Origin of the sequence: Azospirillum sp. TSH20 (genome assembly GCF_003115935.1) — a bacterium.
Taxonomy (GTDB): domain Bacteria; phylum Pseudomonadota; class Alphaproteobacteria; order Azospirillales; family Azospirillaceae; genus Azospirillum.
In genome coordinates this window covers 112,868-170,538 of sequence record NZ_LGQU01000001.1, presented here as the reverse complement: position 1 = coordinate 170,538, position 57,671 = coordinate 112,868, and the positions used below count along the sequence as shown (strand labels likewise).

Annotated in this window: 40 protein-coding genes and 3 pseudogenes (2 of these 43 running past the window's edge); 27 read left to right on the top strand and 16 right to left on the bottom strand. The window is 69.0% G+C overall.

Annotated elements, in window-relative coordinates:
- The 4 genes in view from TSH20_RS00790 to TSH20_RS00775 are tightly spaced (at most 17 nt apart) and all read left to right on the top strand, a layout consistent with a single transcriptional unit that may run on beyond the window.
- On the top strand, positions 1-288 hold the final stretch of the coding sequence (locus tag TSH20_RS00790; protein WP_109072917.1) for a branched-chain amino acid ABC transporter permease. Its footprint begins 708 nt before the window's first position; the window shows 288 of its 996 coding nt (coding positions 709-996); its start codon lies off the left edge, out of view; it ends in the stop codon at positions 286-288.
- Positions 288-1,040: an ABC transporter ATP-binding protein gene (locus TSH20_RS00785; RefSeq protein WP_109072916.1), complete on the top strand. Its 753-nt coding sequence runs from the start codon at positions 288-290 to the stop codon at positions 1,038-1,040. The genes TSH20_RS00790 and TSH20_RS00785 overlap by 1 nt, the downstream gene beginning before the upstream one ends.
- The gene (locus TSH20_RS00780) at positions 1,033-1,740 is read left to right on the top strand and encodes an ABC transporter ATP-binding protein (RefSeq protein ID WP_109072915.1); all 708 of its coding nucleotides are present in this window, start codon (positions 1,033-1,035) and stop codon (positions 1,738-1,740) included. The genes TSH20_RS00785 and TSH20_RS00780 overlap by 8 nt, the downstream gene beginning before the upstream one ends.
- Positions 1,741-1,757: 17 nt before the next feature.
- Positions 1,758-2,342 carry a hemerythrin domain-containing protein gene (locus tag TSH20_RS00775; RefSeq protein ID WP_109072914.1) on the top strand — a complete coding sequence of 195 codons (585 nt, stop codon included), beginning with the start codon at positions 1,758-1,760 and terminating at the stop codon, positions 2,340-2,342.
- Between the two features lie 1,253 nt (positions 2,343-3,595).
- Here TSH20_RS00775 and TSH20_RS00765 read toward each other — a convergent pair.
- Positions 3,596-3,859: a hypothetical protein gene (locus TSH20_RS00765; RefSeq protein ID WP_109072912.1), complete on the bottom strand. Its 264-nt coding sequence runs from the start codon at positions 3,857-3,859 to the stop codon at positions 3,596-3,598.
- Positions 3,860-4,677: 818 nt separating this feature from the next.
- On the opposite strand from TSH20_RS00765, the pseudogene TSH20_RS35520 reads away from it, so the two are divergent.
- Positions 4,678-4,797: pseudogene (locus TSH20_RS35520) on the top strand (IS5/IS1182 family transposase); the annotation flags it as partial.
- 32 nt (positions 4,798-4,829) lie between these two features.
- Here TSH20_RS35520 and TSH20_RS36070 read toward each other — a convergent pair.
- Positions 4,830-4,889: pseudogene (locus tag TSH20_RS36070) on the bottom strand (twin-arginine translocation signal domain-containing protein); the annotation flags it as partial.
- Between the two features lie 203 nt (positions 4,890-5,092).
- On the opposite strand from TSH20_RS36070, the gene TSH20_RS00750 reads away from it, so the two are divergent.
- From TSH20_RS00750 to TSH20_RS00725, 6 genes are all read left to right on the top strand, one after another.
- Complete coding sequence (locus TSH20_RS00750) at positions 5,093-5,821, top strand: RNA polymerase sigma factor (protein ID WP_109072910.1); 729 nt, start codon at positions 5,093-5,095, stop codon at positions 5,819-5,821.
- A gap of 43 nt (positions 5,822-5,864) precedes the next feature.
- Complete coding sequence (locus tag TSH20_RS00745) at positions 5,865-6,278, top strand: DUF5602 domain-containing protein (RefSeq protein WP_199232006.1); 414 nt, start codon at positions 5,865-5,867, stop codon at positions 6,276-6,278.
- A gap of 2 nt (positions 6,279-6,280) precedes the next feature.
- Complete coding sequence (locus TSH20_RS00740) at positions 6,281-6,793, top strand: plastocyanin/azurin family copper-binding protein (RefSeq protein WP_199232005.1); 513 nt, start codon at positions 6,281-6,283, stop codon at positions 6,791-6,793.
- A 267-nt stretch (positions 6,794-7,060) separates the two neighbouring features.
- A complete protein-coding gene (locus TSH20_RS00735; RefSeq protein ID WP_109072909.1) occupies positions 7,061-8,098 on the top strand; it encodes a putative 2-aminoethylphosphonate ABC transporter substrate-binding protein in 1,038 nt (345 codons plus the stop codon).
- Between the two features lie 86 nt (positions 8,099-8,184).
- Positions 8,185-9,270, top strand: coding sequence for a putative 2-aminoethylphosphonate ABC transporter ATP-binding protein (locus tag TSH20_RS00730; RefSeq protein WP_109072908.1), 1,086 nt, complete (start codon positions 8,185-8,187; stop codon positions 9,268-9,270).
- A complete protein-coding gene (locus TSH20_RS00725) occupies positions 9,267-11,003 on the top strand; it encodes a putative 2-aminoethylphosphonate ABC transporter permease subunit (protein WP_109072907.1) in 1,737 nt (578 codons plus the stop codon). Before TSH20_RS00730 ends, TSH20_RS00725 begins: the two co-directional genes overlap by 4 nt.
- On the opposite strand, the gene TSH20_RS00720 is transcribed toward TSH20_RS00725, so the two are convergent.
- On the bottom strand, positions 10,921-11,889 hold the full coding sequence (locus TSH20_RS00720; protein ID WP_109072906.1) for a LysR substrate-binding domain-containing protein: 969 nt from the start codon (positions 11,887-11,889) through the stop codon (positions 10,921-10,923). The two genes, TSH20_RS00725 and TSH20_RS00720, sit on opposite strands and share 83 nt — an antisense overlap.
- A 105-nt stretch (positions 11,890-11,994) precedes the next feature.
- Between TSH20_RS00720 and TSH20_RS00715 the strand changes: the two genes are divergently transcribed.
- From TSH20_RS00715 to TSH20_RS36065, 8 genes are all read left to right on the top strand, one after another.
- Entirely contained in the window at positions 11,995-13,113 is a 1,119-nt protein-coding gene (locus TSH20_RS00715) for a 2-aminoethylphosphonate--pyruvate transaminase (protein ID WP_109072905.1), read from the top strand.
- A gap of 29 nt (positions 13,114-13,142) precedes the next feature.
- Positions 13,143-13,973 carry a phosphonoacetaldehyde hydrolase gene (phnX, locus tag TSH20_RS00710; RefSeq protein WP_109072904.1) on the top strand — a complete coding sequence of 277 codons (831 nt, stop codon included), beginning with the start codon at positions 13,143-13,145 and terminating at the stop codon, positions 13,971-13,973.
- Positions 13,970-15,211, top strand: coding sequence for an FAD-binding oxidoreductase (locus TSH20_RS00705; RefSeq protein ID WP_109072903.1), 1,242 nt, complete (start codon positions 13,970-13,972; stop codon positions 15,209-15,211). The genes phnX and TSH20_RS00705 overlap by 4 nt, the downstream gene beginning before the upstream one ends.
- Positions 15,212-15,238: 27 nt before the next feature.
- Complete coding sequence (locus TSH20_RS00700) at positions 15,239-16,618, top strand: aspartate aminotransferase family protein (protein ID WP_109072902.1); 1,380 nt, start codon at positions 15,239-15,241, stop codon at positions 16,616-16,618.
- A gap of 647 nt (positions 16,619-17,265) precedes the next feature.
- On the top strand, positions 17,266-18,285 hold the full coding sequence (locus tag TSH20_RS00695) for a GlxA family transcriptional regulator (RefSeq protein WP_109072901.1): 1,020 nt from the start codon (positions 17,266-17,268) through the stop codon (positions 18,283-18,285).
- A 177-nt stretch (positions 18,286-18,462) separates the two neighbouring features.
- The gene (locus tag TSH20_RS00690) at positions 18,463-18,978 is read left to right on the top strand and encodes a dihydroneopterin aldolase (protein WP_109072900.1); all 516 of its coding nucleotides are present in this window, start codon (positions 18,463-18,465) and stop codon (positions 18,976-18,978) included.
- 4 nt (positions 18,979-18,982) lie between these two features.
- Complete coding sequence (locus TSH20_RS00685) at positions 18,983-19,684, top strand: uridylate kinase (RefSeq protein ID WP_247871386.1); 702 nt, start codon at positions 18,983-18,985, stop codon at positions 19,682-19,684.
- Positions 19,681-19,812, top strand: a complete 132-nt coding sequence (locus TSH20_RS36065; RefSeq protein WP_256379208.1) for a hypothetical protein — start codon at positions 19,681-19,683, stop codon at positions 19,810-19,812. The genes TSH20_RS00685 and TSH20_RS36065 overlap by 4 nt, the downstream gene beginning before the upstream one ends.
- A 119-nt stretch (positions 19,813-19,931) precedes the next feature.
- On the opposite strand, the gene TSH20_RS00675 is transcribed toward TSH20_RS36065, so the two are convergent.
- The 10 genes from TSH20_RS00675 to TSH20_RS00630 all read right to left on the bottom strand — a co-directional run bounded on the left by TSH20_RS00675 (position 19,932) and on the right by TSH20_RS00630 (position 33,465).
- Complete coding sequence (locus TSH20_RS00675) at positions 19,932-20,240, bottom strand: DUF3325 domain-containing protein (RefSeq protein ID WP_109072899.1); 309 nt, start codon at positions 20,238-20,240, stop codon at positions 19,932-19,934.
- Entirely contained in the window at positions 20,233-21,807 is a 1,575-nt protein-coding gene (locus tag TSH20_RS00670) for a PepSY-associated TM helix domain-containing protein (RefSeq protein ID WP_109072898.1), read from the bottom strand. The genes TSH20_RS00675 and TSH20_RS00670 overlap by 8 nt, the downstream gene beginning before the upstream one ends.
- Entirely contained in the window at positions 21,804-22,145 is a 342-nt protein-coding gene (locus TSH20_RS00665; RefSeq protein WP_109072897.1) for a hypothetical protein, read from the bottom strand. Before TSH20_RS00665 ends, TSH20_RS00670 begins: the two co-directional genes overlap by 4 nt.
- A complete protein-coding gene (locus TSH20_RS00660; RefSeq protein WP_158281931.1) occupies positions 22,142-24,364 on the bottom strand; it encodes a TonB-dependent siderophore receptor in 2,223 nt (740 codons plus the stop codon). The genes TSH20_RS00665 and TSH20_RS00660 overlap by 4 nt, the downstream gene beginning before the upstream one ends.
- A gap of 19 nt (positions 24,365-24,383) precedes the next feature.
- Positions 24,384-25,721 (bottom strand): lysine N(6)-hydroxylase/L-ornithine N(5)-oxygenase family protein, encoded by a 1,338-nt coding sequence (locus tag TSH20_RS00655; RefSeq protein ID WP_109072895.1) that lies wholly within the window; start codon positions 25,719-25,721, stop codon positions 24,384-24,386.
- Between the two features lie 3 nt (positions 25,722-25,724).
- Positions 25,725-26,813 (bottom strand): GNAT family N-acetyltransferase, encoded by a 1,089-nt coding sequence (locus TSH20_RS00650; RefSeq protein WP_109072894.1) that lies wholly within the window; start codon positions 26,811-26,813, stop codon positions 25,725-25,727.
- A 90-nt stretch (positions 26,814-26,903) separates the two neighbouring features.
- Positions 26,904-28,553: a cyclic peptide export ABC transporter gene (locus tag TSH20_RS00645; RefSeq protein WP_109072893.1), complete on the bottom strand. Its 1,650-nt coding sequence runs from the start codon at positions 28,551-28,553 to the stop codon at positions 26,904-26,906.
- The gene (locus TSH20_RS00640) at positions 28,550-31,729 is read right to left on the bottom strand and encodes a non-ribosomal peptide synthetase (RefSeq protein ID WP_158281930.1); all 3,180 of its coding nucleotides are present in this window, start codon (positions 31,727-31,729) and stop codon (positions 28,550-28,552) included. Before TSH20_RS00640 ends, TSH20_RS00645 begins: the two co-directional genes overlap by 4 nt.
- Before the next feature lie 33 nt (positions 31,730-31,762).
- Positions 31,763-33,211, bottom strand: coding sequence for a diaminobutyrate--2-oxoglutarate transaminase (locus TSH20_RS00635; protein ID WP_109072891.1), 1,449 nt, complete (start codon positions 33,209-33,211; stop codon positions 31,763-31,765).
- Positions 33,212-33,255: 44 nt separating this feature from the next.
- On the bottom strand, positions 33,256-33,465 hold the full coding sequence (locus TSH20_RS00630) for an MbtH family NRPS accessory protein (RefSeq protein ID WP_109072890.1): 210 nt from the start codon (positions 33,463-33,465) through the stop codon (positions 33,256-33,258).
- A gap of 351 nt (positions 33,466-33,816) precedes the next feature.
- Here TSH20_RS00630 and TSH20_RS00625 point away from each other — a divergent pair, with 351 nt between their 5' ends.
- From TSH20_RS00625 to TSH20_RS00590, 8 genes are all read left to right on the top strand, one after another.
- On the top strand, positions 33,817-34,848 hold the full coding sequence (locus tag TSH20_RS00625; RefSeq protein WP_109072889.1) for a TauD/TfdA family dioxygenase: 1,032 nt from the start codon (positions 33,817-33,819) through the stop codon (positions 34,846-34,848).
- A gap of 10 nt (positions 34,849-34,858) precedes the next feature.
- Positions 34,859-43,651, top strand: coding sequence for a non-ribosomal peptide synthetase (locus TSH20_RS00620; RefSeq protein ID WP_109072888.1), 8,793 nt, complete (start codon positions 34,859-34,861; stop codon positions 43,649-43,651).
- Positions 43,651-46,602 (top strand): amino acid adenylation domain-containing protein, encoded by a 2,952-nt coding sequence (locus tag TSH20_RS00615; RefSeq protein WP_109072887.1) that lies wholly within the window; start codon positions 43,651-43,653, stop codon positions 46,600-46,602. The genes TSH20_RS00620 and TSH20_RS00615 overlap by 1 nt, the downstream gene beginning before the upstream one ends.
- 37 nt (positions 46,603-46,639) lie before the next feature.
- The gene (locus TSH20_RS00610; protein ID WP_158281929.1) at positions 46,640-52,534 is read left to right on the top strand and encodes a non-ribosomal peptide synthetase; all 5,895 of its coding nucleotides are present in this window, start codon (positions 46,640-46,642) and stop codon (positions 52,532-52,534) included.
- Between the two features lie 111 nt (positions 52,535-52,645).
- Entirely contained in the window at positions 52,646-52,870 is a 225-nt protein-coding gene (locus tag TSH20_RS00605) for an AbrB/MazE/SpoVT family DNA-binding domain-containing protein (RefSeq protein ID WP_109072885.1), read from the top strand.
- 5 nt (positions 52,871-52,875) lie between these two features.
- A complete protein-coding gene (locus TSH20_RS00600; protein ID WP_109072884.1) occupies positions 52,876-53,304 on the top strand; it encodes a type II toxin-antitoxin system death-on-curing family toxin in 429 nt (142 codons plus the stop codon).
- Between the two features lie 153 nt (positions 53,305-53,457).
- Positions 53,458-53,694 carry an AbrB/MazE/SpoVT family DNA-binding domain-containing protein gene (locus tag TSH20_RS00595; RefSeq protein WP_109072883.1) on the top strand — a complete coding sequence of 79 codons (237 nt, stop codon included), beginning with the start codon at positions 53,458-53,460 and terminating at the stop codon, positions 53,692-53,694.
- A 6-nt stretch (positions 53,695-53,700) separates the two neighbouring features.
- The gene (locus tag TSH20_RS00590) at positions 53,701-54,108 is read left to right on the top strand and encodes a type II toxin-antitoxin system VapC family toxin (RefSeq protein WP_109072882.1); all 408 of its coding nucleotides are present in this window, start codon (positions 53,701-53,703) and stop codon (positions 54,106-54,108) included.
- Here the strand turns inward: TSH20_RS00590 and TSH20_RS00585 are convergent.
- From TSH20_RS00585 to TSH20_RS00575, 3 genes and pseudogenes are all read right to left on the bottom strand, one after another.
- Positions 54,086-54,307: pseudogene (locus TSH20_RS00585) on the bottom strand (EAL domain-containing protein); the annotation flags it as partial. The gene TSH20_RS00590 and the pseudogene TSH20_RS00585 overlap by 23 nt on opposite strands.
- A 213-nt stretch (positions 54,308-54,520) precedes the next feature.
- Entirely contained in the window at positions 54,521-57,031 is a 2,511-nt protein-coding gene (locus TSH20_RS00580; protein ID WP_109072881.1) for an ELWxxDGT repeat protein, read from the bottom strand.
- Between the two features lie 122 nt (positions 57,032-57,153).
- A protein-coding gene (locus TSH20_RS00575; protein ID WP_158281928.1) for a pre-peptidase C-terminal domain-containing protein crosses the window boundary here: on the bottom strand, positions 57,154-57,671 show its end. Its footprint extends 1,750 nt past the window's final position; 518 of the gene's 2,268 nt are visible here — the last part of the coding sequence; its start codon lies off the right edge, out of view; it ends in the stop codon at positions 57,154-57,156.

Here is a 57,671-nt window from a genome sequence, read left to right as displayed (position 1 = left end):
GCCCAGACGACGCAGTTCGTCGCCTTGGACGTCCTGTCCTTCAACCGGTCGGCCGAGCTGATGCTGATCCTGGTTCTCGGCGGGTCGGGATCGCTCTACGGCGCTGTGATCGGGGCCATCGTCTTCATGTCGGCCCACCATGTGCTGTCCGACATGAACCCGGAATACTGGCAGTTCTGGCTGGGCGCCCTTCTGGTGGTGGTCGTTCTCTTCGCGCGGGACGGGGTGATGGGTGGCTTGCGCCGGCTGAGCCATGCGGCCGGCGGCCTCCGGACGGGAGCACGGTGATGGATTACGCTCTGCAGACACGCAATCTCGCCAAGAATTTCGGCGGCTTCACCGCCACCAACCATGTCAGCCTGAATGTCGAGGCCGGCGCGCGCCACGCGCTGATCGGCCCGAACGGCGCCGGCAAGACCACGCTCATCAACCTGCTCACCGGCTTTCTGGAGCCGACGGCCGGCCATGTCATTCTTCAGGGCGAGGATGTGACACGGCTGGGCCAGCACCAGCGGGTCAAGCGCGGTCTGGCGCGGACCTTCCAGATCAACCGTCTGTTCGCCGACTTGACCGTACTGGAATCGGTGACCATGGCGGTCAACGAGCGGCTGGGGCTGGGTGCCCGCTTCTGGAAGCCGGTCGGTGCCCATGGCCAGGCAGTGGACGAGGCGGTGGCATTGCTGGACAGCCTGCGCCTGCTCGACGTCGCCCACGAGAAGACGCGCAGCCTTGCCTACGGCAAGCAGCGGCTGATCGAGATCGCGCTGGCGCTGGCGATGAAGCCGCGCGTCCTGCTGCTGGACGAGCCGGCGGCTGGCGTGCCGACCACCGAAAGCCGCGAACTGTTCGAATCCATCGCCGCCCTGCCGCGCGACGTGACCATTCTGCTGATCGAGCACGACATGGATCTCGTGTTCCGCTTCGCCGACCGAATCTCGGTCCTGGTCGGCGGCGCGCTGCTGACCCACGGCACGCCCGAGGTGATCGCCAACGATCCCAAGGTCCGCGAAGTCTATCTGGGGGAGGCGATCTGTGCCTGAGCTTCTGACGCTGGAGAATGTCTGGGCCGGCTATGGCGACGCCGTGGTGCTGGAGGACATCTCCCTGACGCTGGGGGAAGGCGACAGCCTGTCCCTTCTTGGCCGCAACGGCATGGGCAAGACGACGCTGCTCTCCACCCTGATGGGGGCGGCCCGGCACCGGTCCGGATCGATGCGCTTGGCCGGCCGTGACCTGACCCGGGTTCCGGCCCACGCCCGCGCCCATAGCGGGCTCGGCTGGGTGCCGCAGGAACGCGACATCTTTCCCTCCCTGACGGTGGAGGAGAACCTGACCGTTGTGGCGACCCACGGACCCTGGACCCTGCAGCGGGTCTACGAAATGTTCCCCCGCCTGAAGGAGCGTCGCGGCAATATGGGCAACCAGTTGTCAGGCGGCGAGCAACAGATGCTGGCGATGGGCCGTGCGCTGATGCTGAACCCCAAAATTCTGCTGCTGGACGAGCCAATGGAAGGGCTGGCGCCGCTGATCGTGCAGGAGTTGATGACGATCATCCAGCGCCTGACCGAGGACAGCGGCATGGCGATCATCCTGGTCGAGCAGCACGCCCGCCAGATCCTGCCGCTGACCCGACAGGCGCTGGTGCTGGAACGCGGCAAGGCCGTCTACCGCGGGGAGAGCGAAACTCTGCTCAACGACCGTGCGCTGCTGGACGGCTGGCTCGGCGTCGTGGCGCACTGACCAACAGGAAGACCGTCATGAAAGCGATTGACATCATCCACGCCGAACACCGCGCGCTCGGCGCCGTGCTCCAGGCGTTCGGCTTCATCCTCGACGAGGTGCGTGACGGCCGGCTGAAGCCCGATTTCGCGCTGCTGGAAGCGATGATCGAATACATCACCGAGGTCCCCGACAAGCTGCACCACCCCAAGGAGGACGACGTCCTGTTCGTCGTCCTGCGGGCGCGCATTCCGCAGGCGGGCGCGTTGATCGACAAGCTCCAGCACGACCATGTCGAGGGCAACCGGCACATCGCGGAACTGCGCGACGCGCTGCGCCGCTACCGGGAGGAGGGACCGGACGGCTTCCGGACGTTCGAGGGGACGGCCCGCGCCTATATTGCCAACAGCTGGGGCCATGTCGGGCTGGAGGAGCGCGAGCTTCTGCCGCTGGCCCGCAAGGGATTGAGTGAGGGGGAATGGGCCAACATCGACGCCGCATTTGAAGCCAACAAGGATCCCTGGTCCGGCCCGACCGGGGAGTTCCGCTCGCTGTTCACCCGCATCGTGTCGATGGTTCCCGCTCCCCACGGCCTTGGGCCGTCTGCAGGCTCCGACACATAAAATCGGGAAAATGGGTTTCGGCCGGCGGCAGCGTCATGGCAGGAAAGGGCAAGCCGGTGGGTGCTGCCTCCAGGACATGGAGCAGCACAAAGCCCGGCGCCTATCCCTCGGCCCTTACGGCGGTGTTCGGGGATGCCGTCGAGCACCGCACCTCAAAATTCAAGAACAACTATTTGGAGCAAGATCACCGGGTCGTGTCCCCTGCCCTGTCAGCGTTTCCGGTGCCACCGACGCGGACGTCCGAGCGCGACGACCGAGTTCCATACCCTTTGCCATTTTGGATCGAGCCGCCGCGTAGGCGGGGGCTGCCATCGAGGACTCCTGCGGCAGCCGCCATTTCCCCCTGTATTGGTCGAGAGATCGTGCTCGCGACCTAAGTGACGCTTCAGCATGCTGCTGCGCTTACCGCATTCCAGGCAGAAAATCGCCTTTGGGATTACCGACCGACGGAACGGAACCGCTGGCAACAGTCGTTTTTCCTCGGTCAGCGCCTGCTGTCCAGCCTGCGACAGCGCGGTGTGAACGGGCCGAATCAAGTCAGGGTAGAGAGAGGAGGGCGCCGGCTATCCACGCGGAGAGGACACGTTTATTTTCTTCGTAAAGGAGATGAGTTTTGCCAAGTCCATACTATCAATCATTGAATGCACTCCATCGATCCCACAGCATCAGGCGAAGGCACAGATCCTCGAGCATCGATTCAAGTCATCTGCGACGTCTGCTTAATTACTGATATATATCATAGCTCTACTAACACGCCAAGGGTGTTGATCAAAGAATGATAGGATAATTCCGTGATTTATTTGTAGAAAAGCATGTCGCGGAGTGACTATAATTCTGTTTACATGCGAGGGCTCTTCAACGATGACCGTTCACCGTCCACCAAGTCCGGCTTTTGATCCGTTCGCCCGTCCTGATGGGAGCTGCCTCGGCCGCCGTCCAGAGGAGGACGAACCACCTGAGCCTGCCAAAACAACCGGCCGCGGAACCCCGCCCACAGGTCCAGCCGAGCCAATGAAATCTGGACGGCCTGAAAGCGGATGATCGCTTGGGTCTAAAGGCCACCAGAACGACGGGAAACGAGCGGATGGCCGAGCCCCTTGTCGCTTTCATCGAGATCGCCTTCGTCTCAATCCTCGCACGGCGCCTCGAGCGGCTCGCTCCCCACGCCATCAGCGCATGTTGTCTACAAACACGCTCTTATCCTCGTGCCCGCCGCCCGCAGGGTCACGTTCACGCCTGAAAAGTTTTGCTGGCTAAGCGATCGGCAATTTTGCTCTCGACGTGATGAGCTGGTCGATGCTCTTCAGGAAGACCTGCAGGATGGGCGAGGGATTGTCCGCTCGATAGCCTGCGGCGATCTCGATCACAGGCGCGTTGCCGGTAAGCGGCCGGCTGACCAGCGAGCGCAGCAGCAAGGGATCCACATAGGCAGGCAGCAGCGTGACCCCACTGGTGGACGCCACCAGCGAGATCCCGGTGGCGATGCCGTCCTGCGCGTGGACCGGCGACACGACCACGCCGCGCTCACTTACAGCCCGCTGGTTTCGTTATTCTTCTTCGCTCGCTCCTTCTTCGCTTGATCGTGATGCCACTTGATGGCGAAGAACATGCCCGTGCCTAACACAATAATCTTGAATGGAAAGAAGACTAAGGGGAACCAATCATACATTTTGAACATCTCCAAGTTATGACACTATCTGTGGTCGGGGAACCTGACGGCAGTCAGGTCGAGCGCGGGTCTTTGTCTGCGGGAGCGGCCGCAAGCGGCTGGGTTGGCGCGGTCGTACCGAAACGGGCTTCCTCGGCCTTGTAGAAGTACTCGCGGGCCACCAGCCAACCCTTCAACGGCCGCAAGTGCAGGATACAGGTCAGCAACAGGATCGGCGCTTGAGTGGTCCAGACCACAGAGCTCGCAGTGGGAGCGCAGCTTTGGAAAGCCACTGACCAGATGACCCTGGCTGCAGCGTGGGCAGTGACCACGCAGGCCGGCGCTGAGAGGGGGAAGAGGCGGCGACTCCTGTTCGGATGACATCGCGTGTTCCTTCGGGAGGCAATGGCAAGCAATGCCTACATGCAATGCGCGATCGTATGCTCCGATGATGCCTGCAATGTCAACCTAAATGCATGCAATGTGCCGGCGGAATTCATACAATCATGGAAGACATGGCAGGTGCTTCGGCCAGAAGGTCGGCCACTTGCCGCAATGCCTCGCGCAGACCCTGGCGGTCCTTCGGAGCGCCGAGCGCGACACGGACAGCCTCCAGCGGCGTTGACACGGCAAAGGCATCGTCTGCAGTCACGGTTGTAGCCGCCCATTGTTCATCAAGAGTTGCCGGTGCCCGATCACCCCACCACCGCCCGCCGCGCCCGAACGGTGATGTTGCCGTCAGCACCACGCTTGAGCGGCGACCCCATACACCTGTTGGTCGACAGCACGGGGCTGAAGCTGTGCGGACCGGGCGGGGCGAAGAGGGCGGGCAGCTGTCTGGCAGCCATGGCTCCGGTCGCGGCGGTCGCCTTCAGTAAGGTTCGGCGGTCCAGCGGCATGATAAGGGGCCTCCAGTCGGCGGGGAGAGGCTGAGGCCCAACAATCATCGTGCGGTGTGGCCGCCCGTCCAGAAGGGGCGCCGGGCATCCGTCATCGCCTCACTTCCACACCCACCGCGCCTACGCCGAAACGATTACTCCTTCTGCGCGGGAACCTGACCCCCACATCCAGCATCAAAGCCACGAACACGAGGAGCGAGGGCATGGACCGGGCACGGCGGATCGGACAGGGTGTAGCGGTTTCCGACGCGGATCTCGCCGGGCGCATCCGGTTGGGTGACGCCGCCGCCTTTCGCATTCTGATGCAGCGGCACAACCAGACGCTCTTCCGCATGGCGCGCAGCGTGCTGCGCGACTCCACCGAGGCCGAGGACGCGGTGCAGGACGCCTGGATCCTTGCCTTCACCCACATCCACCAGTTCCGCGACGCCTCCAGCCTGTCCACTTGGCTGGGCCGCATCGTCCTCAACGAGGCGCTGCGGCGGCTGCGGCAGAGACGACCCATGATCGGATTGGACGGAGAGGACGGACCTGACGGTGCGCTCCCCGGCGCCAAGGTGATCCCCTTCCCGGGCGCCCAGCCGCCCCCCACGACCCCTGAGGAGGACGCCGCCCGCGCCGAGACGCGGCGTCTGCTTGAGCGCGCCATCGACGCGCTGCCGGATGCGTTCCGTACGGTCTTCATGCTGCGCGAGATTGAGCAGTTGAGCGTCGAGGAAACGGCATCCCGCCTCGGCATCCCGCCGGACACCGTCAAGACGCGCCTGCATCGGGCACGCGGCCTGCTCGGCCAAAGCCTGCGGCGGGAACTCTCACCCGATCTCGGCGGCGTGTTCCCGTTCGCCGGCGAGCGCTGCGCCCGCATCGCCGAACGGGTTCTCGACCGGCTCGGCCACAGCCTACGGCGGGACCCGCCGCCCGACCCGGACTGACCCGTGGTCCACGATCGGACCGAACCACCCAAGGGAGGACATCATGTTGATTCGCACCGTCCTGACCGCCAGCGCGCTCGCCCTGGCCGCCGTCCCCGTGCAGGCGCAGAGCGTGGAGAAGGCACCGCCTGGCGGCGCTTACAAGAAGGTCAGCGAATTGGTGAAGCTGCCCGACTTCCTCCCGGGCATGGGCACGCTCTACGTCGACCCGAAGACGCTTCCGGCCGGCCCCTTCCTGGCCTACGACCACGACGGCCGGCTCGCCAGCACGATCTACATGATCCCGATCGAGGACATACAGGGGCAGAAGAAGTTCGACAACCTGAAGACCGCCGGCGGGACCGTCGATCACGTCGACATGTACTACAACGCGGGCCATCCCGGCGTGGAAAAGCCGCACTACCACGTCGTCCTCTGGCACGTGTCCAAGGCCGACGAGGCACGCGTGGCGAAGTAATCATGATGCTGGTGCGACGCACGCTGCTGCGGGCCGGCGGCTGGGCCGCCGGACTCGCGCTGGTCGGGCTGCCGGTCACGACGCCCGCGGCATCGGTGGTGGAGATCCGCATGCGCGGCAATGCCGACGGCTCCAAGGTGTGGTTCGATCCGATCGGTGTGTTGGTGGAACCTGGGCAGACGCTGCGCTGGATCAACACGGATCCCGGCAATTCGCACACCAGCACCGCCTATCACCCGGCGAACGAAGGACACCCGCTGCGAATCCCCAAAGGAGCCGCGCCGTGGAACTCCGACTACCTGCTGCCGGAGCAGAGTTTCGAGCTGAGCCTCACCGCACCGGGTGTCTACGACTATTTCTGCGTCCCGCATGAGGAGGCCGGCATGGTCGGCCGCATCGTCGTCGGACGCCCACGGGGGAGCGTCTCCGACGCGACGCTGCCGGAGCCGGCGCGCCGTCTGGTCCCCGCGCCGGAGGAGATCATCCGCCGCAAGACCGTCCGCATTACCCCATGAGAAACGCCGCAGGGAGGACACGATGAAGACCAGTTCCGTTGCAAAGCTTGACGGTCGGCGCGGAGATCCGGCCGCCTTTGCAACGCGATCGCCGGTGAGGCGAGGACATTCCCACCCCGGAGTCACCAAAGCTTAACGGGAGTGAACGGGCGCTTGGGCGTAGAGAGGCTTCCTGTAACGGGGCGGCGTGCAACTGCCGCTCCCGCGGCAAACACGCCACTCCAGGACGTCTCTAAACTCCGCCCATTCGACCACGGGAGCTCCATCATGATCCGCCGCACCACTCTGCTTGGGACTTGTGCGATTGCGCTGCTGGCCGCCGTCGCATCCGCCGCTGAAGCCGGGGCAGCCACCCGCCTGACCGTCTACACCGCGCTGGAGAACGAACAGCTCGCCCCCTACAAGAAGGCGTTCGAGGCCGACAACCCCGGCATCGAGATCGAATGGGTGCGCGATTCCACCGGCGTCGTCACCGCCAAGCTGCTGGCCGAGAAGGACAATCCCAAGGCCGACGTGGTGTGGGGCCTCGCCGCCTCCAGCCTGATGATCCTGGATGCCCAGGGCATGCTGATGCCCTACCAGCCCAAGGGGGCCGAGGCGCTCAAGCCGAGCTTCCGCGACGCCAAGACCCCGCCGGCCTGGGTGGGGATGGATGCCTGGATGGCGGCGATCTGCTTCAACACGGTCGAGGCCGAGAAGAAGAAGTTGCCGAAGCCGACCTCCTGGGCCGACCTGCTGAAGCCGGAATACAAGGGCCAGATCGTCATGCCGAACCCGGCCTCCTCGGGCACCGGCTTCCTGGCTGTGTCCGGCTGGCTGCAGACCATGGGGGCGGACAAGGGCTGGTCCTACATGGACAAGCTGAACGACAACGTCGCGCTCTACACCCATTCGGGGTCCAAGCCCTGTAAGATGGCGGCGTCCGGCGAGTACCCGATCGGCATCTCCATCGAATACACCGGCGCCCAGCAGAAGACCAAGGGCGCGCCGATCGACGTGATCCTGGCCTCCGAAGGCGTGGGTTGGGAGATGGAGGCGACGGCCATCGTCAAGGGCACCCAAAAGGCCGAGGCCGCCAAGGCGCTCGCCGCCTGGGCGGCGAGCCGCAAGGCGAACGAGGAATATGTGAACTTCTATCAGGTCACCGCCCATCCCGGCGTGACCAAGGAAACGCCGAACTATCCAAAGAACGCGGAGGCGGCGATGATCAAGACCAACGACTTCGCCTGGGCCGCCGCCAACCGCGACCGCATCCTGGCGGATTGGGAAAAGCGCTACGGCGCCAAATCCGAAACGAAGAGCTGAGGCCAGGGAAAAACCTGGTCGAGCCGACGGGCGGGTGCCGCGGGTGCCCGCCCGTTCTTTTCGTTTTCCGCCGGGACAGTCCGCCAATGACCGCCGAGCCCCTTCTCCGCCTGGACTCCATCGTCAAGAATTTCGGGACCTTTACCGCGTTGAAGGGCGTATCGCTCGACATCCGGCGCGGTGAGTTCATCTGCTTCCTCGGGCCGTCCGGCTGTGGCAAGACCACGCTTTTGCGGGTGATCGCCGGGCTCGACCCGCAGAGCAGCGGAGCGGTGTGGCTGGGCGACCGCGACGTGTCGCGCCTGCCGCCGTCGGCGCGCGATTACGGCATCGTCTTCCAGTCCTATGCGCTGTTCCCGAACCTGACCGTGCACAGGAATGTCGCCTACGGCCTGAAGCTGGGCCGGGCCGCCGAACGGGCGCGGGTGGAAGAACTGCTGGCACTGGTCGGCCTGCCCGACGCCGGACCGAAATACCCGGCGCAGCTTTCGGGCGGCCAGCAGCAGCGGGTGGCGTTGGCCCGCGCGCTGGCGCCTTCCCCCGGCCTGCTTCTGCTGGACGAGCCGTTGTCGGCCTTGGACGCGCGGGTGCGGCTGCACCTGCGCCGCCAGATCCGCGAGCTGCACCGCCGGCTGGGCATCACCACCATCATGGTCACCCACGACCAGGAGGAGGCGCTGACCATGGCCGACCGCATCGTCGTGATGAACAACGGCGTGATCGAACAGGTCGGCGCGCCCGACGAGGTCTATCGCCGGCCGGCCAGCCCCTTCGTCGCCGATTTCGTCGGAGCGATGAACTTCTTGCCCGGCGTGCTGGAGGCGCCGGGGCGGGTGCGGCTGGGCGACCATGGTTTCGAGTGCGGCTTCCAGTGCGACGGCGACGATCTGGCGTCTGCAGCCCCCGGTGCCGCCGTCACCGTCTGCCTGCGGCCGGAGGACGTGCAGGTGCGCGCGGCCGGCGGCGCCAACACGCTGGAGGCGGTGATCGAAAGCCTGGAATTCCTCGGCCCCTTCCACCGCGCCCGGCTGGCCGCCGACGGGTTGGGCGAGGCCCGCGTCACCGCCGACCTGTCGGCCAATTTGGTCCGCGACATGTCGCTGGAGTCCGGCCGCCGGCTGGCGGTGACCCTGCCGCGCGAGCGGCTGCGCGTGTTCGAGGCCGTGCGATGAGCCTCGTCAAAGCTGCGACGGCAAAGCCGGCCTTCTTCACCCTTCGCCAATTCGGCCGCCAATCCGGCCGGCCGGTGGAGCCGGGCGAACGTTGGCTTTTCGGGATGGGAATGGGCGGAATCGCGCTGTTCCTGGCGTTGTTCGTCCTGCTGCCGCTGTGTGCGGTTTTCCTGCGCAGCGTCTATGACCGCGACGGCGCTTTCGTCGGCCTCGCCAACTTCGCCGCCTTCCTGGAGGCGCCGACGCTGTTGCGGTCGGTGGCCAACACCCTGACGCTGTCGCTGCTGACCACAGTCATCACGGTGGCGCTGGCCTTCCTCTACGCCTTCTGCCTGACCCGCACCCATATGGCGGGCAAGGGGCTGTTCCGGCTGCTGGCGCAGATCCCGCTGCTGGCGCCGTCGCTGCTGCCGGCCATCGCGCTCGTCTATCTGTTCGGCAACAAGGGCATCCTGCGCGGCCTGCTGATGGGGGAGAGCATCTATGGCCCCATCGGCATCGTGATGGGGGAGGTCTTCTACACCTTCCCGCATGCGGTGATGATCCTGACCGTGGCGCTGTCGACCTCCGACGCCCGGCTCTACGAGGCGGCGGAGGCGCTGGGCGCCGGCGCCTGGAAACGCTTCGCCACCATCACCCTTCCCGGCGTGCGCTATGGCCTGATCTCCGCGGTCTTCGTGGTGTTCACGCTGGTGGTCACCGATTTCGGCGTGCCCAAGGTGATCGGCGGCTCCACCAACATGCTGGCGACCGACGTCTACAAGCAGGTGGTGGGCCTGCAGAATTTCGGCATGGGAGCGGTGGTCGGCATCGTTCTGCTTCTGCCGGCTGTGCTGGCCTTCGTCGCCGACTGGGTGGGTCAGCGCCGGCAGATGGCGCTGCTGTCCGCCCGCTCGGTGCCGTTCCAGCCGCGGGTCAGCCCGGTCGGTGACCGGCTGGCCTTGCTGTTCTGCACGCTGGTCGGCGGCCTGCTGCTGGGCCTGCTCGGTGTGGCGGGCTTCGCCTCCATCGTCACCTTCTGGCCCTATAACCTGACGCCGACGCTGGCGAACTACGACTTCGCCCAGTTCGACGCGGCAGGCTGGAGCAGCTACGCCAACAGCCTGACCCTGGCCTTTTGGACCGCGCTGGCCGGCACCGCCATCGTCTTCACCGGCGCCTGGCTGGTGGAGCGGGCACCCGGACGCGCGGCGATGAAGGGAACGGTCCGGCTGATGGCGATCCTGCCGCTGGCGGTGCCTGGCATGGTCCTGGGGCTGGCCTACGTCTTCTTCTTCAACGCGCCGTGGAACCCGCTGGGCTGGCTCTACCACGGCATGTCGATCCTGGTGCTGGCGACGGTGGCGCATTTCTACACCGTCAGCCATCTGACCGCCGTTACCGCCCTGAAGCAACTGGATGCCGAATTCGAAGCGGTGTCGGCCAGTCTGAAGGTGCCGGTGTGGTCGACCTTCCTGCGGGTAACGGTGCCCTTGTGCCTGCCGGCCATCCTCGACATCGCCATCTACTTCTTCGTCAACGCCATGACCACGGTGTCGGCGGTGGTCTTCCTCTATTCCCCGGAAACCAAGCCGGCCTCGGTCGCCGTGCTGAACATGGACGACGCCGGCGAGGTGGCGGGGGCCGCCGCCATGGCGATGATGATCGTGCTCACCTCCGCCGCGGTGCGGGCGCTGCATGCCCTGCTGTCGCGGGCGTTGCAGGCGCGGACCCAGGCATGGCGGCGCCGCTGAGCCCGCCGGCATCGGCCGCGACCTCCCGCGCCAGATCCAGGAAAGCCCGCACCACCGCCAGCCGGCGGCGTTCGCGCAGGCAGACCACATATTCGTCCATCTCGACTTCGGCACCGGCGATCGGCAGCAGGACCAGCCGGCCGTCGCCGGTGAATTCGGCGGCGGAGGTGAAGCCGATGCCAAGCCCCGCCGCCACCGCCTCCACCACCGCCTCGCGACTCTGAATCTCGATGACGGCGGCGGGCGTGACCTCCGCCGCCGCCAGCGCCCGTTCGATCAGCCGGCGGGTCATCGATCCCGGTTCCCGCAGCACCAGCCGCTCCGTTGCCAAGTCGGTCAGCGCCACCGCCCGGCGCCGCGCCAGCGGATGCGCCTTCGGCACCAGCGCCCGCACCGGATCGCGCCGCAGCGGCAGCACATAAAGTCGCGAATCCCCCGGCACGTCGGCCAGCACCGCCACGTCGATGCGCGTTTCCATCAGCCCTTCCAGCATGCTGCGGGAATTGCCGACCGCCAGCGTCACCGTCGGCCCCGGATGGCAACGGGTGAAGCGGGCGATCAGCGGCACCGCATGGAACGGCCCGTCCGCTCCCACCGCCAGCGTGCCGCCATCCAGATGCCGCACCCCGGCCAGCAGTTCCATCGCCTCCTGCTCCGCCGCGAACAGGCGGCGGGTGACGGCGAACAGCGCCGTTCCGACCTCGGTCAGCGCCACCTGACGGTTGCTGCGGTCGAACAGGGTGACGCCATAGGTCTCCTCCAGCGCCTTCACCTCCTGCGAACAGGTCGGCTGCGTCACGTTCAGCAGACGTGCCGCCTTGGTGAATCCCCCCTCCGTCGCCACCGCGTGGAAGGCGCGAAGCTGGGCGAAGTTCATTGATTTCATCTATGGACTCATAGGCCGAATGGATTGGCTTTATAATAGGCGAACCGGCGTCATGGGGCCATTCCGTCCGTCACGGTCCTCTTCTTCCCTTCGGGATTGTCCCTGATGTCCGACACTGTGCCCTATCTGCTGACTCCGGGTCCGCTGACCACCTCCGCCACCGTCAAGCAGGCGATGCTGCGCGACTGGGGCTCGCGTGACAGCCGCTTCATCGGCCTCAACGCCGCCATCCGCGATCGGCTGGTGCGTCTGGCGGGCGGCAGTGCCGATAGCCATGTCGCGGTGCCCGTCCAGGGCTCCGGCACCTTCGCGGTCGAGGCGATGATCGGCACGCTGGTGCCGCGCGCCGGCCGGCTGCTGGTGTTGGTCAACGGCGCCTACGGCACCCGCATGGTGCGGATCGCCCAGGTGGCCGGCCGACCCGTCACGGCGCTGGAGACGGCGGAGGATCTGCCGGTGTCGCCCGCCGCGCTGGCCGAGGCGCTGGATGCCGATCCGGCGATCACCCATGTCGCCATCGTCCACTGCGAAACCACCTCCGGCATCCTCAACCCGATCGAGGCGGTGGCCGAAGTCACCCGGTCCCGCGGGCGCGCTCTGCTGATCGACGCCATGAGCGCTTTCGGCGCGCTTTCCCTGGACATGGTGGCGCTGGGCGCCGTCGCGGTCGCCGCATCCTCCAACAAATGCCTGGAGGGGGTGCCGGGCATGGGCTTCGTCATCGCCCGCCGCGACGCGCTGGAGGCTGCCAAGGGCAATGCCCATTCCCTGTCGCTCGACCTGCGCGACCAGTGGCGCGGCTTCGAGGCGAACGCGCAGTGGCGCTTCACCCCGCCTACCCATGTGGTCGCCGCCTTCGCCCAGGCGCTGGACGAGCATGAGGCGGAAGGCGGCGTCCCGGGCCGTGGCGCCCGCTACCGCGCCAACGCCGCCATCCTGATCGAGGGCATGCGGGCACTGGGATTCGAAACCCTTCTGCCGGACCACCTCCAGGCTCCGATCATCGTCACCTTCCGCATGCCGGCCGATCCGGCCTTCGTCTTCGCCGATTTCTACGACCGGCTGCGCGAGCGCGGCTTTGTCATCTATCCCGGCAAGCTGACGGTGGCCGACAGCTTCCGCATCGGCTGCATCGGCCGGCTTGGGACGGAAGAGATGACCGCCGCCCTCGCCGCCATCCGCGCCACCCTGTCGGAGATGGGCGTCGCTTCCGGCACTCCCTGACCGCTCCTTCCGTTCGAAAGCCAAATCCGATGAGCTTCGTCTATTCGCGCCGCTACACCGGGCCGCTCCAGGCGGTCATCCTCGACTGGGCCGGAACCACGGTGGACCATGGCTGCCTCGCCCCGGCCGGCGCCTTCATGGAGGCCTTCCGCCGTTCCGGCGTCACCATCACGCTGGAGCAGGCCCGTGCCCCCATGGGGATGGCCAAATGGCATCACATCCAGGCGATCACCCGCATGGCGCCGGTGACCGACGCCTGGACCGCCGTCCATGGCGCCGCCCCGACCGACGCCGATGTCGACCAGCTTTACGAAACCTTCCTGCCACTGCAGGTTGAGGTGGTGGAGCGGCATTCCGATGTGATTCCCGGTGCGGCGGAGACGGTTGCCGCCATGCGGGCGCGCGGGCTGAAGATCGGCTCGACCACCGGCTACCCCCGCCCGGTGATGGAGGTGGTACAGCGCGTGGCGGCGGCGCTGGGATATGAACCCGACATCACCGTCTGCGCCGGGGAGACGCCGACCGGCCGGCCCGGTCCGGCGATGGCTTTGCGCTGCGTGGTCGAACTGTCGGTCTCGCCGGTGGAAGCCTGCGTGAAGATCGGCGACACCATCGTCGATGTCGAAGAGGGGCTGAACGCCGGCATGTGGACCATCGCGGTGGCCGATACCGGCAACGAGGTCGGCCTGCCGCTTGCCGACTGGCAGGCCCTGTCGCCCGAACGGCGCGATGCGCTGCATGCCACCGCATCCGATCGGCTGGCGCGGGCCGGCGCCCATTACGTTGTCCGGTCGCTGGCCGAGGCGTTGCCGCTGCTCGACGCCATCGAGGCCCGGCTGGCACGCGGCGAGAAGCCGTGACGGCCGGTTCCGTTATCGACCGCTCGGAAATCGTGGTGGTCGGCGCCGGCGTCCTGGGGCTGGCGGTCGCCTGGGCGCTGGGGCAAGAACTGGGTCCTGCCGCCCGGTCGGTTCTGGTGGTCGATCGTCATCCGCCGGCGACCCAGGCGACGGCGCGGGCCGCCGCCCTGCTGACCCGCGCCCGCGGCGATGCGGCGACGGCGGTACTGGTGCGGGACACCTATGCCGCCATCACCAGCCTGGAAGAGGAACTGGACGAGGATCTCGGGCTGCGGCGGGTCGGCACCCTGCATGTGGCCGCCAGCCCTGCGCGTGTCGAGGCCCTGCGCACTCTCGTCGCCGACATCACCGACCCGACCGACTGGCTGGACGGCGACGGCGCCGCCCGCCTCGCGCCCTGCCTGTCGGCGGAAGCCGTTGAACGCGCCGCCTTCATGCCGCTGGACGGCTTCATCGATCCGGTCCGGCTGGCCGATGCCTACCGCCGGTCGGCCCGCCGCGCCGGCGTGCGGATCATGACCGGCCCGTCGGTCCAGGCGATCCGGGTGGAGGGTGGACGGGTGGTGGGCATCGACACCGACCATGGCGTCATCTCGGCCCCGACGGTGGTCAATGCCGCGGGCGCCTGGGCGGCCGGGCTGGCCTGGACCGCCGGAGTGGGGCTGCCGCAGGCGCCGGTGCGCAGCCAATATTGGATCACCGGCCAGCGCCCCGACCTGTTCCCCCGCGATCTTCCCGCCCTGGTCATGCCCGATGCCGGCGCCTATGCCCGGCCGGAACTGGGCGCTCTGCTGTTCGGGTTGCGCGGACGGCGGTCGCTGGCCTTCGATCCGGCCCGGCTTCCCGCCGACACGGCCGGACTGGACCTTGCCGACGCCGACGGCGGCTGGGAGACGCTGGAGGAGGGCTGGCAGGCGCTGGCGCGACTCTGTCCGCCACTGCTGCAAGCCGGCATCGCCCACTATGTTTCCGGCCTGTCCACCTACACCGCCGATGGCCGGTTCGTGCTGGGGCCGGTCCTGGAGGTGCCGGGGCTCTTCATGGCCACCGGCTGTTGCGGCGCCGGCATCGCCGCGTCGGGCGGCATCGGCCGGGCCGTGGCGGCATCCGTCCTGGCCAAGCCGGGGTCGGTGGACCTGTCCCCCTTCGCGCCCGGCCGTTTCGGCGGGGTCGACCCCTTTTCACCGGCGCTGCACGACGCCTGCGCCGCCGCACGCACCGGCAAGATCACCGGCTGAAAGGCCGATTTACAGAAGGATGACGCGATGCCGGCCGACCGTTCCGAAGGCGACATCAACCTCGGGCCGCGGCGCGAACGCTGGATTGCGGACGCCCTCGGCCCCCGCTCCCGCGCACTGGTGGAGCGCGATGCCGCCGCCTTCCTGAGACAGTCCCTGTCCACCCCCTGCCTGTCGGCGATCCGCAAGGCCGAGGGCATCTGGATCGAGGACATGGACGGCCGCCGCTTCATGGATTTCCACGGCAACAGCGTCCATCACATCGGCTACGCCCACCCCCGGCTGGTGGCGGCGCTCAAGACGCAGATGGACGAGCTTAGCTTCGCTCCGCGCCGTTTCGCGTGTGAACCGGCGGCCGAGTTGGCGGAACGCCTGGCGGCAGTCGCCCCGACCGGCCCCGGCAGCCGCGTGCTGTTCGCGCCGGGAGGGTCTGAAGGGATCGAGATCGCGCTGAAACTGGCCCGCGTCGCCACCGGCCGCTTCAAGACCGTCTCCTTCTGGGACGCCTTCCACGGCGCCGGCTTCGGTGCATCCGGCGTCGGCGGCGAGGCGCTGTTCCGCTCCCATGGAATAGGACCGCTGCTGCCGGGGACCGAGCATGTGGCACCCTTCGCCTGCGCCCGCTGTCCCTACGGCTTCGACCCGGCGCCCGGCGGAGGCCCGGACCTTGGCATCTGCCGGATGACCTGTGCGCGGATGCTGCGCTATGTGCTGGAAAAGGAGGGCGACGTCGCCGCCGTGGTGGCGGAGCCGGTGCGCGCCGTGCCCTATGTGCCGCCGCCGGGATTCTGGGCGGAGGTGCGGCGGGCCTGCGACGCGACCGGCGCCCTCTTGATCTTCGACGAAATCCCGACCGGCCTCGGCAAGACCGGCAGCCTGTTCAGCCACGAGCCGTTCGGCGCGCAGCCGGACATCCTGGTGCTGGGCAAGGCGCTGGGCGGCGCCATGCTGCCGCTGGCTGCGGTGATCGCCCGCCCCGGGCTGGACGTGGCCGCCGACCGGGCGCTCGGCCACTACACCCACGAAAAGAATCCGCTGCTCGCCCGCGCCGGCCTGACCACCCTGGACATCATCCGAGACGAGGGGCTGGCGGAGCGCGCCGCAAACCTTGGTGCCTTCGCGCTGGATCGTCTGCACGAGTTGACCGCAGCGCTGCCCGGCATCGCCGACATCCGCGGAGCCGGGCTGCTGATCGGGGTGGAACTGGCCGACCATGACGGCCGCAGCGCGGCCGACCGGGCGGAGGCGACCTTCTACGCGGCGCTCGCGGCCGGTGTCAGCCTGAAGATCTCGCAGGCCACCGTGCTGACGCTGTCCCCACCGCTGACCATTGCCAAGGCCGATCTGGAGCAGGCATTGGCGGTTGTCGCCCAGGCGATTTCCACAGCGGGGGGCTTCACTTGCTGACCACATAGGTGAAGTGGCGGATCACCCCCTTGGTGTCGGTCTCGCGATGGCACCCTCAACTTGTTGATCCTGACGATTATCGATGGCACCGATTGCCCATGGACGTCCGGGATCGGGCGATCACGCGGCAACCAGCTGCGCGCCTACGACCTCGGCCCAGATGGCGAGGGCTTGGGCTCGGGCGGTATGGCAGTCGGAGGCCGGACGGCTGTGGCGGTTGGTGAGGGTCGTCAGGCCGCTCCATATCCAGACGTCGCTCGCTCCGACAACCCGTCCAACGCCAACTTGACGGCGCCCTTTCATAAGGTCCGGGTCCAAAGTTCATCCAGGATCATCCGTTTGGGACATGCGGGATTACCTCGCCGGATGATATTATCGTTCGCACATACGGATGATTGGCACCAAAAACAATCCTAACTCGATCAACGTCGTGCTTCTTCAAGAATTATGTCCGCTTTGTTCAATGTCACGGGGCCGCAACCTGCGTAGGCTGCTTGTCATAAAAGTTTGATGGCGCGGAAAGGGATCGATCCCACGCCCATCCGAACGTGGCCGCCGAAGCAATCAAGGCCATGGGTAAACAGCGTGTTCGCCGACCATTCGCGACCCACGATACGAACAGGAAAGCGGAAGAGGGGCACGGGACAATGAAGTGCATTGAACAGCAGTCCGACGGTTCCAAGGTCGATACGATCGGCTTTCTCCTGGTTCCCGATTTCTCCATGATCGCCTTCACCGCGGCGGTGGAGCCTCTCCGCCTTGCCAACCACATCAGCGGCAAGGAGCTGTATCGCTGGGTGCTGCTCTCCCCGACTGGCGGTGTCGAGCGGGCCAGCAATGGCATCCGGATCTGCGTCGACCACGCCATCGCCGACGCCCCACAGCTGTCCACCGTGATGGTGTGCAGCGGCATCGGAGGCCACTGGTATGAGGATCGGGCGGTGTTCTCTTGGATGCGGCGTTCGGCCGCCCAGGGGATCGCCTTCGGCGCCCTGTGCACGGCCAGCCATATCCTGGCCCGGGCCGGCCTGATGAACGGCTACCGCTGCACCATCCATTGGGAGAACATGGCCGGCTTCGCCGAGACCTTCCCGGAAATCGAGGCGACGGGGGAGCTGTTCACCATCGACCGCAACCGCTTCACCTGCGCGGGCGGCACCGCAGCCACCGACATGATGCTGCACCTGATCGCCGCCCGGCATGGCGAGAAGCTGGCGATGGACATCGCCGAGCAGCTTCTCCACACCAAGATCCGGGCCGGCAGCATCCGCCAGCAGGAAGAACTACATGTCAATCCGGTGCTGGATCACGAAGATCTCAACGCCGCCGTGGCGGTGATGCAGGCCAACATCGAGGAACCGCTGGACCTGCTGACGCTCGCCGCGGAGCTGGGCCAGTCCCGCCGGAATCTGGAGCGGCTGTTCCGCAAATACATGAACTGCTCGCCGGCGAAATACTATCTCGGCCTCCGGATGAAGCGGGCGCGGCAGCTGCTGTGCCAGACCCGCATGTCGGTGATGGAGGTGTCGATCAGCTGCGGCTTCATTTCCGCCACCCACTTCAGCAAATGCTACCGCGATCACTTCGGCATCGCCCCGCGCAGCGACCGCCAGAGCCAGCGGCACAGCCCGCTTGCCGCCGCGCACGAGTTCGCCGGCCTGACCTGATGCGGCAGGTGCGGAGCAGGCTCAACTCCGGGAAATCAGGCGGGCGGCGGGAATCCTCAATTCGGTGTCGCATTCGAACACATGCCCTCCTCCGGTCGCCGATAAGGTACAAAACGGCCTGCCACACATCCGATCCGCGCCAGGCCCCGCCGGACAACTGCCAGGAGGACGGCACCGATGCTCGAAACGATCCTTTCCGCTCAATGCGCGCGCGGCGCGGCCACGGCCACGGCCGATGCCCGGCTGTCCTCCATCCCGGCCGGCCTCTACGAGTTGTTTTTGGAGAATGTCGTCCTGCCCTGCCGGATCGGCGTCTTCGATTACGAGCGCGGCGCGCCTCAGCGGGTGCGCATCGATCTTCTGCTGCAGGTGCGCCAGGACGGAGCCCAGTTCTCCGACGATATCGGCGATGTGCTGTCCTACGATGATCTGCTGTCCGGGTTGAAACGGATCCTGATGGACGAGCACACCAATCTGGTCGAGATGCTGGCGGAGAAGATCGCCCGCATGTGTCTGGCCCACGAACAGGTGCAGTCGGCCCGCGTGTCGGTGGCGAAGCTGGACATTTACGACGGGGTCGCGGTTCCGGGCATCAGGCTGGAGCGGACGCGCGACCAGATGTCGGCGTCGTCCCTGCCGGCGTCACATCGCCTGATGGTCATGGCCGACCGCTTGGCCGACCGGCGGATCTGATCCGATGACGGCCAACACATCGCCAGAAGACGGATCGCCAGACGCCGCGGCGCGGCCCTGGGTGATCAAGATCGGCGGCAGCCTGTCGGACTGGCACCGGTTGGGAACCTGGTTGGACCTGATCGCCCGTCCCGGCCATCTCCACCCTCTGGTCATCGTGCCGGGTGGCGGTCCGTTCGCCGATGCCGTCCGCGATGCCCAGGACAATTGGCGCTTCGACGATCGCCTCGCCCATCGCATGGCCCTGCTGGCGATGGAACAATTCGGGCTGATGCTGCACGGCATCTGCCCGGCGCTGCAGACGGCGGCGACGCACGAGCGGCTGCGGTCGCTGATCCGGGCACGGATGCCGGCGGTGTGGCTGCCGTCCGCCATGGTGCTGGACCGGCCGGAGATCGCCGAAAGCTGGGACGTCACCTCCGACAGTCTCGCGGCATGGCTGGCGGTGGAGCTGGACGCGGCGGCGCTGGTGCTGGTCAAGTCGGGACCCTGCCCCTGCGCGGCGACCGATGCGGCGTCGCTGGCGCGCGACGGGCTGGTCGACGCGGCCTTTCCGCACTGGCGCGCGCGCTTTTCCGGCGAGAGCTGGTGCATCCATCGCGACAACCACAGCCTGATGGAAGAGGCGCTTGCCGGCCGCGCGAATCCCGGCTGCGGCCTGCTGCGCAACCCCGAGGCGGAACTTCTGCCGGGCCTGCGGGTATGACCGAATCATCCCCTGCTTCCGCTCCGCCGAGGTCGGCCTGGGCGCTGACCGGATCCGACCATTATATCAAGGAGACGCTCGACCTGATGGGCGCCGGCGGCACCCCGCACATCACCCCTTCGGCGTGACCCGCAGCGGGGAGGATCTGGTGATCGCCCCTTTCCGGGATTTCGCGGCGCCCTGTGCCGGGGCGGCGCACGAGGCGACGTGATCGACCCGGACAGGGTTGCCGGCGTCGTCGGAAGCGTCACCGCGTCCGGCCGCGTGCCGGCCTGCACAGCCATGTGACCGTGGCGCTGACGGCGAGCGCACCCGCGGTCAGCGCCAGCACCCAGAGCAGGATGCCGAAGCCGGCGCCGTCCCAGTGCACCGCGGCAGACAGGGCCGCCGCCATGCACAGCGCCGCGGCACAGCGCAGGCGACGAACCGTCCGCCGCGGCAGGACCCGCGGGGAACCGACCAGATCGCGCCAATGCCGCTCCACCGTCAGGGCAAGCACCCCGAAGGCGAGGTAGCAGAGGCCGAAGATCGCTGGGAAGGACAGGACATCAGGCATGGTCGGTCAGCCTCGACAGGGTGGACGCCTCGGGCCGCGCACGCCGGGCCAGACGCCTGGAAACGCTCCAGGCACCGGCCGCCGTCAGCGCCAGCACCGCGTCGACGCCGACCACCGCCCAGTCGCCGGCCGCCGCCGCCCGGACGGGATGCTCCCCGGTGGTGATCCAGTTCAGCACCACGCAGGCCGCGGCCAGCAGGGCGACGGCGGCGCACTGGCTGCTCCAGGGCGGATCCTGCTTGGTGCGGAGCGCGGCGTGAACGGCGCTGGCGATCCAGGTCAGGAAGAAGACGCCGACCTCCACCAGCTCGCGTGACGGCACTCCGGACGGCAACAGGCGGTTGGCCGCCATCATCGCCAGCGTGGCGATCAGCAGCCCGGTGGTGGTGCCGCAGGTCAGAGCGGCGACGCTGCGCCAGCCCACGCCGGGCAGGCCATGGATGACGCGCCGTTTCTCCATCCAGTGCAGCATGCCGGTGCCGATCAGCACGCAGCCGGTCAAGCCGAACAGGAAATAGAGCCAGCGCAGCGGCCAATGCTCGAAGGCGGCGAAGTGCAGCCCCGACATCACCCGGTGCGCCGCCACCATCGGTCCCGGCCGCTGGTACTTCAGCAGCGCGCCGGTCACGCCGTCGAAGAAGACCGGCTGGACATCCAGGCTGATGCGGTCGCCGGTGTCGCGGTTGATGCGGACCACCGATGCGGCATCGCCCGCATTGTAGACGAAGACCACTGCGGCCTCACCGCCGCCCCACAGTCGCCTCGCCTCGGCCAGCATCGGGTCGAGCGGTGCCGCCGGCGCCGGGGTGCCGGCGCGCGGCCGGCTATAGTTGCCGAGCACGTCATCATAGAAGCGCTGCACGTCCCCGCCATAGAGCGCCTGGACGCCTGCCGGCAGCACGATCGGCAGGATGATGACGATCCCGGTGAAAGTAATCATCAAATGGAAGGGCAGCACCAGCACCCCGGTCAGGTTGTGCAGGTCGAGCAGCGAGCGGCGAAGCTGGCCCCAGCTGCGAAAGGTGAAGAAGTCCTTGAAGATCCGCGCATGGATGATGACGCCGGAGATCAGCCCGGCCAGCATCGCCACCGACGCGAAGGACACGATCCAGTAGCCGACGAATCCCGCCCGCAGGTGCAGGCTGTAATGGAGCGGGTAGAAGAAGGAACTGGCGCCCAGCGTTCCCACCGGCGGCAGCAGCCTGCCGCCGGCGGTCGCCATGCCGCCGGCAGCGCCGCTTTCCGTGCGCACCCGCAGGGCCATCACCGGGCGCCGCTCGTCCGGCAGCTGCACATACCAGTCGCGGACAGCCCGTCCGGCGGCGAGCCGCTCCACCAGCGGCACCACCGTCCGGTCAAGGGAGATCGCCGCTTCCGGCGCCTCCACCGCACCGATCCGGGAGTCCGGCATCATCCAGCGGTCGATCTCGGAGGCGAAGACCGCCAGCGAGCCCATGAAGAAGACCAGCATCAGCAGCCCGCCGAGCGTCACCCCCGCCCAGGTGTGCGGCCACAGCATCGCGGCGCGCAGCGCCGGGCTGATCAGCTTGCGCTTTCCCGCCGTCATGGCGCCGTGATCCCGACAAACCGCGACACGGTGATCATCACGACCGCTCCGCCGCCCAGCACCGCCCAGCCGACGCCGGCCCGCGGCACCGCGAAGGCCCACAGCGACACCGCCGGCAGGACAAGGAGGGCGAGCAGGCTGGCCGCGGTCACCGCCTCGGCCGGGGCCATGCCGGCCAGCGTCCCGAGTTCCGCCCCGAAGGCGGCGATGCCCCAGGCGAAGCCATAGGCGCCGAAGACCGCCGCCGTCACCCGCGCGGCGGTGCGGAGGCGCGATGGCCTCCGCTTCGGACCATTGCCGGCAAGGGTCCGCTGCCGCAGGGCCTTCGCCTCCGTCACAGCTTCGCCCGCAGGGTCAGCAGCACGGTGCGCGGCTCACCGTAGATGTTGCCCGACTGCGGCGTGCCGACGCGCTGGTAATAGCTGCGGTCGAACAGGTTCTTGACGTTGACCGCCGCCGTCACCTTCTCCGTCACGTCATAGGCGACGCGGGCGTCCACCGTCGCAAAGCCGCCCTGGGTCAGGCGGGCGTAGTTCAGCGACGGGAACTCGTTGTACATCGAGCTCTGGGCGGTGACGCCGCCGCCGACGCTCAGCCGGTCGTCAATGGTCTCGGGCAGACGGTAGTTGGTCCACAGCTTCACCTGATGCATCGGCGCGATGGCGGTGAAGGCGCTCGCCGCGTTGGCGCTGCTGTCCAGGCTCTTGGCACGGGTGAAGGTGTAGCCGGCATAGACGTCCCAGCCCGGCAGGATCTCGCCGGAGACATCCAGTTCGAAACCGCGGCTCTGCGCCTTGCCGCCGGAGACATAGATGGACTGGTTGGGGAAGCGCGGGTCGGACTGCGGCCGGTTCTCCTCCTCGATGTGGAAGACGGAGGCGGTGGCGTGCAGGCGACCGCCGAAGTAATCGGCCTTGATGCCGGCCTCATACTGCCGCCCCTTCAACGGCTCCAGCACCTTGCCGGACGCATCGACGTAGGATTGCGGCTCGTACACCTGGGAGACGCTGGTGTAGAGGGCGTAGGTGGAGTTGACGTCATAGACGAGGCCGGCATAGGGCGTGACCTTGCCGCGGACGGACGCGCTGCTTTCCGCGGTACCGGCCAGGGCGTCGGCATCGACCTTGGTCTGCCACCAGTTCATCCGCCCGCCGACGATCAGCTTAAGCGGGTCGGCCAGCTTCAGGCGCAGGACGCCGTAGGTGCCCCAGCTGTCGGTGGTGGTCTTGGTGTCCTTCTGCCAGTCCCGCCAGGCCGGCTCTGCCGCCGAGGCGTCGGGCGAGAAGATGTTCTGCGTCACCGACCAGCTGCCGACCGGATTGGCCGCGCGGTGGCGGAAGGTCGTCCGCTCGTAATTCGCGCCGACGGCCACCTCGTGGGTCAGGCCGAACAGCCCGAAATTGCCGGTGGCCGACAGGTCGGCGCCCAGCTGCTCCTGATCGTAGCGCAGCTTTTGTGCAAACAGCGTCGTCCGGTTCACCCCCGGCGTGACCGGCGCGTAGGCATAGGCCATCTTCCGGTCCATCTCGTTGTCGATGTAATGGGTGGTCAGCTTCACCGCCCAGCCATTGTCGAACCGGTGCTCCAGGTCGGCGAAGCCGCCCTTGGTGGTGAAGACGTCCTCGTTCCACTTCTCGCCCAGCGAGGTCGAGCGGTCGACGTCGAGCAGACGCAGCTGCGGCCGCCCGCCCACCACTGACGCATAGGCCGGCAGGTTCCAGGCGCCCTGGTAGCTCATGCGCTGGTACCACGCGCCGGCCGTCAGGGTGGTGTCGGGCGTCAGGTCGGCGGCGATACTGCCATAGGCGAGGCCGCGGCGCTGCTCCGTCCAGTCCTGGAAGGCGTTGCGGTCCTGATAGGCGCCGACGAAGCGCCCGCGCAGGCTGCCGGACTCGTTCAGCGGACCGGTGATGTCGCCCTCGCCGCGATAGTTGGCGTAGGAACCGGCGGTCAGCTCGCCATAGCCTTCCAGCGTCTTCTTCGGGGTCTTGCGGACCAGATTGACCGCACCGCCCGGCCCGCCCATGCCGTTCAGCAGCCCGGCCGGCCCCTTCAGCACCTCGACCCGCTCATACATCGCCAGATCGGGCGAGGCGAAGATGCGGTCGTCCAGCGTCGTCGGCACGCCGTCGAACTGCAGGTTGGTGATCTCGAAGCCGCGCGAATAGAAGTTCAGGCGGTTGCCGTCGATCGGTTCCACCGTGACGCCGGGCGTCTGCCGCATGGCGTCTTCCAGCGTGATGAGCTTCTGTTCCTCGATGCGTTCACGCGGCACCGTGGTGACGGTCTGCGGCACCTCGCGCGGGGCGAGCGGCAGCTTGGAGCCGACCGTGGTCGGCGGGTTGGCATCGCGCTGGCGGTCGGCGCTGACGTCGATCGTCGGCAGCGTCATCGTCTCGGACGAGGCATTGCCGGTGTTTTGCGCCGGATTCTGGACTGCATTTTGGGCCAGTGCGACGGCCGGCAGCAGCAGGGCTGCCGCCGCGACCGACCCCAGCAGACGGACGCGCCCCCTGTTATTTCCCCAACGGCGTCCGGGCTGCCCAATGGTCTTCATTCCGAAATTCCCCCATTCGTCACTGTGCTGATGTCGTTGTGCGGATTTGTTGGCCGTGGCCCCGGTCGGCATCCGCCGTCAGAGCCGTGGCGATTTCCTGCGCGCGGATCGGCAGGATCGAGAGCAGGGTGTCGCTGAGGCCGTGCGTCGCCTCGCAGCAGCCCTGCAGATACAGGCCGGCGGTGCAGCCGGGGACGGTCGGCAGGCGGTAGTCGCGCCCGACCTCCCCGCCGGCCAGCCAGGGCCCCATCGGCTGCAGCAACTCCTCGTGGATGCGGCGGCGATAGCCGGTGGCCAGCACCACGGCGCCATAGCGCCGTTCATGGCGCCCGCCGCCGTCCAGACTGGCGAGGTCGAGCAACGGATCGCCGTTACTGGCGCGGCGGGCCGCCACCACCTCGTGCCGGGTCAGCATCGCGTGGCGCGCGCCCCCCTCCACCTTCTGCTGGTAGAAGATGCCGTAGACCGCATCGATGAGTTCCGGGTCGACGACGGCATAGTTGGTGTTGTGGAAGGCGCGCAGCAGGTCGGCACGCTCGGCCGGGGGAAGGCCGTAAAGGTAGTTGGTATAGCCGGCGTCGAAGACCTGATTGGCGAAGGGGCTGCTGTCGGCCGGCCGCATCGCCGGTCCGCGCCCGATGATGTCCATCGCGACGCCCCGCCCATGCAGGTCTAGGAAAATCTCGGCCGCGCTCTGCCCCAGCCCGACCACCGCGACCCGGCCGGCCCGCGCCAGCTCCTCCGCGGCGGACAGATAATCGTTGGAATGGATCACGAGCGGACCGCCCCCGGCCCCGGCACCTCTGCGCACGAGGCCGTCGAAGGCGTCGGGAATCCGCGGCGTCGCCCCGGCCCCGATCACCACGTTGCGGGCAAGCCAGCTCCGCTCGCGGCCGGCGCGGTCACGGGCATGAACGCGGACATGCGGCACCGCCTCTCCCACCCGCGCCGGCTCGATCGCCGTCGCCTCCAGCCCGTAGTCGCAGAGATCGTCGAAATCGGCGGCGACCCACGCAAGATAGTCGTTGAACTCGCGCCGGCTGGGATAGAAGGTTCGCAGGTTGATGAAGTCCTGCAGCCGGCCTTGACCGTGCAGGTAGCTGAGGAAGCTGTAGCGGCTGGTCGGGTCGCGCAGCGACACCAGATCCTTCAGGAACGAGATCTGCATCCGGCTGCCGTCCAGCAGCATGTTGCCGTGCCAGACGAAGGTTTCGCGCTTTTCCAGGAAGCGGCAGGCCAGACCGGCACCCCCCTCGCGCAACGCCACCGCCAGGGCCAGATTGGACGGGCCGAAGCCGACGCCGACGAGGTCCAGAACACGTCCACCGTCGCCGATGAGGGAGGGGATGCCATGCATCGCTCAGCCCCCCTGCTTCGTCGTGGCCGGGTCGGCGCGCGGCACCCACAGACGGTCGGCGAAATAGCGCTCGCGCAGCAGCATGACCAGCATCGCCCGCTTGTGCGGGAAGTCGAACTCCTTGACCTTGGCGAAGCCGGAGCGGTCGAGATTGCGGATCTGCTGGTGATGGTCCGCCCGCGGCTCACCGACGATGCGCTGGGTGCGCGGGTCGTCCAGGAACATGAAATGCACCAGCGACGGCAGCCACGCGCTGACATAGGCCCGTCCACGTACATGCTCCTCGCCGATCAGCACATGCCAGCCGCGGTCGTAATCCTGCGCGTCGTAGAAGGCGCCGATCCGGTTTTCCTTGGCCCAATAGACTTCGAAATAGCCGAAGGGCGCACCGTCCAAGCTGGCGATCAGCGGGATGCTGTGGGGATCGGCGAGCTGCGCCTCCAGATAGGCGCGGTGCTTGGCCGGATCGCCCTCCTCCTGCCAGAAGACGGCGACACGCGGGTCGTTCTGCCAGCGATGGAAACGCTCCAGATCCATGCCGATGTTGGCGACCCGGAAGGACAGCGTCTGCTCCAGCCAGGGGATGTGGCGGGCGTAGAGCGTGCCCTGCGGCTTGGGCGGCCGGCGCGGGTGGTAGCGGCCGTTCGAGACGATGTGCGACTGGGGATATCCGCCCGATCCGGCGCCCAGGAGCCACAGGTCGGGCCGCTGGTACAGGGCACCGGCCATCGCCAGCTGGGTGCCGCCATCCTCCACCACGACGCCGTCCAGACGCAGCGCCTCGGCGAGACGGTCGGGGGCGGTCAGCCGCAAAGTCGCGGGGTCGTCGGCGCGGATGAAGGCCGCGTCGAGCGCGGCGAATGCTGCCAGACGGCGGAGGTCGTCGCCGTCCGCCGCCGGCACGGCATCCTCCACCAGGGTCAGCTCGGCCGCCCCGGCCCCGCCGGACAGCCGCCAGCGCTGCCGCACCTCGCCATCCAGCCGGACGGTCAGGTCGGCACCCTCCCACAGGGTGCGGAGCGTGCGGCCGAGCGCACGGCAGGGCAACGGAACACCGCCGGACGCGGTCAGGGTGTCGGAATCGGCGGTCATCGAAGGCGCCTCCTCATGGCCGGCCGCGCGAGGCGCGGCGACAGGCATTTGGGAAAGGGATGGGGGTTTCGGCCGACGGCCGCCCGGCGGTCATTGCGCCGCATGCGCCGGCTGGACCGGGACCTCGCTCCAGGGCGACAGCACCCCGGCATCGCAGCGCAGCACCCGGTCGGCGAGATGGAAGAAGCGGTCGTCGTGGCTGACGGCGATGATGGTGCGGCCGCCGCGTTTGAGTTCCGGCAGCAGCTCCTCGTAGAAGAAGCGGCGGAACAGCGGGTCCTGGTCGGCCGCCCATTCGTCGAGCAGCAGGATCGGCCGTTCCTCCACCACCGCGGCCAGCAGGGCGATGCGCTTGCGCTGTCCCTGCGACAGCCGGATGTCGGAGAGGCGGTCGCCGGCCAGCGCCACCTTGCGGTCCATCCGCAGCCGGCGCAGGAACGTCTGGGCAAGCTCCTCGTCCAGCCGGCCGTCGGGGCCGACCAGCCGGTCGAACAGGTGGGGGGTGGAGAAGACGGCGCTGATCTGCTCGCGATGCCAGCCGCGACGCTCCTCGGTCACCTCCAGCCCACCGAGCCGGATGGTGCCGGCAGCCGGCCGGCGCAGTCCGGCCAGCAGGGTCAGCAGGGTCGACTTGCCGCCGCCGTTGCCGCCGACGATGAACAGCGTCTCCCCCGCCTCGACCGTCAGTTCGACCGGGCCGAGGTGGAAGCCGGGCTCGTCGCCCTGGGCCGGATGGTCGTAGACGACGCCGGACAGGCTGAGCAGCGGCCCCTTGGCGGGAAGCGCCACGCAGGCCCGCTCCGGGCGGTCGAAGTCCGGGCGGTGCGCTTCCAGGCGCAACGCCTCGACCTTCGCCAGCGCCACCTTGCCGGACAGCAGGATCGGCAGCGTGCCGACCAGATCGTTCAGCGGCATGCGCAGGAACATCAGCACCAGCACGAAACCGGCGGTGTGCGGCCGCGGCAGGTCCAGTGCCTCGCCGGCGGCAAAGATGCCGGCGATCAGGCCGAGGATGACCAGGGCGGTCCAGCTCAGGCTCAGCACCCAATAGCGGTCGGCGCGGGTCTCGGTGTCGCGGGCATGCTCCGCCGCCGCCGCCACGTCGTGGCGGTGGAAGACGCGCTTGCGCACCGTGTTCAGCGCCAGCTCGTTGCGGCCTTCGATCGCGCCGCGATAGCCGGCGAGCAGGCGGTCGTCGGTTTCGCGCACCTCGACCATCAGCCGGCGCATCGCCGACACCCAGCCATAGGCCACCCCCACCCCAAGCCCGATCACCGCGGCGCTGAGCAGGAAGAGTTGCCAGGACAGCCAGCCGAGATAGAGGAAGCCACCCAGCACCAGCACGCCGTTGCAGAAGACGAAGGGCAACCGGTTGAAAGCTTGGCCGACCGTGGCAATGTCCTTGGTCAGGGTGGCATAGAGCGCCGGAGCGCCGATGGTCTCCAGCCGCTCCACATCGGTGTCGAGCAGCCGCTTCACCGTCGCCGTGCGCATCTCGCACACCACCCGGTGGCCGAGCGCCGTCAGGATCGCCTGCGCGCCGAAGCCGAAGCCGAACACCGCCGCCAGCAGCACGGCGATCACCGCGAAGGTCGGCGCGTCGGGCGCAGCGCTGCCGGCGATCAGCCGGTTGACCAGCGCGATCACCCACAAACCGGCCAGCGCTCCGGCGGCGCCCAGCGCCAGCGCCAGCGGCATGGGCCAGCGGAAGCGGCGCAAAAGAGAGAACAGCAGGGTCATGACACACCGCCCGGCTCGGCCGTGCCGTCGCCGGCCAGCAGGCCGGCCATGAAGGCGAGGTCGTCCGCCTCGTCCCGGCTGCCGCGGGAGTCGATCACGGTGGCCATGGCGCGGATGGTCGGGGCGCGGAACAGCTCGGCCAGCGGCAGGTCGAGCCCGAAGGCGCCGCGGATGCGCGTCTGCAGCCGGACCAGCCGCAGGGAATGCCCGCCCAGCCGGAAGAAATCGTCGGCGACGCCGAGCCCTGGCCGTTCCAGCACCTCCTCCCACAGCGCAACCAGCCGTACCTCGGTGTCGGTCGCCGGCGGCTCGAACCCGACGGAGGCGGCCGGCGCATCGGGCGGCGGCAGGGCCTTGCGGTCGATTTTGCCGTTGGCGTTCAACGGCAGCCGGTCCAGCACCATGCAGACCGACGGCAGCATGTAGGCCGGAAGGCGGGCGGCGAGATGGGCATGCAGGTCCGGCGGCTCGCTCCCGTCGGTCGTCACCAGATAGGCGCAGAGCAGCGCATCGCCCGTGGCCGGCATGTGGGCGGCGACCACGGAGTGGCGCACCTGCGGATGGCTGTCGAGCGCCGCTTCCACCTCCGCCGCCTCGATGCGGAAGCCGCGGATCTTCATCTGATGGTCGCGGCGGCCCAGGAATTCTATGGCACCGTCGGCGCGCCGCCGGGCGCGGTCGCCGGTGCGGTAGAGGCGGCTGCCGGCACCGGCGCCGGGTGCGCCGTCCTCGGGGAACGGGTTCGGCATAAAGCAGGCCGCGGTCAGGCCCGGTTGCCCGCCATACCCGCGCGCCAGTCCCAGCCCGCCGATCCACAAGTCGCCGGCGACGCCGCTTGGTACCGGCTCCAGCCGATTGTCCAGGATGTGAAGGCGGTTGTTGGCGACGGCATGGCCGATGGGAACCGTGCCGTCGCCATCCCCGGCCCGCTCCACCGGCCAGGCGGCGGACCAGACGGTTGTTTCGGTCGGGCCGTAGACATTCAGCAGCCGCACGCCGCGCTCCAGCAGGCGACGGGCCAGACCGACGCCCAACGCCTCGCCGCCGCACACCGCGCGCAGGCCCGGCCACGAACGCTCGGTGGCGTCCAGCAGCATGCGCCAAGTCGCCGGCGTCGCCTGCAGGACGGTGATGCCGTGGCGTTCGATCAGCCCGGCGAGCGCTTGCGGATCGTGGGCCTGCTCGCGCGTGGCGAGGATGATGCGGGCACCGGCGATCAGCGGCAGGAACAGCTCCAGCCCGGCGATGTCGAAGCCCAGCGTCGTCACCGCCAGCAGCCGGTCGTCGGCGGCGAGGCCGATCTGCGCCTGCATGGCATGGAGGAAACTGGCGAAGGCCTGCCGGTCGATCTGCACGCCCTTCGGCACGCCGGTCGATCCCGAGGTGTAGAGCGTGTAGGCGAGTTGGCGCGGATGCACCGGGCGGCCGGGATTGCCGTCCGCCAATTCCTCGTATCCGGCGGCGAACCCCGCAAGCGGCGCGTCGATCACCAGCACCGGCCGGGCATGGGCCAGGATGTGGGCATTGCGCGCCGCCGGCTGGTCGGGATCGAGCGGCAGATAGGCGCCGCCCGCCTTCTGGATCGCCAGCAGCGCGACCGGCAGATCGACCCCGCGCGGCAGCGCCACCGCCACCAGACTGTCGGCACCGACCCCGCGGGCGGCGAGCCAGCGGGCGAGGCGGTTGGCCCGTGCGTTCAACGCGCGGTAAGTCAACGTGGTTTCGCCGCAGACCAGGGTGGCGCAGTCCGGCAGATCGGCGGCGGTGCGTTCCACCATCGCCACGAGATCCTCCGCCGGATCCAGCGCCAGGACGGTGTCGTTCCAGCGCGTCAACTCCTCCGCCCGCGCCACCGGCGCCATCAGCGGCAGGTCGGCCAGCTCAGCCTCCGGATCGACCAGCATTCCGGCCAGCAAGGCACGGAAGCCGGCAGCCAGACGCTCGGCCGTCGCGGCGTCGAACAGGTCGGTGGCATAGTCGATCGCGCAGAGCGCCCTCGCCTCCCCCACGGCAACGTCGAGCGCCACGTCCAGTTTGGCGGTGGTCTCCGGCACCGGAAGCGGCGTCACGGTCAGGCCCGGCAGCCGCAAGGCGGCGGGGGCGTCCATCCGCAGGTTCAGCAGGGTCTGGAACAGAGGCGTCCGGCTGCCGTCGCGCACCGGATCGAACCGCTCCAGCAGGCGCTCGATGGGGACGGCGCCATCGCTCAGCGCCGCCAGCGCCTCGCCGCGCAGCCGCCGGCAGAGCGCGCGGCCGGTCAGGCCGGGCGTCAGGCGGGCACGGAAGAGCTGGGTTTCGACGAAGAAGCCGACCAGCGGTTCCAGCTCCTCGTCGTTCCGTCCGGCGTCCGGCACGCCGACGGCGAAATCATCCTGCCCGGACCAGCGGCCGAGCAGGGCCTGCCACGCCGCCAGCAGCGGGATGAAGGGTGTGCAGGCTTCCGCCCGTGCCAGGGCGCGCAGTGCGGAAACCGTCTCATCCGGCAAGGAGAACTCGACCCGCGCCCCGGCACTGCCGCGAACGCTCGGGCGCGGCCGGTCGGTCGGCAGTTCCAGGGCCGGGATGCCGGTGCCGAGCCGCCTGACGGCCCGTTCGACCGCCCGTTCGATGCGCGCCAGCGCCACCTCGCCACGCTGTGCCCGCGCATGATCGGCATATTGCAGGGTCAGCGGGGGAAGCAGCGCCGCCGGGTCGGCTTCCGGATCCGCCAGGGCGGCGACGTATGCGGTCATCAGGTCGCGCGCCAGGATCGGGTTTGACGGACCATCCGACAGGATGTGGTGCATCGCCAGCAGCAGCACGGCCCCTCCGCCGGCCCCTGGCAGCAGCGTCGCGCGGATCGGCGGGCCGGCGGACAGGTCGAATGGCCGCCGCGTCTCCTCGCGGATGCGCTCCGCCAGCGCAGCGTCGTCGGGCTGAACGGCTTCCCGCGTCAGCCGCAGGGTCGGACGGGACAGCACCACCTGTTGCGGCGCCCCGTCCCGCTCCTCGAACCGCGTCCGCAGGATGGCGTGCCTCCAGGCCAGCGCTTCCAGTGCCCGCTCCAGCGCCGCCGCGTCCAGGGCGCCGTCCAGACGGAAGGCGCGCGTCAGGTTATAGGCGGCATCCGTCGGATCCAGGCGGTGGAGCAGCCACAAACGCTCCTGCGCCAACGACAGCGGAGCAGCCTCGTTCATGCGACTAAGAGTTACTTGCATCTATCGGCCCGCCTATTCCGCCGCGAGGCTGGTGGAGGTCGCGCCCGCCGCCCGGTCGGCCAGTGCGACCCGCAGGGCGGTCCGGAAGCGGTCGGCGATCTCATCGATCTCTGCGGCGCTGACGATCAGCGGCGGCAGGAACCGCACCACCGCGCTATGGCGCCCGCCCAGCTCCAGGATCAAGCCCTGCTCCAGGCAGCGGCGCTGCAGCGACCGGGCAAGCTCGCCATCGGCCGGCCGGGCGCCCAGCCGCAGGGGCGGCCGGCGCTCGTCCACGATCTCGACACCGATCATCAGGCCCGGTCCCCGCACATCGCCCAGGCAGGGATGGTCGGCCTGGATTGCTCGCAGATGGCCGGTCAGCCGTGCGCCCATGGCGGCGGCATGCTCGTCCAGGCGGTCGGTACGGATCCGGTACAGGGTCGCCGACCCCGCCGCCATCGCCAGCTGGTTGCCGCGGAAGGTGCCGGCATGGGCGCCCGGCGCCCAGCAGTCGAGGCCGGCATCGTAGACCACCACCGACAGCGGCAGGCTGCCGCCGATCGCCTTGGACAGCACCAGGATGTCGGGCTCGATCCCGGCATGTTCGAAGGCGAACAGCCTGCCGGTGCGGCCCAGCCCGGTCTGCACCTCGTCGATGACCAGCGGGACGCCATGGGCACGGGTCAGCCGCCGAAGCCCCTGCAGCCAGCGCACCGGCGCCGGCACCACGCCGCCTTCACCCTGCACCACCTCCACCACCACGGCCGCCGGCGTCACGACGCCCGATTCCGGATCGCTCAGCAGTTGCTCGATCATCGACAGGCCGGCATCCACCCCGGCCTCGCCACCAAGCCCGAACGGGCAGCGGTAGTCGTAGGGATAGGGCAGCATGTGAGCGTCGCCGGTTCCGCCGCCCAACGGCCGCTTCGGCCCCAGATTGCCCATGATTGCCAGCGTGCCATGGGTCATGCCGTGGTAGCCGCCGGAAAAGCCGACGATGGTGCGCCGCCCGGTGGCGGTGCGGGCCAGCTTCATCGCCGCCTCGATCCCGTCCGCGCCGGTGGGACCACAGAACTGGATCCGGGCATCACGGGCGAAGGTTGGCGGCAAAGCCGCGAACAGATCCTCAACGAACCGGTCCTTGACCGGGGTGGTCAGGTCCAGCGTGTGCAGCGGCAGCCCGGTGTCCAGCGTCGCGCGCAGCGCCGCCACGATGTCCGGGTGGTTGTGCCCCAGCGCCAGCGTCCCGGCACCGGCGAGGCAGTCGATGAACAGCTGACCGGCACTGTCGCGCAGATAGATGCCGCGGCCTTCGGTCAGCACCAGCGGGATGCGCCGCGGATAGGAGCGCGCGTTCGATTCACGCGCCTCCTGACGGCGAAGCATCGGATCGTCGCCGAGGCGGATCGCCGGCTGGGCATGGAAACCGTCCAGGCCCAATGGCGCTGCGATGGTTGGCGCCGTGATGGTCGCGGTCATGGGCACATCTCCCTCATCGGGAATACGGGATCGGGCACGGCCGGTCAGGCCGCATCGCCCAGGGCGCGGCGCAGGCTGAGCGGACGCATGTCGGTCCACACCCGCTCGATGTGGGCGAGGCAGTCCTCCTTGGAGCCGCTGACGCCGATCGTGCGCCAACCGGCGGGAACCGGCTTGTGGTCGGGCCAGATCGAGTACTGTTCCTCGTCATTCACCACGACGTGAAATCGCGTGTCCGGGCTATCCCAGCTCATGCCGAAGCTCCTTCAGGTCAGGGCGCGGAAGAGATGATCGTGTTCGGAGAATGCGCGTTCGGAAGATCGCGTCATGCCTTCTTGCATAATGCGAATGATTCTCGTTTGCAAGTCGATTTGTAGTACGCTAACGTTCGTCCCGGCTGCAGGGCTCGGCGGGATTACCCGCAAGATATGTGTTGTTTATCCAACCCCTGCGCCGAAGCCGTTCCAAGCACGGCCCAGAACCCGCTGCGATTGCTGCCCCACCTGCCGGCAGGAGCAACGCTCTGCCCAACTATGCGAACGATTCTTATTCGCAGTAAAGACGTTTCTGCAGACCAGCCCGCAATTGGACGGACCGATCACCCCATGGACCAGCGCATTTTCGATCCGAGCCCGGCCGCAAACCCCGAAACTCTGGCCGTGCAGCCGCTGCTTCCCGGCGCCGACCTGCCGCTGCTGGTGACGCCGAAGGACGGCGCGCTGGACGACGGGGGGTGGCGGAATTTGCTGCCGGACATCCACGCGGTGGTGCGCGATCGGCTGCCCGTTGCCGGCGGACTGCTGTTCCGCGGCTTCGGGCTGCATGGCGACGCCCCCTTCCGCGCCTTCGCCGAGAGCTTCGGCCGGCCGCTGCTCGACTATGATTTCGGCTCCACCCCGCGCTCCGCGGTGGACAAGGGCGTCTACACCTCCACCGAATATCCGGCCCACCAGTCGATCCCGCTGCACAACGAGCAGGCCTATACCCTGCAGTGGCCGCAGACGATCTGGTTCCACTGCGTGACCGCCGCCGCCACCGGCGGGGCGACGCCGATCGCCGACAGCCGGCTGGTCGCCCGGCGCATCGATCCGGCGATCCGCGCCCGCTTCGCCGCAAAGCGCCTGATGTATGTGCGCAATTACGGGAACGGCCTCGACCTGCCCTGGCAGCGCGCCTTCAACACCGCCGATCCGGCAGAAGTCGAGCGTTTCTGCCGCGCCAACGCCATCGCCTGGGAGTGGACCGAGGACGGCGAGCTGCGCACCCGGCAGATCTGTCAGGCGGTGGCCCGGCATCCCGTGACCGGCGAGGAGGTCTGGTTCAATCAGGCCCACCTGTTCCACGTCTCCAACCTGCCGCCCGCGGTGCGCGACAGCCTGCTGGCGGTGGTGGAGGACGAGTCCGAACTTCCCCGCCATGTCTTCTACGGCGATGGCACGCCCATCGAGGACGAGGCGCTGGACCATATCCGCGCGGTGCTGGGCGACTGCACCCTCAGTTTCCCCTGGCAGGACGGGGACGTGATGATGCTCGACAACATGCTGGCGGCCCATGGGCGGGAGCCCTTCACCGGCAGGCGCAAGGTCGTGGTCGCCATGGCCGACCCGGTGCGCTCCCCCGACCTTCCCGCCGCCTGAGGACCCGGCCATGGACAGCATCACGACCGCACCCGCCCCAACTTCCGGTGCCATTCCTGCCGGCGAGGAACAGCGCGCCCTGTGGACCGCCTGGCGCCTGGCGCCGGAGGATCCGGCCTACAACATGACCTACGCGGTGGAGCTGGCGCCCGGCATCGACCCGCAGCGGCTGGCCGCCGCCTTCGCCCGGGTCATCGCCGGGCACGAGGCGCTATCGAGCCACTACCGGGAGGACGCCAATGGCCGCCTCGTCATGGAACGGGGTCCCGGATTCGTCCCCGATGTCACCGTCCACGCCACCGAGGCGATGAGCGACGCCGACCGGCTGCGCTGGCTCGAGCGCGAGGCCGACCTGCCGCTGCCGCTCGACCGCGCCGTCGCCTGCCGCGTGCGGCTGCTGGCCGAACCGGACGGGCTGGTGCACCTGCTGGTCGTCCTGCACCACATCGCCGGCGATTACCTGTCCTTCGAGATCCTGTGCGAACAGGCCTTCACCGCCTATGAGGCACCGTCCGCAGCCGGCTCCACGGCTGGAGGCCGCTACTTCGACTGGCTGGAACGGCAGCGAGCGCTGCAATCCGGTCCCGAGGCCGCACGGCTGGAGGCCTTCTGGCGCGACCGCATGACGGATGCGGCACCGCCGCCTGAACTGCCGGCTGACCGCATCGATCGTCCGGGCCCACCGAATGAGGCCAACCTACGGCTCGATGCCGCCATGACGGCGCGCGTGCGCGCGGCGGCCGACCGGGCAGGCGTCGGCGTCTTCCCGCTGCTGACCGCGGTCTTCCAGATCTTCCTGCATCGCTGGAGCGGCCAGGACCGATTTATGATCGGAACGCCGGTGTCCGGACGGCAGGGCGCCGCCGACCGCGCGATGATCGGCTACACGCTGAACGCCCTGCCCTGGCCCGCCGACCTGTCCGGCAACCCCTCCGTCGCCGACCTCGCGCGCACCGCACAGCGAACGCTGAAGGCGCTGCTGCGCCACCGCCGCCTGCCGCTCGCCCGCATCACCGCGCTGGCCGGCGGCAACGGGCCGCTGTTCCGCCATATGACCACCTATGTCCCGGTGGGCGAGCGCGCCGCCGTCAACCGCGCCGTCCGGCGGGAACTGTTCGCCCAGCAGCGTGGCGCCGCCAACGAATTGAACCTGCGCTGGATCGACGACGGCGAACGGCTGACCGGCCAATGGCGCGCCGATCCGGCGGTGTTCACACCGGAAACCTCGGCCCGCATGCGGCGCGGCTTCCTCGCCCTGCTCGACCGCGCGCTCGTCAATCCCGACGCTCCCATCGCCGCGCTGGAGGCGGTCGCGGACGACGCCGACCGTTCGCTGCGCCGGGGACCCGCCGCCGGCGCGCCGACCTCGGCCCTTGCCCTGTTCGAGGCCGCTGTCGCCCGTCATCCCCGCCGCGCGGCCGTGGAGGACGGCGACGAAACCCTGACATACGCCGACCTCGACGCTGCGGCCGGCCGGCTGTCGGTGCGGCTCGCCGACGCCGGGGTGCGGCCGGGTGACCGCGTCGGACTGTGGCTGCCGCGCGGCGCGGCGCTGGCCGTCGGCATGATCGCGGCGTGGAAGGCGGGAGCGGCCTACCTCTGCCTGGACCCGGCGCTGCCCGACGCGCGCCTTGCCTTCCTGGCGACGGACAGCGGCGCGCGCGCCGTCATCGGCCACGGCGCGGCACCGGGCTGGCTCGACGGGGCGGCGTGGCTGGAGTTCGACGGCCGGTCGGGCGGCTCAGCCCCCACTGATGTCCCGGCCAGCCCCGACCTGCCGGCCTACCTGATCTACACCTCCGGCTCCACCGGCACGCCCAAGGGGGTGGTGGTCACCCAGGGCAACCTCGCCCACTATGCCCAAGGCGTGCTGGCGGCGATGGAGTTGCCGGACGAAGCCACGCTGGCCACGCTGGCGTCGGTGACCGCCGACCTCGGCTATACCGCGTGGTTCGGGGCGCTGCTCGGCGGGCGTACTTTGCGGGTGATCGCGCCGGCGCTGGCCGACGACCCCGACGCGCTGGCCCGCCATTTCGCCGAACGGCCGGTCGACGCGCTGAAGATCGTGCCCTCGCATCTCGCCGCGCTGATGGCGGTGGCCGATCCGGCCCGGCTGTTGCCGCGCCGCTGCCTCGTCCTCGGCGGCGAGGCGCTGGAGGGCGGCTTCGTCGTCCGCCTGCGTGCGCTCGCCCCCGGCTGCCGGGTGCTGAACCATTATGGACCGACCGAGACCACCGTCGGCTGCCTGACCGCCCCCACCCCGCAAGACCCGAGCGTTCCAGTTCCCATCGGCGCTCCGCTGGCCGGCGTTCATGCCGCGGTGCTCGACCGCCACGGCGACCCGGCACCGCTTGGCGTCGTCGGCGAACTCGCCATCGGCGGCAGTGGCATCGCCGCCGGCTATCTCGGTCGGCCGGCACTGACCGCCGAGCGCTTCGTGCCCGACCCCTGGCGCAGCGGTGGCCGGCTGTACCGCACCGGCGACCGCGTGCGCCTCACCCCCGCCGGCCTCGTGGAGTTCCTTGGCCGCGCCGACGATCAGGTGAAAATCCGCGGTTTCCGCGTCGAACTGGGCGAGGTCGAATCCTGGCTGCGCCGCCAGCCCGGCGTGGCTGAGGCGGCGGTCCTCGCCCGTCCGGTGACCTCTGGCGGCGGGTCCGGCTTGCGCCTGACGGCCTTCGTCGCCCCGGCGACGCTGGACGGAGACGCCCTGCGAACCGCCATGGCCGCCGCCCTTCCGGACGCGATGGTGCCGTCTGCGCTGCATGCCCTGCCCACGCTGCCCCGCCTGCCGAACGGCAAGATCGACCGCAAGTCGCTGCCGGACGATGAATCCGCTGCCCCGCCTGCCCCCTCGGCCGGCCGCACCCTGACGGAGGCCGAGGAGACGCTCGCCGCCACCTGGGCGGAGGTGCTGGGACGCCCGTCGGTCGGGATCGAGGAGGACTTCTTCGCCATCGGCGGCGATTCGATTCTGGCGCTCCAGGTCATCGCCAAGGCCCGGCCGCAGGGTCTTGTGCTGAAACCGAAACTGTTCTTCCAGAAGCGCACCATCGCGGCCATTGCCGTCGCAATCACCGCCGCCATCTCACGGCCGCAGGCGCCGGCCGAGAGCAAGCCCGTCCCGGTGGAGCCCACCCCCTTCGCCCTCTGCGGCCTCGACGCTGACGCGGTGGCAGCGCTGCGCGCCGAGCGTCCGGGGCTGGAGGACGCCTATCCGCTGTCGTCGCTGCAGCAGGGCCTGCTGTTCCACGGCCTGATCGACCCGGCCGGCGGCGCCTACGTCAACCAGTTGGTGATCGAGGCGGATGGCCCCTTCGACGCCGACGCCTTCACCGCCTCCTGGCAGGATGCCGTCGCCGCCAACGCCATCCTGCGGACCGCCTTCCGCTGGGACGGGGTGGACCGTCCGCTGCAGTTGGTGGAGCGCACGGCCACGCTGCCCGTCGCCCGCCGCGACTGGAGCGACCTGGCCGACGACGGCCGCGAGGCGGCCCTTGCCGCCTTCCTGGCGGAGGACCGGGCGCGCGGCTTCGCGCTGGACCGGGCTCCACTGATGCGGCTTGCGCTGATCCGCTGCGGCAACGGCCGCTGGTGGCTGCTGTGGAGCCGCCATCATCTGGTGGTCGACGGCTGGTGTTCGATCCTGCTGCTGGACGAGGTGCTTGAACGCTACCGCGCCCGGCTGGCGGAGGAGTCTCCGGCTCTCCCCGCCCGTCGCCCGTTCCGCGACCACATCGCATGGCTCCAGCGCCGGGACGACCGCACCGCCGCCGGCTTCTGGCGGACCTTCCTCGCCGGCGTGGAGGGCGCCACGCCGCTGCCGATGCTGGCACCGGCGCCCGAGACCGGCAGCGCGGTTCCGTTCAGCCACTCCCTGCTGCTGGAGGTGGCGGAAACCACCCGTCTGACCGCCACGGCGCGTGGGCTGGGCGTCACCCTGAACACGCTGGTGCAGGGCGCCTGGGGCCTCGTGCTGGCCGCCCGGTCGGGGCGCGACGACGTGCTGTTCGGCGTCACCTCCTCCGGCCGGCCGGCCGAGCTGGACGGGGCGGAGCACATGCTGGGCGTCTTCATCAACACGCTGCCCCTGCGGGTGCGCGCGCCCGGCCAACGCCGCCTCGGCGATTACCTGCGCGGCATCCAGGCCGACAATGCCGCGATGCGCGAGCATGAGCACAGCGCGCTTGCCGACATCCAGGCCCAGGCCGGCGTCGGGCCGCTGTTCGACACGCTGCTGGTCTTCCAGAATCTGCCGATGCTGGAGGGGCGGCGGCGCCGCGTCGGTGCGCTCGACCTGCGCCAGCGCGACAATGTGGAGCGCACGCACTACGCCCTGACGGTGGAGGTGTTCCCCGGCGACCGGCTCGCGGTCGTCATCGACGCCGATGGCCGCCGGATCGACGCCGCCATCCTCGCCCGGATCGCCGACGGCTTCCGCGCCGCCCTGCTGTCGCTGACCCGTGGTGCCGGAACCCCGTTGGCGTCGCTGCCACGGATGAGCGAGGCCGAGGCGCGGAGCTTACGCGAATGGGCCAACGGCCCGGCCTCCTCCCGCCTGTCGCCGGACTGGGTGGAGCGGGTCGCCGCCCGCGTCGAGGCCCATCCCGACCGCATCGCCGCCCGGTGCGAAGGCGCCAGCCTGAGTTATGGCGAGCTTTGGCAGCGGTCGGAACGGCTGGCCTGCGGCCTCGATGCGGTGGGCCTCCGCCCCGACGAGCTGGTGGCCCTGCTCGTCCCCCGCGGCCTTGAGCTGCTGTGCCTGATGGTGGCGGTGCTGCGGGCCGGGGGTGCGTGGCTGCCGCTCGATCCCGCCCATCCGCCGGCCCGCTGGGCTCAGGTGATGGAGCAGGCCGGTCATCCGCTGCTGATCCGTGACGAGACGGTTCCTTGCGACCTGCCCGCCCTCACCACCGCCGATCTGCTGGCCCGCGCCGGGCAGGGCCGCCTGCCGGTGGTGCCACCCCGCGGCGACCAGCGCGCCTATGTGCTGTTCACCTCCGGCTCCACTGGGACGCCAAAGGGGGCGATGGTCACCCGCGACGGCATGCTGAACAACATGCTGGCGAAGGTCGATCCGCTGCAGCTCAGGGAACAGGACGTCATCGCCCAGACCGCCCCCTCCTGCTTCGACATCTCGGTCTGGCAGACCCTGACCGCTCCCCTCCTGGGTGCGGTGGTGGAGATCATCCCGGACAGTGTGGTGCGCGATCCCGACGCCCTGCTCGACCAGCTGGGACAGGCGGGCGTCACCCTGTTCGAGCCGGTGCCGTCGCTGATGCGTACCCTGGCGGAAGCGCGCGATGCCGACGGACGCCCACGGCCGCTGCCGGCGCTGCGCTGGGTCCTGCCGACGGGAGAGGCGCTGTCCGCCGCCGATGCCGGGGCGTGGTTCGACGCCTATCCCGCCATCCCGCTGATGAACGCCTACGGCCCGGCCGAATGCGCCGACGATGTCGCCTTCCATCCGCTGTATGCGGCACCGCCCCCCGGCTCCACCATTCCAATCGGCCGCCCGACCGCCGGTGCGGAGCTGCGCATCGTCGACGGCGACCTCGCCGCGGTCCCGATCGGAACGGTCGGCGAAATCGCGGTTGGCGGCCTCGGGGTCGGCCGCGGCTATCTGGGCGACCCGCGCCGGACCGCCCTGTCCTTCGTCCCCGACCCGGACGGCGCGAGGGGCGGCCGGCTCTACCGCACCGGCGATCTCGGCCGCTGGTCGGCGCAGGGCGTCATCGACTGGGTCGGGCGCAGCGACTTCCAGATGAAGCTGCGCGGCTTCCGCGTCGAGGCCGGCGAGGTCGAGGCCACGCTGGAACGCCATCCGGCCGTCCGCCGTGCCGTCGTCCAGATCCGCGCCGACCACCTGACCGCATGGTGGGAACCGGCAGAGCCCCATGCCGAGGTCCTTGCCGAACCCCTCGCCGCCCATGCCGCGGAAACGCTGCCGCCCTACATGGTACCGACACGCTGGATCCGGATGTCTGCTTGGCCACGCAACGCCAACGGCAAGCTCGACCGCAAGGCGTTGCCCGATGCCGAGGCCGCATCTTCCTCCACAGCGGACGAGCAACCGGTCACCGAAACCGAACGCCGTCTTGCGCAGCTTTGGCAGGAGCTGCTGCCGGGAAGCGCCGTCGGCCGCAACGCCGACTTCTTCGCCCTCGGCGGCCATTCCCTGCTCGCCGCCCGCCTGATCGCCCGGCTGCGCCGGGACGGCTGGCCCGGCCTGCCCCTGCGCACGGTGTTCGAGGCATCGGAACTCCGCGCCCTCGCCGCCCAGCTCGACGCCTTGGCCGGCGCAGGTACCGACGACACCCCGCCGCTGCGTCCGGTGGAGCGGCGGGAGGTGATGCCGCTGTCCCCTGCCCAGCAGCGCCTGTGGCTGGTCGACCGGCTGTCGGGCGGCGGCACAGCCTATCTGATGGCGGCCCGGCTGGACCTTTCCGGCGACCTCGACGCCGCGGCGCTGGAAACGGCCCTCAACGCCGTCGTCGCCCGCCACGAGATCCTGCGCACCGCCTATCCGGAGCGCGACGAGGAGCCTGCCGCCGTCGTCGCCACCGCCCTGTTGATACCGCTGCCGCTGGAGGACCTGTCCGGATTGCCGCCGGAAGAACGGGAGTCCTGCGCCCGGGCGCGGGAGGAGGAGCATGCGCGCACCCCCTTCGATCTCGCGGCCGGCCCTCTGTTGCGCGCCCGTCTCCTGCGGATGGACAAGCACCGCCACCGGCTGCTGTTCGCCATGCACCACATGATCGCCGATGGCTGGTCGGTCGGCGTCCTGTGCCGTGATCTCGCCACCGCCTACCGCGCGGCACGGGCCGGCGGGGCTCCCGACTGGCCGCCGCTGCCGGTGCAATATGCCGATTACGCGGTCTGGCAACGCAGCCTGTTGTCGGGCGAGCGGCTGGCGCGTGAAACCGCCTTCTGGCGCGACCGGCTTACCGGGGCACCGACCGCGCTTGCCCTGCCGACCGACCGGCCACGCCCGGCCATCGCCTCCACGCGCGGCGACTCCCTGCCCCTGCGCCTGGATCCGGACCTGTTGGCCCGCGTGGAGGATTGGGCGCGCCGCCGCGGCGCCACGCCCTTCATGGCGTTGCTCGCCGCCTTCAATGCCATGCTGCATCGGGAATCGGGTGCCGGCGACCTCCTGGTCGGCACCGACACCGCCGGCCGGCCGGATCGCGCCCTGGAAGGGCTGATCGGCTTCTTCGTCAATGTCGTGCCGTTGCGCTCCCGCCTGGAGCCGGGGGTCAGCTTCGACGCGCTGCTCGACCGCACCCGGCAGACGGCCCTCGACGCCTTCGAGCATGACGCCCTGCCCTTCGACCGCATCGTCGAAGCGGTCGGGGTGCCGCGCGACCGCGGGCGCAACCCGCTGGTCCAGGTCCTGTTCGTGCTGCAGAACGTGCCCGACGGGCCGCTGGAACTGCCGGACCTCGTCATCGCCGAAGCCCCGCCAGCGGAACGCCAGTCGAAGTTCGACATGGCCCTGTTCCTGGAGCCGGTGGCCGGCGGCGGCAACACCGGTGCTCCTGCCCTGGCCGCCGACTGGGTGTTCGCCAGCTCCCTGTTCGATCCCGCGACCGTGCGCCGGTTCCACGACGCCTGGGTCACGCTGCTGGAACGCGCGGTCACCGACCCGTCCCAGCCCGTCCTTCCCCCCTCCCACGCCCCTTCTGCCGGTCAGGAATTCCCACCCATGGACCAGACCCGGCGCACCAGCGCCAAGCTCTCCCGCCTCGGCGGGCCGACGGCTCCCTGCCGGCCGGCCCGGTTGCAAGCCGCCGATCCCGTCCGTCGCTCGGTCCTGACGCCGGGTTCGGACTTTCTGATCATGCTGGAGCCGGCGGCGCCCGATCTCGACCCGGTCACCTGGGCTGAGAGCAACCGCGGGCTGATCGATGATCTGCTGCTGCGCCACGGTGCCATCCTGTTCCGCGGCTTCGCCCTGCCCGACCCGCAAGCCTTCGAATGCTTCGCCGAGGCGATGGAACCGTCTGGCCTGTTCGGTTCCTACGGCGACCTGCCGAAGAAGGAGGGTGGGCGAAACACCTACCGTTCCACGCCGTACCCCGAACGGCAGATGATCCTCTATCACAATGAAAGCAGCCATCTGGACCGCTGGCCACGCAAGCAGTGGTTCTTCGCCGAGCAGGTGGCGCCGGTCGGCGGCTGCACCCCCATCGTCGACTGCCGCCGGATGCTGACGCTCCTGCCGGCCGATCTGGTGGCGATGCTGGAGACGCGCGGGCTGCTCTATGTCCGCACCTTCACGCCGCGCCTCGATGTCGATTGGCGCGACTTCTTCAAGACCGATGACCGCGCGGCGGTGGAAGCCCACTGCTCCGCCGGTGGGATCGAGCTGCGCTGGCTCGATCCCGACACGCCGCAGACCCGGACCCGCTGCCCTGCGGTGATCCGCCATCCGCTGAGCGGCGAGCGCAGCTTCTTCAACCAGATGCAGCTCCACCACCCCGCCTGCCTGGAACCGGAGGTGCGGGCCGACCTGCTGGAGATGGCGGGCATCGAGCGTTTCCCCCGCAACGTCCTGTTCGGCGACGGCGAGACGATTCCGGACGAGACCATGGCCCTGATCGGCGAGGCGTACGAGGCGTGCGCGGTGCGCTTCCAGTGGCTGCGCGGCGACGTGGTGATGGTGGACAACATGCTGACCGCCCACGCCCGCGACCCGTTCGAAGGGCCACGCCGCGTCGTGGTGGCCATGGGCGCCATCGTCGAACGCGGGGCCGTGGAAAGCGGCATCCCGGACGCCCGCACCATGGAGGTTCTGTGATGGACGAGTCGACCGCCCTGACGCCGCGCCAGCGCGACATCCTCGACGCCATCGCCAACGGCGCTCCCGACGGCTCGCCGCTGGAGGTGGTCATCGATCTGGACGGCCCGCTCGACGCCGATGGGCTGCGCCGGTCGGTGGAGCAGGCCGCCGCGACCTTCGACGCGCTGCGCACGACACTGGTGCCGGTGCCGGGCTTCCGGACCCCGCGGCAGGTCGTCGGCGCCGTGCCTGCTGTCGCCTGGACGGAGACCGACGCCGAGACGGCCACGCCGCTCGACCCCGCCACCGGCCGGGTCTTCCGCGCGCAGCTGTCGCGGCAGGGGGCTGAAAGCGCCACCCTGACGCTGGCCGTCTCGCCACCGGTCTGCGATCGCGGCGGACTGGTCCGGCTCGTCGCCGCCATCGCCGACCTCCATGCCGGCAGGACGCCCGCCGCCGGAATCGGCCTTGCCCGCTTCACCGCATGGCGGGAGGAGTTGGACGCTTCGGACGATGCGGCTCACGGACGCGCCTATTGGGCCGGCCTGGGGCTGGAATCCTTGATCGACCCACAGCTCCCCGGCCCGGCTCCGGTCATTCCGGGAGCCGGCACCGCCACCCGCAGCATCCCGCCGCAGACCGCCGCCGGGCTCGCCAGCCTCGGGCAGCCGGTCGATGCCGTGCTGCAGGCCGCGTGGTGGCTGCTGATCGCGCGCATCACCGGCGAGGAGGCGTTCCGCGGCCTGTGGGTCAACGACCCGCGCCGCGACTACGACATGCTCGCCGACGGCATCGGTGCTTTCGAGGACACGCTCCCGCTGGCATTGAGCCTGCCCGGCGACGAGACTGTCGACGGGCTGCTCGCCCGTGTCGCGTCGATGATGGACGCTCACCGCGACGCGCAGGAACAGCGCCCCGACGGCATCCTGTCGCCCGACGCAGTGGCCTTCACCCTGACGGAAGCCCCGGAAGCCATCGCTACCGGCAGCCTGCGCTGGAAGCCACGCGGCTGGCCCGCGCCGCGACCGGTCGGCACCCTCACCCTGGCGGTGACGATGGCCGGCGGCCTGCCGCTGGGCATCACCCTGCACGCCGACCTTGCCCGCATCGCATCCGCCGCCGTCGACGCGCTGGCCGACCAGTATCTCGCCGCCCTGGCTGCCCTTCCCGGCCATCGCACCAGCCGTGTCGCCGACCTGCCGCTGCTGGCGGAGCGGGACCTCCGCTGCCATGCCGCTCTCGCCGGCCCCGAACCCGCCGCCGCGCCGACCATCCCCGCCCTGCTGTCCAACCTCGCCGCCAGCCGGCCCGACGCCCCGGCGCTGCAGGACGGCGCGCGCCGGTGGAGCTATGGCGAACTCGACGAAGTGGTCGGGCGTCTGGCCCGCCATCTGCACCGCGACGGGGTCGGACCGGGGCAGCGCGTGGCGTTGGTCCTGCCCCGCTCCGCCGAACTGGTCATCGCCCTGCACGCGGTGATGCGGGCCGGCGGTGCCTATGTTCCGGTCGATCCGGACTGGCCCGAGGCGCGACGGACCGCGGTGATCGCAGCAGCAGCCCCCTGCCGGGTGCTGGAGTCCGCCGATTTGGCCGCCCTCCTGGCGCAGCCGGCGCCCGTCGCCGCGTTGCCCGTCGCCACCCCGCTGGATGCCGCCTATGTGCTGTTCACCTCCGGCTCCACCGGCACGCCGAAGGGCGTGGTGATCGGGCAGGGGCAGCTCGCATCCTATGTGGCGGCGACAGGCGCGGCGCTCGACCTCGGCACTTGCCGCCGCTTCGCCCTGACCTCCACCGTCGCCGCCGATCTCGGCAACACCACGCTGTTCGGGGTGCTGGCCGCCGCCGGATGCCTCGTGGTGGCTGACGAGGCGACCATGACCGACGGCGCCGCCTTCGCCCGCTTCATCGCCGACGAGGCCATCGATTGCGTGAAGATCGTGCCGTCCCATCTGGCGGCCCTGATCGACACGCCGGCTCCGGTGCTTCCCGGCACGCTCATTCTCGGCGGGGAGTCCACCGGCCGGCCGCTTCTGCAGGCCATCCGCGCCGCGGCCCCCCGCTGCCGCATCTTCAACCATTACGGCCCGACCGAGACGACCGTCGGCGTGATGGTCCACGCGCTGCCGCCGGCAGACCCGCTGCCGGAGCGGCTGCCGCTCGACCGCGTGCTGGCGGGAAGCCGGGTGCTGCTGCTCGACCCGGCGGGACGGCCGGTGCCGATCGGCGCCGTCGGCGAACTCGTCATCGGCGGTCCCCAGGTCGCCCGCGGCTATCTCGGCCGCCCGGACGATCCCGCCTTCCGCGCCGATCCGGAACGCGACGGAGAGCGGCTGTACCGCACCGGCGACCTTGCCCGGCTGCTGCCGGACGGCGGTCTCCAACTGGTCGGCCGCGCCGACGATCAGCTCAAGGTCCGCGGCTTCCGCGTCCAACCGGCGGAGATCGAGGCCGCCATCCTCTCCCTGCCCGGCGTCGCCCAGGCGGCGGTGAAGGTCTGGGGCGAAGGACGGCTGATCGGCTACGCCATTCCGTCCGCCGGGTCCGTCCTCGACCCGGCCGCCCTGCGGGAGGAACTGCGCCGCCGACTGCCGGACGCCATGGTCCCGGCGGAGTTGCTGCCACTCGACCGTCTGCCGCGGCTCGGCAACGGCAAGATCGACCGGGTCGCCCTGCCGGAGACGGCGCGCTCCACCGCCGGGATGGACGAGGCAGCGGCACCGCTGGAAACGCTCATCGCCGGGCTGTTCGCCGGCCTGCTGGAGCGCGACCGGGTCGGCATGGCCGAAAACCTGTTCGACCTCGGCGGTCATTCGCTGCTGGTGATCAAGCTGGTGTCGCGCCTGCGCAAGCGGCTGGGCGTGGAGGTGCCGCCGGGCATCGTCTTCGACCACCCGACCCCCGCCGGTCTCGCCCATGCGCTCCGCGCGGGAGAAACCGAACCGGGACAGCTCGACCGGGCCGCCGCCTGACGGTTCCCCCCTTTCACGACACGGACGGTTCCGGTTCATGGCCGACACGCTCGCCCCTACCCTGCACGACATCGCGCTGGGCTTCGCCCGCCTGCCGACGGAACGGCGGCGCGCCTTCCTTGACGCGCTGCGGGCACGCGGCATCGCCTTTTCCCGGCTGCCGGTGCCCCGTCGCGACGATCCGTCGGCATCTGCGCCGGCCTCCCCCGCGCAGCGCCGGCTGTGGACCTTGCACCGGCTCTATCCGGCATCGGCCGCTTACCACATGCCGGGGGTGTTCCGGCTGCGCGGTGCGCTGGATGCGGCGGCGCTGGAAGCCGCGCTGAACGCCGTCGCCGAGCGGCACGACATCCTGCGCACCGTCTACCGGGACGACGGCGACGGCCGGCTGCGGACGGTCACGCTGCCGCCCCGGCCGTTCCGTCTCGGCCGGCACGAGCTGTCCGGCCGTCCGGCCGATGCGCAAGGCCTCGCCGAACAGCTTGCCGCCGCCCCCTTCGACCTGGAGCGGGCGGAACCCTGGCGCGCCGACCTGCTGCGGATCGCGCCCGACGACCATTGGCTGGTGGTCACGCTGCATCATATCGCCGCCGACGGCGCCAGCATCGGGCTGCTGATGGCCGACGTGGCGGCGGCCTATCGCGCGGCCCGCCAAAGCCGCCTTCCCGACCTTCCCGGCCTGCCGGTCCAGTATGCCGACATCGCCGCTTGGCAGGCCGCGTGGCTCGACGCCGGCGAGGCGGACCGCCAGTCCGCCTTCTGGCGCGATGCCCTGTCCGGCGCGCCGGCCCGCCTGAACCTGCCCGGCAGCGAGAGTGGCAGCGACGAAGGCGGCGAGCAGACCGCCATCCTTTCCCCAGAGCTATCCGGCCGGCTGAAGGGGCTGGCCACCAGCGAAGGCTGCACGCCCTTCGTGGTGCTGCTGGCCACCTATGCCCTGCTGTTGGGCCGGATGAGCGGACAGGACGATCTGATCGTCGGCATCCCGGTCGCCGGCCGCCGGCAACCGGAGGCGGAGCGGCCGATCGGCTGCTTCGTCAACACCCTGCCGCTGCGCCTGCGCGTCACGCCGTCGCAGCCTTTCCGGCACTGGCTGCGCGACATCGCCCGGCTGGTAGGCGAGGCTCAGGACAACCAGGATCTTCCACTCGACGCCATCCTTGAAGCCGGCCGGCCGGAGCATGGCGCAAGCCCGGCGGTTCAGGTCATGTTCGACCACCGCCCGGATCCAACGACCTTCGACGGACTCGATGGGTTGGAGGTGGAGCCGCTGGAGCTGCCGGTCCGTACCGCCAAATTCGACATCGCCCTCGCGGGCAGCGGGCGGCCCGACGGGTCGATCCTCGTCCGCCTTGCCCATCGCGGCGCGACCGGTCCGGCGGCGCGCATCCTGCGGCGCTGGCAGCGCCTGCTGGTCCAGGTCGCCGCCGATCCCGATCGTCCGCTGCGCGCCTTCGACCCGCGCAGCGAGGAGGAGATCCGCGCGATTGCCGGCTGGTCGCGCGACCCCGGCTGGACCGGAGCGGCGCCAGATCCAGTGCCGATCCTGCTCGCCCGCCTCGCCGCCGAACGGCCGGACGCCCCCGCCGTCCTGTTCGGCGACGGCGTGCTGAGCCGGGGCGAGTTGGACCGACGCGCCAACCGCCTCGCCCACCGGCTGATCGCGCTGGGCGCCGGGCCGGAGCGGCGCATCGGCGTCTGCCTGCCCCGCTCGCCCGAACTGATCGTCGCCTTTCTGGCGGTGCTGAAGTCCGGCGGCGCCTTCGTGCCGCTCGACCCCAGCCACCCGGCCGAGCGACAGCGCGCCATCCGCGACGCCGCCGGCCTGTCGCTGCTGATCGCCGCCACCCCGTCGGACGGCGTGACGACGATCTCCCCGCAGGACGCCGCCGGGGAACCCGATCACGCCCCCGGCGTGGCGATCCACCCGCGCAGCCTCGCCTATGTCATCCACACCTCCGGCTCCACCGGGACGCCGAAAGGCGTGGCGGTGGAGCACGGCCCGCTCGCCATGCATTGCGTCGCCACCGCCGCCGTCTACGACATGGGACCGGACAGCCGGGAGCTGCATTTCCTGTCCTTCACCTTCGACGGCGCGCACGAGCGCTGGATGACCGCCCTGACGGCCGGCGGCGCCATCCTGCTGCGCGACGACAGCCTGTGGACCGCCGAGCAGACCTATGACGCCATCCGCCGCCATCGCCTGACCCATGCCGGCTTCCCACCCAAATACCTGCAGCAACTGGTATCCTGGGCCGAGCAGCAGGGCGGCGAGCCACCGCCGGTCCAGCTCTATTCCTTCGGCGGGGAGGCGATGCCCCGCGCCGGGCTGGAGCGGCTGTTCCGCAGCCTGCGGCCCCGCCATGCCATCAACGGCTATGGCCCGACCGAGACGGTGGTGACGCCGCTGGTGTGGAAGGGCGACGGCAGCAGCCTTCCCGAGTCCTCCTATGTTCCGATCGGCCGGCCGGTCGGCGACCGCAGCGCCCACATCCTCGACGATGACCTGAACCCGCTGCCGATCGGCATCACCGGCGAGCTGTGGATCGGCGGCGGCGGGCTTGCCCGCGGCTATCTCGACCGCCCGGCGGCGACGGCCGAACGCTTCCTCCCCGACCCGTTCGGCGGTCCCGGCGCCCGCCTCTACCGCACCGGCGACCTCGCCCGCTGGCGCGAGGACGGAACCGTCGAGTTCCTCGGCCGGCGCGACCATCAGGTCAAGCTGCGCGGCTTCCGCATCGAACTGGGCGAGATCGAGGCCCATCTCGCCGCCGAACCCGGCGTGCGCGAGGCGGTGGTGATCGCCCAGGAAACCGACGGCGTCACCCGGCTCATCGGCTATCTGGTGCCGGCCGCCGGCCACCGTCCCGACCCGGCGGCGGTGACCGCGGCGCTGGCCGGGCGCCTGCCCGCCCATATGGTGCCGGCGCGGCTGATGGTGCTGGACGCGATCCCGGTCACGCCGACCGGCAAGCTCGACCGCGTCGCACTGCCGGCGCCGCGCTGGGAATCGGACGCGCAGGCCGCCCCGTCAACCGCGGTCGAGGAACTGCTGGCCCGGCTGTGGCGGGACGCGCTGAACGCCGAACGGGTCGGCGTCACCGACAATTTCTTCGAGATCGGCGGCGATTCCATCATCGCCCTGCAGATCGTCGCCCGCGCCCGCGCCGCCGGCCTGCGCATCACGCCCAAGCAGCTGCTGGAACGCCAGACCATCGCCGCCCTGGCCGTGGTGGCGGAGGAAGCGGCGCCGACCGTGGCTGTCGCCGAGCCTCCCGCCGGCCCCTCGCCGCTGGCGCCGATCCAGTCCTGGTTCTTCGACCAGCCGATCCCCAACCGCAACCGCTGGAACCAGTCGGTCCTGCTCGCCGCGACGACGCCGGTCGACCCCGGCCGGCTGGCGGCGGCTCTCGCCATGGTTGCCGGCCGGCATGCCGCCCTGCGCCTGCGCTTCAGCCAGGAGCAGGATGGCGGCTGGACGCAGACCCATGCCGACGGGCCGGCCACCATCCCGCTGGAGCAGGCGACGGCCGACGACGATGCCGCCGTCACGCGGCTGTGCGACGAATTGCAGGGCGACCTCGACCTCGCGCGGGGGCCGCTGATGCGGGCGCTGCTGATCCGCAAGGCCGACGGCCGGCAGAGGCTGTTCCTGGTCGCCCATCATCTGGTGGTGGACGGCGTTTCCTGGCGCATCCTGCTGGAGGAGCTGGCGGCGGCCCTGCAGGGTCCCTGCCTGCTGGACCGGCTGCCCGCCGCCGGCACGCCCTTCGCCCTGTGGACGCGGCGGCTGGCCGACGCGGTGCCCGACTTCCTCGACCAATTGGACCACTGGCGTGCCGCGCTTGACACGCCGGCCTTGCCGATCATCGGCCCGCTTTCGCTCAACACGCGGCGGCATGCCGTCACCCACAGCCTGCGGCTCGACCGCAAGGAGACCCGCCGGCTGCTGACCGATGCGTCTGCCGCCTATCGCACCCGCATCGACACCCTTCTTCTCACCGCCGTCGCCCTTGCGGCCACCCGCCGCTTCGGACGCGACGCCCTGACCGTCCATGTCGAAGGGCACGGGCGCGACGCACTGTTCCCGGACATCGACATCGGCCGGACCGTCGGCTGGTTCACCAGCGTCTATCCCGTCCGTCTTGCACCGCCCGCCTCGTGCGACAGCGCCATCCGCCACGTCAAGGAGGCGCTGCGCGCGGTGCCCGATGGCGGCATCGGCTTCAACCTGCTGCGCCATCTGGGACCGCCGGAGGCCCGCGCCGCCCTGTCCGGCATGCCGACGGCCATCTCCTTCAACTATCTGGGCCAGTTCGATGCCGCGGACGACGCTCCCTGGCGTCCGGCCCTCGAGGAGTGCGGCGCCGGTACCGATCCCGATGCACCGCTGGGCGCCATGATCTCCATCGACGGGCAGGTGATGGCCGGCGAACTGGTCCTGCACGCCCGTGCCAGCCGCGCCCTCTTCCCCGACGGAATGATCGCCGGCCTGATGGACGATGTCCGGGCCACATTGGCGGAGCTGACTGCCCATTGCGCCGGCGTCAAGGCGGGTCAGGCGACCCCGTCCGATTTCCCGCTCGTCCCGCTGAGCCAAGCGCAGATCGATGCCCTGCCGGTGCCCGCCCCCGCCATCGCCGACATCCTGCCGCTGACCCCGATGCAGTCGGCGATGTTGCATCACGGCCTCGCCAACCCGCGGTCCCAGGCCTACACCGTCCAGGTCTGGGCGGCCATCGACGGGCTGGACGTCGATCGGCTGGCGGCGGTGTGGGGCACGGTGATCGCCCGTCACGACGTGCTGCGCGGCGCCCTGGTGCGCGACGGCGTCGACAAGCCGGTCATGGTCGTGCGCAAGACCGCGGAGCTGCCCTTCACCCTGCTCGACTGGCGCGGCGAACCCGATCATGACGCATCCTGGCAGCGCCTGAGCGACGACGAGTACGGCCGCGGCTTCGATTTCGCCGAGGCGCCCCTGATGCGGGTCGCGCTGGCGCGCACCGGCCCCTCCACCCACCGCTTCCTGTGGACCTGGCACCACGCGCTGCTCGACGGCTGGAGCATGTCGCGCCTGCTGGGCGAGATCCTGCGGCTTTACGATGGGGAGCCGGTGCCCCCGCCGGCAGTGCGTGTCCGCGATCTGGTCGCCTGGACTCAGGCGCGCAGCCGGGCGCAGGATCGCGCCGCCGCGCACGCCCATTGGCGGTCCTGTCTCGCCGCCCTGCCGGCTCCCACCCGCCTGACCGCCATCCTGCCGCCCCCGGATGAACCCGGGCCGGACGGGGCCGAGGAGCGCATCATCGACGAGGCGGCTGTGCAGCAGCTCCAGCGCTTCGCCAGCGCCCGGAAGGTAACGCTGAACACGCTGATCCAGGCCGGTTGGCTGCGGCTTCTGGCCCGGCTGTGCGGACAGAACACGGTCGGCTTCGGCGCCGTCATGTCCGGCCGGTCCGCCGAGATGCCGGGGATCGACCAGGTGACCGGCCTGCTGGTGGGCGTCCTGCCGCTGGTCCACGAGGTGGTCGAGGCCGGCACCCACGAAGATGACCGTGAAGACGACTGGCTGCGCGGGCTGCTGGCCGCCAACATCGCCGCCTGCCAACACGAGCATGCGCCGCCGCCAGCCCTTCAATGCTGGACCGACCCGGCCTCCGCCCCCTTCGACAGCATCATGATTTTCGAGAATTATCCGGTTGACGCCGCCCTGCGGCAAAGCGAACGCGCAACCCTGTCCTTCCGCGAGGTCGGCAACCGCGGGCGGATGAGCTATCCGCTGACCCTGGTGGTGGTGCCACGTGACACGCTGGTCCTGCGGCTGGAATATGCCGGCGCCCTGTTCCGCCCCCAGGATTCGGCGGCATTGGTCGACGGGTTGGTCCGCGAGGTGCAGGCTTTGGCTCTTTCGGATGACGCTCCATGCCTGGGATGACAGCGCAGGTAGCCAGTTGGGCGGAAGCCGTTTCCTGCGAAATGGCAGCCCATGGGCCTTGACGTAATAACAAGCGTCATTACATAATGCGTTGACTGTGAGGAGGCGTCCGTGCACACCACAAAGCTCACCAGGATCGGCAACTCAACGGGTCTCACGCTGCCGCGGGAGGTTCTGGCGGCGGCTGGCCTCGACCGTGGCGATGAGGTGGCCGTCGAAGTGCGCGACGGGCGGATCGAAATTGCCAAGGCTGACGATACCTACAACCATGCCATGGATGTAGGCCGACGCTTTGCCGCGCGCTACCGCCGCACCATGGACATTCTGTCCAAGTAATCTCCATGGACGAACCCACCATCCAGGGCCGTCCTTACGTCAACCCGCCGCTCCAGGTGGTGCTCGATCTGCATGGCGAGCTTCTGACTGAGCATGGCGGAGCACCCGGCATCCGCGATCTGGGAGCACTGGAGGCCTCGTTGGCACGGCCGTTCCAGCTCATGGCCTATGGTGACGGGCGGTTGACCATCTTCGACCTCGCCGCCGCGGTCTGCGCCAGCGTCTGCCGCAATCATCCATTCGTGGACGGCAACAAGCGTGCCGCGTTCATCACTCTCGGCCTCGTACTCGGTCTCAATGGGTTCGAACTGGATGCCTCAGAACGTGAGGCTGCCGACATCATTCTTGCACTTGCCGCCGGCACGATGACCGAGGATTCGTTTCGTAACTGGGTGGCCGACCATGCCTACGACATCGGAACGCCGGATTTTTAAACCACCGCCAATCCGAGGCGGCGGCCGACAGCAGCGCCTCGGCCCCTTCCACGACGTCCGGGATGTATTGGCAGCCCAGCCCGGTTCCCTTGCGGAAGGCCCTGGAACGCGCTAAGTAATACTTAGCATCGCACTGGTATTACCGAGGCGGCCATGGCCACGACGCTCACCACCAAAGGGCAAGTCACCATTCCCAAGCCCATCCGCGATCGTCTGGGTCTCGGTCCCGGCAGTGCCGTGGAATTTGAGATCGCGGAGGACGGGCGCGTCATTCTGAGACCGGCGGACCGAACGCTTCCGGCAAAGAGCCGGTTCGAGCGCCTGCGGGGCCGCGCCACCGCGGGCCTGAGCACTGACCAGATCATGGCGTTGACGCGTGGCGAGGACTGACCGCCGATGACCTTGGTCGACACCAATGTCCTGCTCGATCTCGTGACGAACGATCCGGTTTGGGCGGACTGGTCCATCCGGCAATTGGACGATGCCGCCGTCAAGGGACCGCTGATCATCAACGACGTGGTCTATGCCGAACTGTCGGTGGGTTTTGACCGGATCGAAGACCTTGACGATCTGCTCGACGAGGCCGGGATCGCCATGGAAGAGCTCCCGCGCGAAGCCTTGTTCCTGGCCGGCAAGGCGTATCGCCGCTATCGCACCGCGGGCGGCGCCCGTTCGGGCGTGCTGCCGGATTTCTTCATCGGCGCCCATGCCGCCGTGCTCGGGCTGCCGCTGCTGACCCGCGATGCCAAACGCTACCGTTCGTATTTCCCGTCGGTCGTTCTCATGGCGCCGGAAGCGCAGTAGAACCGGCGGCCGACAGCAGCGCCTCGGTCTCGATGCCTTCGGCGACGACCTCCAGCCCGATGCGATGGGCCAGTTCGACGATGCCGCGCAGCAGCGATTCCTGCCTGGGATCGGTGGCGAGCGCGCTGATGAAGCTCTTGTCGATCTTCAGCACGTCGAAGGGCAAGCGGCTGAGCTGCGACAGCGAGGAATAGCCGGTGCCGAAATCCTCCGTTGTTCGGTGCCCCTCGGGCCGGCCTGGAGGGCGAGACCGGCGTCAGGATCGTCTCCTTCGAGTTCGAGGACAGCGATGAGATGATTTCATCTGCGGCTCCGACACTGCCGAATTGGCCAAGGATAGAAGCCTCGAAATTGAAAACAGCATCCATCATGGCGACTTGATCCAGAATTAAGGCTCATCTCTAGTAGTCTTTCAGCAGCCTGTTAGAAGCGAGACAATGTTAACTGGATTATGAGAGTTATAAGGATCGTAAGACAGTTGGACGGGTGTGGCGCTGCCAATCCGTACCAAGTCCGAGGTGTCAGTGTTGAAGGAGAATACCACTTGGTTCTGCTGACTGTCCGTAGCATTGAAGAAGAGTGTTTTACCAACCGTGCCCAGGGCGCTGGGAGCAGTCCAAGCGTCATCGTCAGTGACGTCTTTGACCATCCTGGTTCCATTGGCGGTACCGTCGCTCATCCACAGATCATAGCCGTGGGTGCCGTCATTTGCGGTGAAGAAGACTTGGTCACCGACAGCAGTGAGATTGGAAATCTGGGCGCCAAGTTCGCCGGGACGTAGCTCCTCGACCAGACGTATGCCCGTCTCCGTCCCGTCTGAAGCCCACAGCTCCATCCCGTGCACCCCATCGTACCCTTGGAAGAACAGCGTGTTGCCGGCCGCAGTCAGATCGGTGGGGTTGGCGCCCATCATGGAGGTAAACTCCTTCACTCTCCGCGTGCCAGCCGTCGTTCCATCGGACGTCCACAGCTCGAATCCGGCGTTGAAGTACAGCCGGTTTCCCATGGGCTCCAAATCGATGGAAATGCCCACACGCGGTTCTTCGGTAATGCCACCCTTCAGCTTAACGGTCCCAGCCACAGTGCCATCGGTCCTCCACAGATCCGTGTCATTGCCCACGCCATCTCGTGCGGTCAGAAAAAGGAAATCGCCGACAGCGGTCAAATGGTCCGGTGCCTGATTATAGGGCGCCATCGAATCAACGCTTCCCGGTATGAAGTCCTTAACCAGGGTCGTTCCATCAGTCGTTCCGTTGCTCTTCCAGAGCGCTGCCCCGTGCGTTCCGTCCTTTGCCGCGAAATAAAGCGTATTGCCAACCGAAGCAAATGTGCCGGGAGCGGACGACGAGGAACCTGCCCATATGTCTGACACCATCATGGTGCCCGACGCCGTACCATCACTCCTCCAAAGCTCGTTTCCGTGAATGCCATCGTCCGCCGCAAAGTAGAGCGTGTCGCCAACGCGGGTCAGTTGGCCGGGCGGCGACATTGAATTGTCAGGCTGGATGTCCTTGACGAGCGTCGTTCCGGCCGCCGTTCCGTTGCTCTTCCACAACTCCGCTCCATGCACGCCATCGTTGGCGGTGAAGTAGGCCGTGCCATTCACGGCTGTCAGATTGGAAGGTGTGGAGGAGGCCATCCCCGGCGCGATATCCTTGATCAGATGCGCAGAGGCGCCATTCGTGCTCCAAAGTTCGCCGCCGTGCGCCTCATCGGTGCCTGCGAACAGCGCGGCGCCCCCACCCGACGGCTTGTCGCGGAAGACGCCAGCCCAGTCGTTCCGGGCGGCTCTCCGCTCCCAATTCGCCCCGGCGAAGACATATTGGCTGCCCAGAGACATCTGTGGCGCGCCGATGGATACGCCTGTGACGTGCAGGGCGGAACCGTCGCGGAAGGAAAAGTCGGCCTGCCAATATTCCTGCCCAGGCGTCATATAGGGCTGGCTGGTGAGCCTCACTGGACCGGACAGGTCCTGGCTGCGGTAGCCACTGAAGACGAGCTGGTCGTTTTGCTGATTGAACATTTCCAGCCGGTCATTCCCGAAGCCGGACGCACCCTTCTGGAAAAGGAAAACGTCGCCTTGATCACTGAATGGAGGGTTGCGGAGGGTACCGTCAAGGATGGTGTCATCACCCGGGCCGGCTATGAAGACGTCATGGCCCAGATCACCTCCCTCCCCCATGTAGAAGGAGTAGAGATTGTCGCCGCCGTTCCCGCCGTAGAGCACATCGTCGCCATAGCTGCCGACAACAAAATCAACACCGTTCCCGCCTCGAACTGTGTCATCCCCGACGCCGCCGAACAGCGAACCCTGGCCGTTCATGCCGTAAATGAGGTCGTTTCCGGTCCCGCCGTCCACCCGGTCGTTGCCGTCGCCAGCCCAAACTGTGTCGTTGCCACCCCAGCCGTCGATGGTGTCATTGCCGGCCAGACCATACAATCTATTGTTGCCGCTGTTGCCGGCCAGAAGGTTGTTCAGCCCGTTGCCCGTTGCACTTCCGTTGGCCCAAGCCCCAACCTCTTGCAAGGTCGCATTCTCCAAGTTCGGCCCGAGCTGCCAGGAGAATTTGGCCCGCACAGTGTCGATGCCCTGATTGGCGTATTCGACGACTGTGTCTTCCGGCCCGTTCACCCAGAAGGTATCATTTCCGAGCGCGCCAGCCAGACGGTCGGGAGCGGCGTCGTCACCGGCGTAAAGCACATCGTCGCCCGAACCCCCATCCATGGTGTCGGCACCGTCGCCACCGTCCAGCGTATCATTGCCGCCCTCACCGTACAGAAGATCTCTGCCGGCGTGTGCATAGATCAGATCGCTTCCCGAAGCCGCAAAGACGGTGTCATTGCCTGCCTTGGTCGAAAAGATGTCATTGCCATCTGTACCGCGAAAAAAGTTGTTGGAATCGTTTCCTCCGAAGTACGCCATCTTTCAACCCTCCTCTTGCTGATACGCGTGGCATATTATTTTTATGGAAATGCGCAGCAAATAAGGGTGGTGCCTTGACCGGTGAGCACTGTTTGACTTGCGGATAAACCCTTCAGACTCTCTCAGATGATAATGAGGTCACTGCTACCCAACCGCTGTTGGCCGAAGCCGCTGATCGTCAAGACAGGAACGTCTTGGCCCCTCTGCCGCACCGAGAGCAGAAGATCCTCCCCGACCGAGGACTGGAGAATGTCAGCAGGGCTCAACCCCAGACCACCGAAGCCGATAATGTCAGAGCCGGGCGTGAAGTCAGTCAGCGTGTTCGGACTGTCCGGCAAGGCGGCCGCCGTCACCCAAAACAGGTCGTCGCCCGCTCCTCCCGTCATGGTGCTGCCGCCCGACCCGGCGAACAGCTCGTCCGCACCATCGCCGCCAAAAAGCAAATCCGACTCACCAGCAAGTAGGACGTCGCCATCGGGACCGCCGTACAGCCGGTTTCTACCGCCACCAGCCACGGCATTGAGAACATCCGCTCCACTCTCCCCAAACAGTTGGTCATGCGATCCGGCCAGCAGTTCATCGTTGCCAACTCCTCCGAACAGCCGGTTCGAGCCGGGCGACTGGGAGGAGTCGACAAGGT

Excerpts from the sequence above, each read along its gene's own strand:
- TSH20_RS00785 (WP_109072916.1), top strand. The coding sequence starts at position 288 with ATGGATTACGCTCTGCAGACACGCAATCTCGCCAAGAATTTCGGCGGC.
- TSH20_RS00775 (WP_109072914.1), top strand. The coding sequence starts at position 1,758 with ATGAAAGCGATTGACATCATCCACGCCGAACACCGCGCGCTCGGCGCC.
- TSH20_RS00750 (WP_109072910.1), top strand. The coding sequence starts at position 5,093 with ATGGACCGGGCACGGCGGATCGGACAGGGTGTAGCGGTTTCCGACGCG.
- TSH20_RS00745 (WP_199232006.1), top strand. The coding sequence starts at position 5,865 with ATGTTGATTCGCACCGTCCTGACCGCCAGCGCGCTCGCCCTGGCCGCC.
- TSH20_RS00740 (WP_199232005.1), top strand. The coding sequence starts at position 6,281 with ATGATGCTGGTGCGACGCACGCTGCTGCGGGCCGGCGGCTGGGCCGCC.
- TSH20_RS00735 (WP_109072909.1), top strand. The coding sequence starts at position 7,061 with ATGATCCGCCGCACCACTCTGCTTGGGACTTGTGCGATTGCGCTGCTG.
- TSH20_RS00730 (WP_109072908.1), top strand. The coding sequence starts at position 8,185 with ATGACCGCCGAGCCCCTTCTCCGCCTGGACTCCATCGTCAAGAATTTC.
- TSH20_RS00725 (WP_109072907.1), top strand. The coding sequence starts at position 9,267 with ATGAGCCTCGTCAAAGCTGCGACGGCAAAGCCGGCCTTCTTCACCCTT.
- TSH20_RS00720 (WP_109072906.1), bottom strand. The coding sequence starts at position 11,889 with ATGAAATCAATGAACTTCGCCCAGCTTCGCGCCTTCCACGCGGTGGCG.
- TSH20_RS00715 (WP_109072905.1), top strand. The coding sequence starts at position 11,995 with ATGTCCGACACTGTGCCCTATCTGCTGACTCCGGGTCCGCTGACCACC.
- phnX (WP_109072904.1), top strand. The coding sequence starts at position 13,143 with ATGAGCTTCGTCTATTCGCGCCGCTACACCGGGCCGCTCCAGGCGGTC.
- TSH20_RS00700 (WP_109072902.1), top strand. The coding sequence starts at position 15,239 with ATGCCGGCCGACCGTTCCGAAGGCGACATCAACCTCGGGCCGCGGCGC.
- TSH20_RS00695 (WP_109072901.1), top strand. The coding sequence starts at position 17,266 with ATGAAGTGCATTGAACAGCAGTCCGACGGTTCCAAGGTCGATACGATC.
- TSH20_RS00690 (WP_109072900.1), top strand. The coding sequence starts at position 18,463 with ATGCTCGAAACGATCCTTTCCGCTCAATGCGCGCGCGGCGCGGCCACG.
- TSH20_RS00685 (WP_247871386.1), top strand. The coding sequence starts at position 18,983 with ATGACGGCCAACACATCGCCAGAAGACGGATCGCCAGACGCCGCGGCG.
- TSH20_RS36065 (WP_256379208.1), top strand. The coding sequence starts at position 19,681 with ATGACCGAATCATCCCCTGCTTCCGCTCCGCCGAGGTCGGCCTGGGCG.
- TSH20_RS00675 (WP_109072899.1), bottom strand. The coding sequence starts at position 20,240 with ATGCCTGATGTCCTGTCCTTCCCAGCGATCTTCGGCCTCTGCTACCTC.
- TSH20_RS00670 (WP_109072898.1), bottom strand. The coding sequence starts at position 21,807 with ATGACGGCGGGAAAGCGCAAGCTGATCAGCCCGGCGCTGCGCGCCGCG.
- TSH20_RS00660 (WP_158281931.1), bottom strand. The coding sequence starts at position 24,364 with ATGAAGACCATTGGGCAGCCCGGACGCCGTTGGGGAAATAACAGGGGG.
- TSH20_RS00655 (WP_109072895.1), bottom strand. The coding sequence starts at position 25,721 with ATGCATGGCATCCCCTCCCTCATCGGCGACGGTGGACGTGTTCTGGAC.
- TSH20_RS00650 (WP_109072894.1), bottom strand. The coding sequence starts at position 26,813 with ATGACCGCCGATTCCGACACCCTGACCGCGTCCGGCGGTGTTCCGTTG.
- TSH20_RS00645 (WP_109072893.1), bottom strand. The coding sequence starts at position 28,553 with ATGACCCTGCTGTTCTCTCTTTTGCGCCGCTTCCGCTGGCCCATGCCG.
- TSH20_RS00640 (WP_158281930.1), bottom strand. The coding sequence starts at position 31,729 with ATGAACGAGGCTGCTCCGCTGTCGTTGGCGCAGGAGCGTTTGTGGCTG.
- TSH20_RS00635 (WP_109072891.1), bottom strand. The coding sequence starts at position 33,211 with ATGACCGCGACCATCACGGCGCCAACCATCGCAGCGCCATTGGGCCTG.
- TSH20_RS00630 (WP_109072890.1), bottom strand. The coding sequence starts at position 33,465 with ATGAGCTGGGATAGCCCGGACACGCGATTTCACGTCGTGGTGAATGAC.
- TSH20_RS00625 (WP_109072889.1), top strand. The coding sequence starts at position 33,817 with ATGGACCAGCGCATTTTCGATCCGAGCCCGGCCGCAAACCCCGAAACT.
- TSH20_RS00620 (WP_109072888.1), top strand. The coding sequence starts at position 34,859 with ATGGACAGCATCACGACCGCACCCGCCCCAACTTCCGGTGCCATTCCT.
- TSH20_RS00615 (WP_109072887.1), top strand. The coding sequence starts at position 43,651 with ATGGACGAGTCGACCGCCCTGACGCCGCGCCAGCGCGACATCCTCGAC.
- TSH20_RS00610 (WP_158281929.1), top strand. The coding sequence starts at position 46,640 with ATGGCCGACACGCTCGCCCCTACCCTGCACGACATCGCGCTGGGCTTC.
- TSH20_RS00600 (WP_109072884.1), top strand. The coding sequence starts at position 52,876 with ATGGACGAACCCACCATCCAGGGCCGTCCTTACGTCAACCCGCCGCTC.
- TSH20_RS00595 (WP_109072883.1), top strand. The coding sequence starts at position 53,458 with ATGGCCACGACGCTCACCACCAAAGGGCAAGTCACCATTCCCAAGCCC.
- TSH20_RS00590 (WP_109072882.1), top strand. The coding sequence starts at position 53,701 with ATGACCTTGGTCGACACCAATGTCCTGCTCGATCTCGTGACGAACGAT.
- TSH20_RS00580 (WP_109072881.1), bottom strand. The coding sequence starts at position 57,031 with ATGGCGTACTTCGGAGGAAACGATTCCAACAACTTTTTTCGCGGTACA.